Genomic DNA, 57,671 nt, shown 5'->3' with positions numbered 1-57,671 from the left:
ACTGGTCCTCGCCCCAGGTGTATGCCCGCTACCTGATTATGTTGCTGCCCTTACTGTTTACGGTATTGGTGTATATCTATTACGAGCGGACATCGGCGGCAGCCTGGCAACGGCGGCTGGTGGAGGGCGTCTGGCTGGCGGCTTCGGTTGTGGTGACGGCAGGCACCTGGGTGGCGATGTTCTTTCCGGAGACGCAGGCTATTGCCGGCCTGTTCTGGAAAGTGCCTATTCTGTTTGTGGTGCTGGGCCTGATTGCCTACCAGTACCTTCGCCAGCCGGCGTTGCGGCTGACGCTGTTTATCGCCTTTATGCTGGTGGTGCGCATCGGCTTCAACTGGCTGGTGATTCCGCCCCGGCTGGCTCACCGGCAACTGTACAAAGATACCTCCGAACAGGCCGCCCGGCTGACGCTGGATGCCAATGGCCGCCCGCTGCCTCTGTTCGGCTATAAGCATACCATTGGAGACGATGGGGCTACGGATGTAAACAGTTTTCACATCGAAGCGGTACGGGGAGAGATTCTTGGCGTAACAGACCGCAAAATTCCGGGCGCGTATTACATCGCCGACTCGACCAGTCTTGTGGGGGAGCAGTATGAGGTGATAGGCGATATTCTGCTGTTTGACGGACACCAGGCCAAAATCGTTCGTTTTTCAAATTAGGGGCTTTGTACCCGATTTCTGGTGGCTCGTCACATTTTTGTATAAACGGTCAACCTGGTTTACTTCTTTTGGCTTAACTTTAGCATCAACAATACACTGGATCATCGATGAATAACGTGTATGTTTCTGTAGTTGTCTGTGTCTACAACGAGGCTGGCAACATATACCCCATGGTCGAGCAGGTAAGCCGGGCACTGGTTGGGTATGATTACGAACTTATCTACGTCAACGACGGCTCTACCGACCAGACTCTCGCCGAGCTTAAAACCATTCTGCACGACCGGCTGGTCATTCTCGACTTACAGAAGAACTACGGCCAGAGCCTCGCGCTGGCAGCCGGGATTGAAGCTGCTAAGGGAGACTTCATCGTCACCATGGACGGTGATTTGCAGAACGATCCTGCCGATATTTCCCGTATGCTCAAACTGGCCGAAGACGGCGATTATGACCTGGTGGCGGGTATCCGCGCCAACCGGCAGGATGGCGCGTTGCTGCGAAAACTGCCCAGCCGGCTGGCTAACGCCCTCATTCGCTGGTCTACCGACGTGCATATGAAGGATTACGGCTGCGCCCTGAAGGTATTTCGAGCCGATCTGGCCAAAAATCTCGGATTATATGGTGAGCTGCACCGCTTCATTCCGGTGCTGGCTCATCTGGAAGGGGCGCGGGTTACGCAGGTGGATGTGCAGCACCACCCACGCCGGATCGGCCAGTCGAAATACGGATTAGGCCGGACGCTGAAAGTAGTCAGCGATCTGATCCTGATGCTGTTTATGAAAAAATATCTCCGCAAACCCATGCATCTGTTCGGCAACTGGGGGCTGCTGTCGCTGCTGGTCGGGTTGGGGGTCAATGCCTACCTCCTGGTGCTGAAACTGGCGGGGCAGGAGATCTGGGGCAAGCCATTGCTGATCCTGGGCATGATGCTCGTGCTGGCGGGTATCCAGCTCATTTCATTTGGTATCATGGCCGAACTCCAGATGCGGACGTATTACGAGTCGCAGGAGAAAAAGCCTTATAAAGTCCGCCGGGTATACCGGCCATCTGTACCCGTTGCTGCCTGATATGCCAAAACTATCGGGCTATGTAAAAGCGCTCCTGAAACTGGGCGTTACCGCACTGGCATTCTGGCTGGTGTTCCGCAAACTGGATGTGCAGCAACTGGGGGCCGTCCTGAGCCGCGTTCAAATGGGGTGGCTGGTTGTGGCTACCGGTCTGTTCATTGCGTCGAAAGTTTTGTCGGCCATGCGGCTGCGGGTATTGTTTGAAGCCGGTGGCTTGCCGTTGTCGACGGGTTTTAACCTGCGGTTGTACTGGCTGGGAATGTTTTACAACCTGTTTTTGCCGGGCGGTATCGGGGGCGATGGGTATAAAGTGTATTACCTCAACCGGGAAACCGGCGTGGGCGTAAAACCGCTGCTCACGGCTACGCTGCTCGATCGGCTCATCGGTCTGGTACCAGTATTGTCGCTGACCCTGTTGCTGGGTGGGCTCGTCTTCTCAGGCTATATGCCCGGATTGGCAGTACCCGCCATAAAGTTTAGGGGTATATCAATAGCTGGCCTGGTTGGAATAGTGGGCTTTGTTACCGTTCAATCATTAGCTCATTGGGTGATGCGCAGGTTTTTCCAACGTTTTTCACCCAAACTGAATCTGCTTATTACCCAGTCGCTGGGGGTGCAGGTGTTGCAGTGTCTGTGTGTCTGGGCGTTGTGGGGAGCTATTGAATCGGATGGGCCGGTGCTTGCCTATCAACTGGTATTCCTGATTTCGTCGGTGGTGGCAGCTTTGCCGCTGACATTGGGCGGAGCCGGGGCGCGGGAACTGACTTTTCTGGCCGGAGCGCAGTATTTTGGCTTACCGGTCGATGGGGCAGTGGCAATCAGCTTTTTGTTTTACGGAATAACGGCCCTGGTATCGCTGGCCGGAGGCTATTACAGTTGGAAATCACCTTTACACCACCACACTTACCATGAAAATACTTCTCACCGGCGGGGCTGGCTTCATCGGCTCCCATCTGACTAAAGAACTGCTTGAGCAAGGCCACGCGGTCATCTGCCTCGACAATCTGGATACCTATTACGATCCAAAAATAAAGCGGCAAAATATCCGCCAATTCTCGGCTGATCCCAACTACCTGTTTATTGAAGGGGATATTCGCGACCGGACACTGCTCGATGCGTTGTTCCGGCTGTATGGCTGTGACACGGTGGTTCACCTGGCTGCCCGGGCGGGGGTGCGGCCGTCGGTGGAGAACCCGGCCCTGTATTTCGATGTGAACGTCAACGGCACCCTGTCCATTCTGGAAGCGATGCGGCAGGCAGGTGTCCGGCGGATGGTGATGGCGTCGTCGTCGTCGGTGTACGGCGATGCGGAGCGGGTTCCGTTTACCGAGTCTGACGCCTGTGACCGGCCCTTGTCGCCTTATGCCGCTTCCAAACGTTCTGCTGAGTTGCTGGCGCATACCTACCATCACCTGTACGGGTTCGACATATCGTGCCTGCGGTTCTTTACCGTGTATGGTCCTGGTCAGCGCCCCGAAATGGCTATCAGTCAGTTTACCGAGCGCGTATTGAACGGCCTGCCCATTACCCTCTTCGGCGACGGCACCACCGCCCGCGATTATACCTATATCGACGATATTACCCACGGTATTCTGAAGGCCATTGACCATCTGAACGGCTATGCCGTGCTGAACATCGGCGGTTCTGACCCTATATCGCTGCGGGACCTTGTTTCTCTGATCGAAAAAGCCACCGGTGAGACGGCCCTCATTGACTGGCAACCCATGCAGCCGGGGGACGTAGAACGTACCTACGCTGATGTAAGCCTGGCCCGTAAACAAATCGGTTATATGCCGTCCGTTCGCATTGATGAAGGTATCCTGAAATTTGTGAACTGGTATAAGCTTAAACACGAACTGGTAACGGCATAAGAAAAACCCGGATGTAGTTGACTGAGGTTTTACTGCGGTTTTTGCTTCAACTGGTTCAGCGTGTAATAAAGCATCCGGTTGCAAATACGTTTGCCGGCGGAGCGCAGGTCACCCAGCATCAGCTCATATACATGGTTCGGCTTTAGCTCATTCAGCGTCAGCGATACGGATTTGCGGTCGGGCGACAGGGTTACGGCCGTGACGGGTACCGGCTGGCTGTCGGTTTCGGGTGAGCCGTAGCTGGCGTGGTACTTATAATAAAACCGTCGGAACTGGTAGTTGGTAAGGGCTTTGGCAGAGGCCTCGTCCAGCGGTTGTGTAAAGGTGAGCTCGAAGCCGGTGGGGGTGAGGTGCATGGCCATGACATCGAGCAGGGTGCCTCCTTTATATACCAGTCGCTGAATACCCCGGTCGCCTGCCCAGCCGTGGTCGGTCTGACCAAGCCATAGGCTGCCGTCCGGCGCAAAGACGAGCCGGTTGTTGCCTTTCCGGAGACCGGCATTGTCAAAGAACGGAATGGCGGCCCCCTGCAACTGCCCGTTTACCTCGTCGGGCAGAATCCGGAGCAGCCGGGAAAAGTCCATTTCACCCACCAGCATCTGCCCGGCAAACGGCCCGAAACGTCCACCCGTGTTATCGACTACAATCTGCGTGGGCGAATGCGCCAAGCGCTGGTGCGGAAACGCAATCATCTCCCGCACCCGCATACTGTCGAGCGTCGCAGGGGGCAGTGTCGTCGGATCAACGTCGGGAAATCCTTCCTTCCAGACCAGACTGGGCGGGTGGCCGTAAAATTTTCCCTGTTCGACATGGTAGAGCTTGCTGGTACCGAGCCAGTCGCCCTGGTTGTCGGTCACAAACAGCCGGTCTTTCGCATCGATGAACATTCCGTTTGGTGAGCGAAACCCGCAGGCGAAGGGGAGCAATTTACCATCAGGCGTAAGCCGCATGATCCAGCCCCGGTACGGCACACAGGAATACATCTTGCCCTGCCGCCCAAGCGGTTCATACCGGCCCCGGAGTTCGTCCCGGATACCGGCCCCGCTGGAAGCCGCGTTCAGGCCGATGTACAGATTACCCTGTTTGTCGCGCACCGGCCCAAAGGCGAACTCGTGGTAGTTGCCTGAGAGGCCAAACTGGTCGGTTACGGTTTCGTATACATCGGCAACCCCATCGCCGTCGGTATCTTTCAGGCGGGTGAGTTCGGGCCGCTGCATGATCAGCAACTCGCGGTTGCTGATGACCAGAATGCCCAGCGGGTCGTGCAGCCCTTCGGCGAAGAGTTTCCAGGTTTTTGTCTTTGGGGTATACATCATAACCTCGCCCCGGTGGAAGCAGGCGATCAGTCGTCCATCGGGCAGAAAAGCCATTGCCCCAGTCTCGGCTGTCAGCCCGGCGGGCATGGGTATGGTCTGCACTTCGTAATAGTCGGTGATGGTATCGGCTACCACGGGCTTAGTCTGGCCCATGCTCACCATGGCCGACAAACTCACGAACAGAACTACCAGAAAAAGAGGCTTAGTCATGGCTAAGGAGTTAAAGAGCCGTCATGGTTAGGGTAAACTGCCGGGTACCGGGCGGAAGAATTAGCTTGTTACCTGCCAGCTTTCCGACGGAAGCTTTATACCGCATGCCATCATTGGTGCCGGTCAGGAAGGTAAGCGCCTGCTGTGACGGGCTGAGCGTAAACTGGCGTACAAACCCCCGTCCATTCACAACGGGCCGAATCAGCTCCCGCACGTCAATATCCCCGACCCTGTACCGGAACTCCGGGTAGCGGCTGACCAGCCGATAGCCCAGAAAGCGGGGCTCCGGAACTGTGTCGCTGCTGCCGATGCGCCAGGGGAAACCGGTCTTTTCCCGGTAAAAAATCTCACCGACTACTTTGGTCAGTAATTGTCCCTTGCCCGACCAATGCTCGTTGTTGTCCACAAACCCGCCCGACCACGCATACCGCAGCCGGCAACTGCCGGCATCCCAGCAATACGACTGCTGCGGCCCACCGTTCACAGCCGGTAACCCCACGGCAATGGCCGCCGGACCACAGTCGGGCATAAATGTCCGGTACATCGCCGGGAACGTCAGCGCATACGGGTGTGCGGGGGCCGTAGTATGGCTGGCATGGGCGTTGGGTGCGGCATTGGGCAGGTTGGGGTCACGGTCTGCGGGCGGCAGCCGCTTTGGGTCGCGGGTGACGTACAGCATACCGTACATGACGTAGCCGTGGCCGGGATAGGTGCAGACAAACGGATACTCGCCATCGGTAAGCTTTATGGTCAAGGTGTCGGCATGGCCCGGCTCTACAATGCGCGTATGGGCCAGCACTTCGTCCATGTTGGGTACGTAATGCTGCTGAGCGCCTTTATCGCCGAGGGCCAGCGCAAACTCAACCACCCGCAAGCGCGAGTTTGGCTTGGTGATGACCAGGTTATGGGCCATGTCATCGTCGTTCTTCAGGATGAGCCGCAGTTGCCTACCCGGTTGGATTACCAGCCGGGGCGGGTCATACTTCAGGCCGGTTACCGCCCGAATAATGATGGTTGTATCAGTTTGGGCCCACGCGGCCGTGGAGAGCAGGCCCAGTAGCAGGATCATCAGCTTTCTTGCCATATACATAAAAGACTATTCTCGGAAAGACTTACCCTAAGCCGGGCGGAAGAGACTATCGGCGGCCTGAATAGGCAGCAGGGTGCCGGTACGAACCTGCTCTTCAACCGAAGCCAGTCGTTCGCGTATGCCGGGCTGATTATAGAAGTGCATCTCCAGTTGCTGCCGGATATAGCTGTGCAGCCACTCGATATTCTGCGCCTGCCTGCGCCGGGTACGGTGGCCGTTTTGGGTAGTCAGCGTTTGGTGTTCCTGAATCGTGTTCCAGACCGATTCAATGCCTTCGCCGGTCAGGGCCGAACAGGTCATCACCGGCGGAAACCAGCCGGTGCCGGTTGGCGGAAACAGGTGGAGCGCGTTCTGGTATTCGACTTTGGCGCGTTTGGCGGCTGCCTGATTGTCGCTGTCGGCCTTTGTAATGGCCAGCGCGTCGGCCAGTTCCATGATGCCGCGTTTCATGCCCTGGAGTTCGTCGCCTGCGCCGGCCAGCATCAGCAGCAGAAAGAAGTCGACCATGCCGTGTACCAGCGTCTCCGACTGCCCCACGCCTACCGTCTCCACCAGAATTACCTCAAAACCGGCCGCTTCGCAAAGGAGCATCGTCTCGCGGGTGCGGTGCGCCACTCCGCCCAAGGAATCGCCGGCGGGCGATGGTCGGATGTACGCCAGCGGATCGACTGAGAGTGTTTCCATGCGCGTCTTGTCGCCCAGTAAACTCCCGCCGGAACGCTGACTGGTGGGGTCTACCGCCAGTACCGCCAGCTTTTTCCCCTGGCCGGTCAGGTGCTTACCAAACGCTTCAATAAATGTGCTCTTCCCAACCCCCGGCACCCCCGTAATGCCTACTCGCACCGACTTCCCCGTATACGGCAGTAACAGCTCCAGCACCTGCCGCGCCAGCGCCTGATCACTGCTCAACCGACTCTCTACCAGCGTAATGGCGCGGCTCAGTACCAGCCGGTCACCGGCCAGAATGCCGGCGATATAGTCAGAAGAGGAGAGACGGGTGCGCATAAGTCAGGGTTTCAGATCCTCCGGCGTCGTAATCTTGATGTTTTCGTAACTGCCTTCAATCAAGGTAATGGGGTAACCGCTGGCTTCGAGAACGCTGGCGCAGTCGGTATAATGAGGCTGCTCGGGTTGGGCGAAGGCGTGGTGCATCCAGTCGAGCCTGAATGTCTGGGGCGTCTGGATCAGGCGGAGCCGGTTACGGTCGAGGGCCCGGCTACTGCCGTCCGGCAACACCTCCCGGACGGAGTCTTTGGCGGCCACGGCAGCCACGGCGGTGCCGGTTTCGGCGGCTATTGCAAAACCGCGTTCGATAAGGTCGGTGGTGATGAACGGGCGGACACCATCGTGTACCGCTACCAGCCCTTCAGCGGTTTTGATCGCTTGCAGGCCGTTACGAACCGATTGAAAACGGGTAGTTCCCCCGGTGACGGTTTGAATAGGCGGGTAAAAATCGTGCTTTTCGCAGAGGGCCGTCCATGTATCTATGTCACGGGCCGGCAATACCAGAATGATATGAAGCGAAGCATGGCTTTCCTCCTGATAGGCGAGAAAGCGTTCGAGGGTATGCTGAAGAATGGGTTTATCGCCAATGGGCAGGAACTGTTTCGGTACGTCGGATTTCATCCGGCTGCCGCTGCCCCCGGCAACGATAATCACGAATTTGGCGGAAAGGCGATAGTCAATAGTCATTAGTAGTATGAGGTAGGCGACCAGCAAAAATACTAACGACTATTGACTAACAACCCAACACTAGATGATTAACATGGCGTCTCCGTAGCTGAAGAACCGGTATTTTTCTTTTATAGCCGATTCGTACGCTTTCATCACCAGATCGTAGCCGCCAAAGGCACTGGTCATCATGATCAGGATAGACTCCGGCAGGTGGAAATTGGTCAGCAGGGAATTCGCAATTTTAAATTCGTAAGGAGGGAAAATGAATTTATCGGTCCAGCCTTCTACTGGCTTTAGCCGGCTGTTAGCCGATACCGACGATTCCAGGGCTTTGAGGGAAGTGGTGCCGATGGCGCACACCCGCCGGGTATTGTCCAGGGCCTCATTCACAATCCGGGCGGCATCTTCGGTGATCCGGTAGTTCTCGGAGTCTGTCTTATGCTTGGTCAGATCTTCAACGTCTACCTGCCGGAAGGTGCCGAGTCCGACATGGAGGGTCACCGGCGCAAAATGCACCCCTTTGATCTCCATGCGTTTCATCATGGCTTTGGTGAAGTGCAGACCGGCGGTCGGGGCGGCCACCGCACCAACGTGCTCGGCAAAGACAGTCTGGTACCGGTCGCGGTCGGCGTCTTCGGTTTTGCGTTTGATCTCGCGGGGCAGGGGTGTTTCGCCCAACTCATCAATCGCTTTCATAAACTCCTCGTGGGAGCCGTCGAACAGAAAGCGGATGGTGCGGCCACGGGATGTCGTGTTGTCGATGACTTCCGCCACCAGATCGCTATCCCCGAAGTAAAGCTTGTTGCCCACGCGGATTTTACGCGCCGGGTCAACCAGCACATCCCAGAGTTTCATCTCGCGGTTGAGTTCCCGCAGGAGGAAAACTTCAATTTTGGCCCCGGTTTTTTCTTTGTTGCCGTACAGCCGGGCCGGAAATACTTTTGTATTGTTGATGACCATTACGTCGCCGTCGTCAAAGTAGTTGAGAATATCGGCGAACATCTTATGCTCAATCTGCTTCGTCTTGCGGTCGACAACCATCAGGCGGGAATCACCGCGCTCGGTTGGATATTTGGCAATGAGACTTTCTGGCAGGTCAAATTTAAATTCTGATAGCTTCATAGCGGATCAGATCGAAGAGAACAATCCCGTTTTTTTAAAGACCGCAAACATACGTAAAAACCCGGAAGATTAGTCATGTTCCGGGTAAGTATTGTGTATATCAGCAAATTTACTACTTATTCGTGGCCGTTGTGTCAATTGGCTTTACGGCTCCTTCCGTGTTTACTTCTTTCCGGTCAACAATGGCAAATTTATCCATCAGTTCTTTGGAAAACTCATTGGCGTAGGCACCCAGCGCCGACATAAATACGCCTTTCATACCATTGGTGGTGGTAATGCCGTATACGGTCATTTCGTCGCCGGGGTCCGAAGTACCTTCAAAGCGATGGAATTCATCAACGTGAAATTCTTCGCTTCTCACTCTCGATTGTGTTTTTACTTCCTCCAGGTGATCCTGCTTCGGAACGAATTCGTGCGTATATCCCCGTTGCCGAAGGTCTTCCATGGCTTCGGTCACCGTTTCAAAATGTTTCATAGCGTTGTTGCGGATATTAAGCTTTCCCTTAACAACTATGCAAGACCTGAATAGTTTGCGCTGACGCTCAATAGTTGGGTCACCACAAACCATGTACGGACCTTTCCCACGAAAAGATAAACAAAAAGGTTACTCATTCATTGTTTATACATCGAATGGCTCTCCCGGTGAGGTTCTGCCAGTTTCGTATCACCAAAACACACATCGTATCATGAAAACACCCCGTTACATGGTTCAAGGCCTTCTGGTCATGGCACTCGGCCTATCTTCCTGCTCCGATCATAACCAGCCGGGCGTAACGCCTGATTTTCCGGAGCGCATCAACTTCACCAGCGCCCGGTTGTACCCTGAGGGCATCGAGTATTCAACCCAGCTCCGGCGCTTTCTGGTCAGTTCCATCACCCAGGGTAAGGTCGGTACCGTTGACGAAAACGGGCAGTACGCCGATCTGCTGACCGACAACCGGCTGATTAGCGCCATCGGTATGGAGATCAGCAACGGCCGGTTGTACGTAGCCAACGGGGATCAGGGCGTGTCGGTGAAAAGTACTCCGCAGACGCGGTTGAAAACGGCCGGGCTGTTTGTCTTTAACCTGGAAACCCGCCAGTTGGAGCAATGGGCGGATCTGGCTGCGCTGCTGCCCGATAATCAGCATTTCGGCAACGATGTGGCCGTTGATGCGCAGGGAAACGCCTACGTAACCGACTCCTTTTCGCCAGTCGTGTATAAAGTTACCAGCGCCGGCCAGCCCAGCATCCTGGCGACTGACCCCCGCTTTGGCGGAGCAGGCTTTAACCTGAACGGGATCGTGTACCATCCCAACGGTTACCTGATCGTCGCCAAGTCGAGCGAAGGTAAACTGTTTAAAATTGACCTGATGAATGGCAATGCTATCTCGGAAGTCACCGGATTTCCGGCGCTGACCGGCGCGGATGGCATGGTATGGGCCAACGGTGATCTGTACGTGGTCAATGGCCGGACCCGTGTAACGCAATTGCGGAGTTCCGATAACTGGAGTACGGCTACCGTTATCAAAACCGATCAGACCGGTTACGCTGATGCTACGACCAATACGGCCGTGAACGGCCAGGTATACACCCTCAACGCCCGCATCAGCGAGGTTGGCGCTGCCGCTCAGGCCAATAACCCCAACCTCTTGCAGGCGAATGAGTACAGCATTCAGCGGTTCCGATAACAAAAGAGGGCCGCACGTGCGGCCCTCTCTGCTTAATCCGGCAGTACCCGGACCATTATATCTTTGTAGAGGACTTTGCTTTTGGGATCGTGGCCCTGTAGGGCAATAGTGCCGCTGCTGAGTCGTTTCTGGGCATTACCACCGGTCGGATTGTAATCGGCCGGCTCGGTAAATTCATTGATCACCTTATCGTTTACTTTGATGGTGACTTTTTTGCCCTGCACGATAATGTGTTCGGTATACCACTCGCCATCTTTGACAAAGACGTCGCGCACATCCTGCACGGCGTAGACGCTGCCCGTTTTCCGCCAGTCGGTATGCGTCTGGTTGACCTGAATCTCGTATCCTTTGTTAGGCCAGCCGGAGGGTTGATAAGCGGTGTGGATAAACATGCCGGAGTTAGCACCGGGCATGGTCATGACCTGCGCCTTCCATTCAAAGTTTTTGAAATTGTGGTTGCCAACCGGTCCTTCGTAGAACAGGTGGGCCCTCGGACCGAACACCACAATGGCACCATCCTGTACGGAGAACGTAGCCGGGCTTTCTTCCGTGACCTTCCAGCCGTTCATCGTTTTCCCGTCGAAGATCCGGACCCAACCATCGCCCTGTTTACCTTGTTTAGAACCAGCGCAGGCCATCACCAGCAGTAGGCCGGCACAGAAAAGAATAATTTTTTTCATATATGGGGTTAGGAATTACATTTACGCGGTAATATTAAGCAACAACCGGCTTAGTTGGTAGGCATTTTGAAGATAAATCATAACGGTATTGTGTTGCGGCCCATTTTATGAACAGAATTAAGCTATTGGCCAGGTGGAGTTTTATCCGAAGCCGGCAGTCCCGATTTTTTCTGGCAGGATTACACGAAAAAATTCTGGAGATACTGAGCTTTGTGGTACCAGGGCTGCTGACAATCGGGGTTGGCATCGTTATTTACGAGTTTGGTTTTAAATCGTTCTGGGGTAACCATTTCTTTATTGACTTCTGGCTGGAGATCATTCTGGGGCTGCTCTCCATAGCCATTGGCGTACGGTTGGTGCTGGAGAGCTTTATTCCCAAAAGCCGGTGGGCGCGAATTTTCAACATAGCCGGCTGGTTATTTCTGCTCTTTCTGACCCTGTATGTGCTGCCGACCAAGGCAGTGCTGGTCAACGTAGATTCCAACCGCTTCCTGTTCTATAAGCTGCTTCTCTATGCCGGTATACTGCTGGGCTTTGTCACGGAAGCCTCGTATTCGCTGCACCGGATTTACTCACGGACGGTTAATCCCGGCCTGCTGTTTATCGGCAGTTTTGTGCTGCTGATTTTCCTGGGGGCCTTTCTGCTGAAGCTGCCCAACGCGACCAACCGGAGCCTGTCTACCCTTGATGCGTTGTTTACGGCAACCAGTGCCGTATGCGTTACCGGTTTGATTGTCGTTGACACGGCTACCCATTTTACAGCATTTGGCCAGGTGATCATTCTGTTACTCATACAACTCGGCGGACTGGGCTTTATGACCTTTGCCGGACTGCTGGCGTATGCCGTTGCGGGGAATGCCTCCATCAAAACGCAACTCGCCTTCAAAGACATCATGAGCAGCCAGCAAATCAACAACATCATGTTCTTTGTGTACCAGGTGGTGTTTGTAACCTTGCTGTTTGAAGGAATTGGAGCGGTGTTTATTTATTTTTCCCTGGACGATGCTTTGTTTGTCCGGCAGCGCGACAAACTCTTTTTCTCTATGTTTCATGCCGTTTCGGCGTTTTGTAATGCCGGTTTCTCTACGTACACCAATGGCTTATACGAATCCGTTATTCGCTTTAATTATACCCTGCAGATGTTTCTGGCGGTGCTGATTATTCTGGGGGGTATGGGCTTCCCAATTGTTTTTAATTTGTACCGCTACACCCGAATTAAACTGTCCAATGTGTACTGGCGCGTAACGGGTAACCCCAAGCGGGCGTATTTTCCCAGTCTGATTTCGCTTAATTCCAGACTGGCCCTGGTGGTCAGCATTATTTTGTTGCTGATCGGCTTTATGGCGTACCTGGTGTTCGAGCAGTCGGCTACGCTGCTTCAGCACCCAACCTGGGGCGGTAAGCTGGTAACGAGTTTTTTTGGTAGTGTGACACCCCGGACGGCGGGCTTCAATACGGTAGACCTGACGCAGATGACGCTACCGACCATTATGTTTTACCTGCTGCTGATGTGGATAGGCGCGTCGCCGGGCTCTACCGGTGGTGGTATCAAAACGACTACCGCCGGTCTGGCGGTACTAAACATGGTAGCGGTGATACGGGGTAAGGAGCGCACCGATTTCTTTCGCTCCGAAATATCGCATCAGTCGGTGCGCCGGGCGTTTGCCATTATTATGTCGTCCTTACTGTATATCGGATTTGCGGTATTTGTTATTTCCATCAACGATAGCGGTAAAGGGCTGATTGCTATAGCCTTTGAGGTGTTCTCGGCGTTTAGTACCGTCGGGCTGTCACTGGGCATTACGGCCAATTTGACCCTGATTAGCAAGGTTATGCTCATGCTGACGATGTTTGTCGGCCGGGTAGGCATGCTCACATTATTAGTCGCATTTATCCGGCAGAGCAAGCAACTGCACTACCGTTATCCGAAAGAAGAGATCGCGTTCTAACCCGAAGAGTTATGAAATTTATTGTTTTTGGTTTGGGGAATTTTGGGGCTTCGCTGGCCGAGCAACTGGTGCGGCTGGGGCACGAAGTAATTGGGGTTGACCAGCGTCTGGAGGCTGTAGACCGGTATAAGCACAGCATTACCCACGCCATTGCGCTGGACTCAACTACCAAAGAAGCCGTTGAACAGCTACCGGTAAAGGATGTTGATGCCGCTATCGTAGCGATCGGCGAGAATGAGGGCGCTACCATCATGACCACGGCCTTGCTTAAACAGATGGGTATTGAGCGGATCATCTGCCGGGTAACATCTCCGCTGCAAAAAATTGTGCTGGAAGCCATGAACATCCAGGAGTTTGCCTATCCCGAAGCCTCAGCGGCCGAGCGCCTAGCCTTAAAACTGGATTTGCCGGGCGTGGTCGATTCGTTTCAGATCAATACCGACTATCGACTGCTGGAGGTGGGTGTGCCGAATCGCTACGTGGGTCGATCAATAACCCAGCTTGATCTGGCCAACCGTTACCGGCTGGTGCTGGTTACCATTCTGAAACGGATAAACCGCCGGGGTGTTTTCGGCAATGACAACAGCGATTTGCAGGTAGTGGGCATTGTGCCGCCCGAGACCATTCTGCAGAGTGGCGACATTCTGCTGCTATTCGGTGCACCCCGTGATCTGGAAGATTTTATTGAAGGGTAGCGCGTGTTCACACCTGAAATTCAATCGTGCTCCAGCGTTCGGGTAGATGAGTGTCATAAATGCCGTGCGGGGTCATGACCATGGCCGGGTGCGGCTGAACTTCTGTGCCTGAAACAGTCAGTTTCTGAAAGCGGCCCAGAAACATCCGCCAGCGATCGCCGGGCTGAGGTGGTAATGAACGGCCGTTGGCCAGCCAGGTCAGACTCTGCCACGGAATAGCAAGCTCCAAACACCAGCCCCGGTCAATATCGCTGTTGTCGTTCAGCGTACCGTCTACCCGAACCGCCGTTTGCAGACCCGGCATATCGTAATTCAGGAAAGCCCAGCGTACCCCGCGCGGGTGGGTGCCGTACCAGAATGAGGCTCCGCTGCGGTCATAGTCTCCCCCAAACGTCAGCGCCTGTGGCTGATGCACATCGAAAAGCGGTACATCAAACCGGCCACCCCGCCGATAGGCATCGCGCCAGATGAAAAAGACTTCGTAGATGGTGTTGCGGGCGTTTACCTCTAACTCGTAGTAACAATCGCCCCCGTCGATGAACAACTCCAGATCACTCTCCAGAAATATGATGGAGTCGCGCTCGGTCTGTTGGGCTTCTACGTAAGGTTCTTCAGCATAGAAGGCAATGTATAGGTGCGTGTCGTTCCAAAGAATGGCGGCACGGGTATCGTACAGGCCCGGTGCGCCGGTGACCATATCCACAAAGCGATGGCTCCAGGTCGCTGCCTGCCAGACTGGTTTGGTCAAGTCGCCGTTGATCTCCAGCGTTTCGCTGATCTTGCGGGCGGTATAAGAAGTTAAATCCATGGGTTTTGTGAGGCTACCTCCCTAAGATCTTCTGCGCATTGGTCCGGTACAGTTTGCGGAGCACGTTGGCATCCAGGCCAAACCCGTGCAGCGGCCAATGATAATTGAACCGGTCAAAGTCGTAGAAATGCTCATCCGCAGTCTCCAAAATACGGAAGGTAGTTGCGTACATGCCGGCGCTGGTGCCCATATCGGTGCCGTAAACCAGCCGGTTCTGGTACTTCTTGAAAAAGGCATTCATGAAGCGGGGAATGGGTGCGGTTTCCCCATACCGGGCCGAGATGTCGGCGTAGAGGTTCGGGTATTTGTCAAACAGTTCGCCCAGTATGTTGAGATTGTGTTCGCAGTTGGCGAAGTGACAGGCGATAAAGGTTGTTTTGGGGTTATCCCGGACGGCGTTTTCCAGCGTTTTTATCAGTTCGGCATGGCCCAGCAGCCCTTCCTTCGTTTTGTCGATCCGCCATTTATACGCATTCATCAGTCCATCATTGGTGGAGTCCATGGTTTCATACATCCAGTAGGGCTCGGCTACGTGGATGCTGATGGGCATGTTCAGTTCTGCGCATTTTTGCAGCAGCGGCTTCAGGCGGGCATCGTCGATGTGCAGGCCGTAACCGGGTGTGGGTTTGGAGTAAAATTCGCCCAGCCCTTTATCGCCCAGTTCACCCACACCGCGGGCCCCGGCGCGGTAGCAGCGTTCCAGTTCCTTAACGGCTTTTTCGGCCCAGCCCGGCTGATCTTTACCGGTATAATCGAAGCCGCACCACACGGCAAACCGACCGGGGTATTTGCCGTACAGTGCAATCAGGGAGTCTAATCGTTTGCCGGTCGAATACGACAGAATAATGGATTTCTCGATACCCGCCTGATCCATGGTTTTCACCCACTGCGCCAGTTGCTGCTCCGTCTGGGCGTAGGGGTGTGTATGCATATCAATGACCGGGTACTTCGCCTTCGTGACGGTAGTGACCGGAACATTATAGATCGATTTAGGCCGGTAGTTTTTCAGCAGCAGCGTTTCGGGGCTCTGAGCGTGGCAGATAACGAAAGTAGTCAGCAGAGCGCTAAGGGTAAAGGTGAACTTTACTAACATAGTGGGTGGGTTGGGGACCGGTTTAAGGTAGCGTTTACCTGTTAATTCCGTACGAAAGGTTTGTTCTTTTTGGGCTGCACTGTGCAGAAATAGCAGGGAAACCGTATCCTGGCTATTTCTGCGTTGTATATTTCTGCAACACCTTTTTAAAATAACGTCCCTGCCGGGTGGGGGTGTAATTCCAGTCGCTGAACAGCATGGGTGCCCACTGTGGATCGAATACCCAGACGACGTACGAGATACCGTTGTCGTCGCAGTATTTGGTGATAGCGTCGCCGTAAGACTCGTCGCTGATGACAGGGACATGCGCCCCTCGTTCGTCGGGGCCGCAGAAGCCGATTTCCGTTAAGATCAGCGGGTACTTTTTCGCGACAAAGCCCCAATCAGCGGTCCACTTATCTTCCCAGGGCTTTTCGCGCTTCATGGGGTAGGGGTGACTCACATACGCGATACCTTCTGCCTCAATTGGATTCTGGGCTACCTCACGCAGATCGTACGCCCAGTTGAAGCCAGCCACCAGCGGAATGGCTTTGGAGCCGTTGGCCCGAATGATGGTAATGGCTTCTTCCATCATTTTCTTCCATTCCGCCCAGCTACAGGTACCGATTTTGCCGCCCATTACGGTGGGTTCGTTGAATAATTCAAAGAAGGCAACGGTGGTGTTTCCCTTGTAATGGTCAGACATGGTGCGCCAGAATTCGTATGTTTCTTTTAGGGTAGTTTCGTACATGGGGCTCTGGTACATTTCGTTTTTGAGATTACCGATGCTGTGCCAGTCGATGATTACATACATGTCCAGTTCACCCGCCCACGCCACGCCTTTGTCGAGCAGCTGGAGGTACTGGTCTTTGCCCCGGCTGCGCCAGGCGTTTGGATGCACCGGAAACCGGACAATGGTAGCGCCCCAGCGTTTCATCTCTTCAAAATAGGATTTATCCCAATGACCACTTTTCTCCAGTTTGTCCGGGTCACTGGTGTTCAGGCCCCGGAAGACCATCGTTTTGCCCTCGGCCGTAACAAATTTGTTGCCCTGCACCGAAAGTTGGCTCAACCTGGCCGGCGTCTGCGCCGGAGACTGTACGGAAAGAAACAGGGCGGCAATAAATAATGACAATGTGTGCTTCATTGGATTCGGTTAAGTACTGGACCCCGGCCCGGTATCCATACAAATTAGTTATCAGAGAAAATGCTTTAGCCGTTAGCGCGGCTCAGACACCGGGACGGGGGCCGTTACATGGCCTCCACCGCCTTCAGCAGCCTGCTCAGCAGGTCACGGCGTTTCGGCTGGTAACTGTCCGGGAAGTGACTGAGCAAAACAGGCAGCAGCTCGCGTTGCAGCGCAATTTTAGTTAAAATCTGTAAGTCTTTTTCGATTCGCCCTTCCAAAACAAACTGCCCGAAGCCAACGGCTATCACCGCATTATCCTGCTCAATCAACGGCCCGGCACCGGAGGGGCCTTGCGTGATATACGCCGAGAGTTCATCCAGCGTAACCGTTGTCAGATCAAAAGCCGGGTAGTTCCAGTTCGCAATCAGTTGGTTCAGGTACAGCACCGGACTGTCGTTAGGATTAGCCGGTCGCCACTGCCGGAATCCGCTGAAGGCAGCGGCTCCTTCCTCATTGCCGAAGGGAGCCGATTTTTCAGTGGCACTCCAGAAAAATGCTTCGCTCAAAAGAGCTTTGGCCTTCGGATGAGCCCGGTCAGGTGATAATGCGACGCTTTCCTGCTGCCGGTTAGCGGCATTGGGTTTAACCGCCACACGATCTGCTGGCGATTGCCCATTACTTGGCGAATACATGAAGCAGTTTGTGACAAGCAGGATCGTAGCGGGCCATTTCATTGTTGAAGAAAGTAAAAAGGGAGCTTTTCCTACCACATGGGCAGTGGAACATCGTCAGTCGACAGGAGATTTTGCCGGAACTTTGCTTTTCTATTCCAGACAGGTTTCCGTACTTTTGATAATAAACCTGACCTAATAACCCCCTTATCATGAAAGACTTTCTGCAACGCCGGTCCTTCCTTAAAGTTTCTGCCCTGCTGGGCTCGGCCCTCGGTATACCCTCTATATCTCAGGCCAAAACGACCATCGAAGAGCAAATAGAACGCTTAGCCGAAGTACCCAAAGCACAGGGTAAATCGGTTATCGGTTTGCGCGCTGCTCCGATCCCACAGGTTCGCATTGGCTTTATCGGCGTCGGTAACCGCGGCACTGGTCATGTAAAACTGGTACATGCCTGCGGTAACAAAGCCAAAATTGTGGCAGTGTCCGACATCCGTGAAAACTTTGCCAACAAAACAAAGACCTGGCTGGAGAGCAAAGGCGTAAAAGATGTCGCCTATTATTCGGGTAAGGCTGATGCCTGGAAGGAGATGGTGAAGCGGGATGATATTGACCTGGTCATCATCTCTACGCCCTGGGAGGACCATGTGCCGATGGCGGTTTATACCATGCAGCAGGGTAAGCATGCCGCCCTTGAAGTACCGGCAGCTTATACCATTGAGGATTGCTGGAAAATGGTTAATACTGCTGAGCAGACCCAGCGCAACTGCATCATGCTGGAGAACGTCTGCTACGGCGACGAAGAACTCTGGCTGCTGAATATGGCGCACCAGGGGGTATTTGGAACGTTGACGTATGCCGAGTGCGGCTACATTCATGACCTTCGCGATCAGTTATTGAGCAAGGATGGCTACTATAACATGTGGCGTATCCGGCATAATCAGAAGCGCGACGGTAATCTGTACCCGACCCACGGGCTCGGTCCCGTTGCCCAGTACATGGACATTGACCGGGGTGACCGGTTCAACTATCTAGTGTCTATGAGCTCGCCCGAGGCCAGCCTGAGCGAAGACTCTGGCGTACTCACCGACCCCTCAAACGAATTTCATAACAAGAAGGGGTTTAAGCACGGCGACATGAACAATACGCTGATTAAAACCCAACTCGGTCGTACCATCCTGTTGCAACACGATGTGGTGACGGCCCGGCCCTACAACCGGATCAATATGCTGGCCGGGACGAAGGCGTTTCACGTCGGCTACCCCAGCCGGATGACGGTAAAGGGAAAAGACAGCCATAAGTTTTTGAAAGACGACGAGTATAAAGCGTTAAAGGAGCAATACAAGCACCCGATCTGGGCCAAAATGAAGGAAGAAATTGAGCGCAACGGCGGTCATGGCGGTATGGACTTTGTGATGCTATACCGGATGATCGACTGCTTCAACCGCGGTTTGCCGCTCGATATGGACGTGTACGATGCAGCCTCGTGGTCGGCGGTCACGCCCTTGTCGGAGTTATCGATCAAGGGCGGTAGTGCACCGGTCAAATTCCCTGATTTCACTCGCGGGCGCTGGAAAGAAAGCCGGCAGTTGGGTATGCTGGCGCAGTTGTAAGGGTTTCAGAATACGTAAACGCCAAAGGCCGCAATACTGCGGCCTTTGGCGTTGAAGAACGTTGGCTGAATTTATTCCCTTCGAATGGCTTCGACCGGGTCCAGTCGGGAGGCTCGCAGGGCAGGGTAGGTGCCGAAGATGATTCCTACCAGTACGGCAACAATGGATATAATGAACAGGGTATTCCAGGTATAAGCCGCCTGAAACGGTACATTCGTCAGGGCTTTGACAATGGGTATGATGATCAATGTGCCGAGGATGCCCAGCACCAGACCCAGAAAACTGCCGAAGGTAGAGATGGTCACCGACTCAGAGAGAAATTGTAGTAGGATATCGCGCCGTTTGGCTCCCATAGCTTTCCGGACGCCGATTTCGGAAGTGCGTTCGGTCACGGAAATCAGCAGCACGTTCATAACGCCAATACCGCCAACCAGCACCGAAATGCCGACAATCAATCCCATAATCACCCGGAACAGCAGGAATCCTTTTGCCGCCTGACTCACCCGCTGCTCGTTACTGATCACCTTGAGATCGGACGGATGTTTGCTCAGATTTTGCTTCAGCCAGTTTTCAATTTGAGTTTTTAGCACCGGGACATCTTCTACGTGACTGGCCTCTATTACGGCCATGGGTAGTTCCGCCTTCAGGTCGGGTTCAGGAAACAGCGTAATGGGCACAACCATGGTGGCCATTTTATTGTCCTTATCCTCCATTATGCCCACCACACGGAGCTGGTGACCTTTCCAGGGAATAGATTTACCGATCGCCTGCTCAACCGGTTGACCAGTCACAAGTTGCTTCGCCAGTTTCGGATTAATCAGCGCGACGGGATGCTGTTGAGCCACATCGGCTGGCGTAAGGGACCGGCCATAGGTCATCGTCAGATCAGCGCTAACGGGCGATATAGCCCCGTGAGTCATGACGCCAACCCGGCTGCGCTGCGCATCAAGTTGAATTTCGGTCGACTGTCTGACAAACAGGTAGGTCTTGGCTGGCCGGGTAAGGGTAGCTTTAAGCCTGCTAAAATTTGTGTAGTCAAGTATAGCAAACGTGTCTTTTTTCAGCCGGACATCATTAACCACCTTATATGGGTCTGACTGAATCAGCAGAGAGTTAATCGTGGTCGTTTTGGTAATCTGCTCCTGGGCATATTTCTCCATCCCGTCGATCATCGACAGAATAGCCACCAAAGCCGCCACGCCAATCACAATGCCCAGTATGGACAGCAGCGTATGGAACAGCCGCGACCGAACGTTCTGCAACGCCAGCGAGAAGGAGAGGAGCAGGTTTTTTATCATGATAGATTATATACGATAAGGTTTCTACCTTAACCGGTTCTCTTTCCATTTACTTCGCTGCTGGGCAACGGTAGCCGTTGAACCATTAGTTTTTGGCTTTTGCTGCTGCATCAGGTAGGCGGCCAGTACGGCGGCCAATTCAGATTCGTCTGTATTTTCTGGTGTTTGTAGGACCTCCGGCGTGAAATAGTGGTTGACGAAGTGAGTGTCGAACTGACCCGAGCGGAAGGCCTCATGCTCCATTACGAAGCGGCAGAAGGGTAGGGTTGTCTGTACACCCGTGATCTGGTATTCGTCAATGGCGCGAATCATTTTGTCAATAGCCTCTTCGCGGGTGTTGCCGTAGGTGATGAGTTTAGCAATCATCGGGTCGTAATAGATCGGGATATCCATACCCTGCTCAAAGCCATCATCCACGCGAACGCCGTTGCCCTGTGGCCGCACGTAGGTCTGCAGCGTACCCACATCGGGCAGGAAGTTGTTGGTAGGGTCTTCGGCGTAAACCCGGACTTCCACAGCGTGGCCTTTGATCTGTAAATCGGCCTGGTTGATCGCCAGCGGTTTGCCTTCGGCGATGTAGATCATCTGTTTGACCAGGTCTACACCCGTAATCTGTTCCGTGACCGGGTGCTCGACCTGAAGCCGGGTGTTCATCTCCAGGAAGTAAAAATTCAATTGGTCGTCGACAATAAACTCCACCGTGCCGGCTCCATAGTAGCCACAGGCGCGGGCTACATCGACGGCGCTACGGCCCATCGCGTCCCGGATCTCCGGCGTCAGCACCGCTGAGGGGGCTTCTTCCACTACTTTCTGGTGACGGCGCTGTACGGAGCACTCCCGCTCAAACAGGTGAATAATGTTGCCGTGCTGGTCGCCCAGGACCTGAATTTCGACGTGCCGGGGAGAAGTAACATATTTCTCAATAAAGACGGAACCGTCGCCAAACGCCGACAAAGCTTCGCTGACCGCCCGGTCCATCTGCTCGTCAAAATCGGCTTCGCGCTCGACAATGCGCATGCCCTTACCACCACCACCGGCGCTGGCCTTAATCAAAATCGGGTAGCCGATCTCTGCCGATAGCCTTTTGGCTTCAGTCCGGTCGGTGATGGCGCTGGGCGTACCCGGTACCATAGGTATATTGTAGGCCGCTACGGCGGCTTTGGCGGCCAGTTTACTACCCATAACTTCGATGGACTCGGGGGAGGGGCCGACAAAGATCAGGCCGGCCTCGCGCACCATCCGGGCAAAATTGGCATTCTCCGACAGGAAGCCGTAGCCGGGATGAATGGCATCGACGTTCAGGTTTTTACACACGTCGATGATGGCATCGCCCCGCAGGTACGATTCAGAGGAAGCTGCCGGACCAACGCACACGGCCTCGTCGGCGTAGCGGACATGCAGGGCATGGCGGTCGGCCTCGCTGTAGATCGCTACGGTCTTAATACCCATTTCACGGGCGGTGCGCATAATACGAAGGGCAATTTCACCCCGGTTGGCCACTAAAAGTTTTTTAATGCTTGTCATCGGAAAGGCGGACAAAGTGCGGTAAAAGCCAAAAATAAGGCCCTGACGGCAAATAGCATATTAAGTTTAGGAAATTGAATTTATCAACGTGTTTTTGTGCATGTTGATAAATACTTTATTTTTGCACTAATTGATATAAAATCAAGGTGTATAACCCGTAAAATAGGCTATAAAAGTGGATTTATTTGAGAAACTGCGCGACAACCTGGGGCCGATCGGGTCGTTTTCCCGGGAACTAAATGGTCACCATTATTTTGCCTTTCCGAAGCTGGAAGGTGAAATCGGACCGCATATGCGGTTCCGGGGAAAAGAAATGTTGAACTGGAGCTTGAACAACTACCTGGGGCTGGCCAATCATCCGGAGGTGCGCAAGGTCGATGCCGAAGCTACAGCCCGGTGGGGACTGGCATACCCTATGGGAGCCCGCATGATGTCCGGCAACAGTGATCTGCACGAGCAACTGGAGCGCGAGTTAGCCACTTTTGTTGGTAAAGAAGATTCTTTCCTGCTGAACTACGGCTACCAGGGTGTAATGTCGGCCATTGAGGCTGTGGTTGATCACCGGGACGTAATCGTGTACGATGCCGAGTGCCACGCGTGTCTGATCGATGGGATTCGCCTGCACAAAGCCAAAATGGGTGAATACTACAAGTTCAACCACAACGACATGGCCAGCCTGGAGAAAAACCTCCAGCGGGCGACCAAAAAAGCGGATGAAAAAGGTGGAGGTATCCTGGTGATTACCGAAGGGGTATTTGGTATGTCGGGTAAAATTGGTAGCCTCGACGAGATTGTTAAACTGAAAGAAACCTATAAGTTCCGCCTGCTGGTGGATGACGCCCACGGCTTCGGTACCATGGGTGAGACTGGCGCGGGTGTTGGTGAACTATTGGGATGCCAGGATGGTATCGACCTGTACTTCTCGACCTTCGCCAAGTCGATGGCTGCGATTGGGGCATTCATTGCCGCCGACCACGATGTAATTATGTACCTGAAGTACAACATGCGGTCACAGACCTACGCCAAGGCGTTGCCGATGCCGTATGTGGCGGGTGCCCTAAAGCGGCTGGAACTGATCCGCAATCATCCGGAGCTGCGGGAGAAACTGTGGGAGAATGTTCGGGCGCTGCAGAACGGTTTGCGGGAGCGGGGCTTCAATATTGGTGATACCGTATCGCCGGTAACGCCCGTTTTGCTGCATAGTGAAGGGGGCGTGCCCGAAGCCAGTGCTATGGTTCGTGACCTGCGCGAAAACAAAGGGATTTTCTGTTCAATCGTCGTTTATCCGGTTGTTCCGAGGGATGTTATCATGCTCCGGATCATCCCGACGGCGGCTCATTCGCTCGATGATGTTCAGTATACGCTGGAAGCTTTCACCGAAGTTGCCGGAAAGCTAAAAGATGGATACTACAGGCAGCATGTTGACCTCGCAATCGTTCCTGAGGTAACTTCTTTACATGCCGGAACGGCCGCTGAATAAATGAAGATACATGGGGTTGGATTTTTTGCCTATTTTTTTGACTAACCTATTGCGGTGAATGTCGGAATGCTTATATTTCCGCAGAAAACCGCGTTTTTAGCGGAATTAGGGCATTTTTTCACAATCTAAACCCCATTCGTATCGCTATGACACGCTTTGAGGAAGTAAAAAATCTGGTGATGTCGCTGGAAGGTGATTTCGAGAAGTTCTACGAGAAGAACAATCAGGCCGCCGGCACCAGAGTACGCAAGGGCATGCAAGACCTGAAGACCCTGGCCCAGAATATCCGGTCGGAGGTTCAGGATAAAAAGAACGAAGACGCTAAGGCGTAACGACTGCCCGCCTTGCCCATTCTCAGGCCCGCCGGTTCCCACGGCGGGCCTTTTGTTTTTATAGCTTCTCCCGGTGCATCAGTGTAGCCACTCCACGGGTGGTTACTTTGCCGGTTTGGGCGTCTTTAATCTCGGTAGTCACCTCGGCAGTGTGTTTTTCGGGATTCACAGACTTAACCGTAAAAACCGCTTCATAATCGGTGTCGACGAACATCGGTCGCAGAAACTCCAGCGTCTGCCCCAGATACACCGAACCGTAACCGGGAAATTCGGTACCCAGTACTTTGGTGAAAATGCTGGCTCCCAGCATGCCGTGAATAATCGGGCGTTTGAATGGGGTCTGGCTGGCAAAATCAGCGTCGAGGTGAAGCGGGTTGTTATCGCCGGTTACCCTGGCGAAGTCTTCCACGTCGGCTTGCGAAAACCGGAAAGCATGCCGGTTTACAGCGTGTAACTCAAAAGGTGGCATAAAACGAGTTGAAAGTTCTGTTGATCTGGCGCAAGTTAGTGCATTCGTAACGGCAGGCGGTGTTGCCCACTTACTATTTTTCGGAAAGAAATTGGCAGATTGATTATAGTTTTGTTGTAAGGTGGGCCAGGCAGATTGACCCACTGTTCCTGTTACTGTATGTTCAGAAAGCTCTTTTCACTCGATGCCGATTTAACGCAGCGGGTTTTCGGGTTGGATCTCCTGCGGGCTATCGCCATCCTGATTGTGGTAGAAGCTCACTCCACCATGGCGTTTGGTTCTTATTTTGAGCCAAGCTTTTTCCGGTTCTTTATTCCAAACGGAGTAGAGTTGTTTTTTGTACTCAGCGGCTTTCTCATTGGGGGCATTCTGATCCGTTTGTTCGAGAAGCATCAGCAGATCAACGGCTCCATCATTCTGAACTTCTGGACCCGGCGGTGGTTCCGCACCTTACCGAACTACTACTTTGTTCTGGGTGGTATTGTCATCATCAGCCTCCTGCGGGCGTGGCGAAGTGGCCTGCAGCATACCTTACCGCCCAAAGAAACCCTGGGTCGCTATTTTTTCTTTCTGCAGAACTTCAACCAGCCTATGCCGGGCTTTTTTGGCGAGAGCTGGAGCCTGGCCATTGAAGAGTGGTCGTATCTGGTGCTGCCGGTGCTGCTTTTTCTGTGTTACCGACTGCTGCCCGCCAGCTGGCCCCGGCAGCGGATTGTGCTGACAACGATCCTGCTGGTCATTCTTGGGACCAATCTGTACCGCTTCATCATCGCCCGTCAGGTACCGATCGCTGAGGGTGAAATAAACATTTACTGGATGGTGCTGACGCGCCTGGACGCCATTGCGTATGGCGTACTGGTCGCTTACCTAAGACACTATTATCCGGCGTTCTGGCGGGATCGTGTCCGGCAACGATGGTTGCTGGGCCTGGGCATCATCTGCACCCTGCTGGTTACGTTCACGGCTTCACCGTATGTGCTGGGCTACTACTTCAACTGGGGCATTTATCCGGATTATGTTTTCTATAAGCGTACGTTCTGTTTTCCTCTCACGGGGCTGAGCATGGGTATGCTGTTACCTTATCTGGATAACTGGCGGCAGAGCCGCGGCTGGTTTGCCAAAGGCGTTACCCACATCAGTCTGATTTCGTATTCGATGTACCTGCTCAACCTGACTCCTATTATGGGGCTGGTGATCGAGCGGATAGCAACTACCTCGCTAACGGTAGGCTGGCTGAAGGTCGGACTGTTCTGGCTATTGGTTATCAGCCTATCGACCCTCCTGTTCAAGTATTTCGAAAAGCCGGCTACCGAACTGCGCGACCGACTGACACCCAAAGAGCCGGTCAGTACCCCTGGGGGCGTTGCTGCCGATATACCGGCCTCCAAAGCGGCTTAGCTCGAATGGTCGCTGACGATCACCCAGCGGCCGCTAAGTTTGCGCCAGAGCAGGGTAAACGACCCGCCGGCATCGCCGATCTGCGGTCGGGTCAGGTGCCAGCGGCCAATCACATAAGCCACATTCGGTGCCGGGAAGGTTACTCTTACAATGTCAAACTTCAGCGTTCCCATCGACGCCCGGTCGGGGTAGCGCTTGCGGTAGCTGGCCAGGGTGGCATCGTAGCCGTAGGTAACACCGACCTTCCCGATAAAGGTGAGCGAGTCGGATTTCCAGTAACCTTCCATAAATTTATCCACGTTGCCCGCGTTCCAGTCGCCGGTTTGCCGGTCCAGAATGGCCAGAATGGCTTTACGATCGGCGCTGGTCTGCCCAAACGAAGTCAGGTTAAATAATCCCCACAGCAGCAGGGTCAGTCGTACAATTCTCATTTTATCGCGAACTTTGGGAAAATAAGACCTTAGATACTGGACATTTGACACTAGATTTGTTGAGAAATGTCTACCCGCACGGCGGACCGTGTCTAGTGTCCAATGTCCAGCGTCTCCTCAAATATGAAACAGATTCGGGACTTTTACGAAAAATATAAACCATACATCTTTGCCGACGGTTGGTACTACATATTTATCGTCATTTTCATCATCTTCTTATTTATCTTTTTTTCCTGATTGGCCGCATCTCCAGACTTACTGGTCATTGTAAATCCCTTGTCGGGGACCTTATCGCCGGAGCAGAAAGACCTCCTGATTGATTTTCTGGTGCTACAAGCCAAAGAGGTTGGCTACCTGCCGGAGGTTATTATTACTAAGTATCCCGGTCATGCCACCGAACTGGCTACCGACGCCATTCAGCGCGGTATCCGGCGGATTATTGCCATTGGCGGTGATGGAACCGTCAACGAAACGGCGCAGGCTCTCCGGCATACCGCCACTGCGCTGGGTATTGTGCCAATCGGCTCCGGCAATGGGCTGGCCCGACACTTAGGTATACCGTTAGTGCCGAAGGAAGCCATTCTGAAAGCACTTAACGGCCGCCCCGTCGTCATTGATAGCGGGGAGGTTGAAACGCATCCGTTTTTTTGCACCGCCGGTTTTGGTTTTGAAGCGGTTGTGGCGCATCAGTTTGCCCTCCAGCCGGTGCGGGGCCTGACTACCTACGCCCGGACCGCCTACCAGCAGTTCTGGCAATACAAGCCGGAACCGCTGCTCGTCAACGGCCAGGAAAAAACGCTGTTTTCGCTGACGTTCGCCAATGCAGCCCAGTTCGGAAACAACGCCTGGATCGCTCCCAAAGCCAACATAGCCGATGGTTTGCTGGACCAATGCGAACTACAGTCGTTTCCGCTTCAGGCCCTAGTCGTCCTGTCCTGGCAGTTGTTCAACCGGACCCTCGACCAGTCGGTTTATTATCGTTCGGAACCGGTACGAACGGCCACCATTCAGGGTAAAAACCCATTGCTTCTTCATGCCGATGGAGAGCCGATTACGCTACTGTCAGATACCTGCCAGGTGCGAATTCTGCCGGGTAGTCTGCTGGTGCTGTTATAAGCGCGGGTGGTAAAAAAGCAGGATTGTAGTCTTTACACAAAGAACCCTTTGTATGTCAATGAAGACACTGCTAAAAATCGGTATTTACCTGGTACTAACCGCCGGCGGGTGGTATGCTGCATCGGCGCAATCAGCGTCAACGCGTAAGCCCAACATCATCTTCATCCTGGCCGACGATCTCGGTTATGGGGATCTGGGTTGTTATGGCCAGAAGGTAATTCAAACGCCAAACCTGGACCGCATGGCGCGGGAGGGGATGAGGTTTACGCAGCACTATGCCGGCAGTACCGTATGTGCCCCCTCGCGTAGTGCGCTAATGACAGGGCAGCATACCGGCCATACCCGCATCCGGGGCAATGAGCGGTTCCCGCTGCTGCCGGAAGACAAAACCGTGGCGGAACACCTGAAAGAAGCCGGCTATACCACAGCCCTGATCGGGAAGTGGGGCCTTGGCGAAGAGGGTTCCGTGGGCGTTCCCCGCAGGCAGGGCTTCGACTACTTCTATGGATACCTCAACCAGACCCACGCCCATAATCATTTTACCGACTTCCTGTGGCGCAACGAAGAAAAGGTCCGGCTGGCCAACGAAGTGGTTTACCTGGAAACGGGAGGGGCAAAAGGTATCGGATCGGCCGCGACCAAACGGGTGGAGTGGACGCAGGACCTGTTTACTAAAGAAGCCCTGCAATTTCTCGACCGCGCTAAACAGGCACCGTTCTTCCTGTACCTGAGCTACGTATCGCCCCACGCCAACAATGAACACCGGCTGGCCAGCCAGCACGGAATTGAGGTGCCGGATAACAGCCCCTATACCAACCGTGACTATCCGGAGGTAGAGAAGGCCTTTGCTGCCAGCGTGACCCGGCTGGACAATCATGTGGGACAGGTACTGGCTAAACTGCGGGAGCTGAAACTCGACGACAACACGCTGGTCATCTTCACCAGCGACAACGGCCCCCATGCTGAGGGTGGTAATGATCCTACCTATTTCAACAGCAGCGGTGGCCTGCGCGGTATCAAACGGGATCTGTACGAAGGAGGTATCCGGGTACCGATGATTGCCCGCTGGCCCGGCAAAGTAAAAGCCGGTAGCATAAGCAGCCACGCATCGGCGTTCTGGGACTTTCTGCCCACCGCCTGTAATCTGGCCGGGGTGCAGTCCTCTATCCAGACCGACGGTATTTCATACCTGCCGACGCTATTGGGTAAAGGCAACCAGAAACAGCATCCTTACCTGTACTGGGAGTTTCACGAGCAGGGCCGTAAGCAGGCTGTCCGGCAGGGCAATTACAAGCTGGTCTACCTGCTGAAAGATAATCAGATAGAATTGTACGACTTGAGTCGCGACCCCGCCGAGCAGCACAATATTACCGCTCAAAATCCGGAGGTGGTAAGCCGGCTGAAAAGCCTGATGGAGCAGGCCCGTGTACCGTCGGCCGAGTTTCCGTTTGCTCAATAAACTGTCCCTAAGCTGTTTATGAAGGCTCGCTACACGTTGATTGGCCTGTTGGCCACCGCTGTCTGGCTAACGTCGGGCTGGATACCGGCACCGACCAACCCGGCATCAGCGCCACTTCCGGGGCGACCCAATATCCTGTGGCTATCCTGCGAGGATATGTCACCCCGGCTGGGCTGCTACGGCGACTCCACCGTTCCAACGCCCAACATCGACCGCCTGGCGCGAGAGGGGGTGCGCTACACCAATGTGTTCTGCACCGCCGGCGTATGTGCGCCCAGCCGCAATGCCATGATAACCGGTATGTACCAAACGAGTACCGGTGGCCATAACATGCGGACGCTCTACGATACCTATCCGCAGAAAACGGGTTTGCCTAAAGAGTATTCGGTGGTGATGCCGCCCCAGGTGAAGGCCTTTCCGGAGTACCTGCGGGCGGCTGATTACTACACCACCAACAACGCCAAAACGGATTATCAGTTTGACGCACCGCCTACCGTTTGGGATGAGGTCGGTGCCAAGGCGCACTGGCGAAACCGCACGGGTGAAGCCGCCAGACGGCCGTTTTTTGCCGTTTTCAACAACGTCGTGACGCACGAGTCACAGGTATGGGTGCGCAAAGACCAGCCGCTGCGGGCTGATCCGGCCAAAATCAAGGTGCCGCCGTATTACCCCGACACGAAAACAGTGCGGCAGGATATGGCCCGGTTTTACAGCAACATCCGGGAGATGGATGACTGGGTGGGCGATCTGATGAAGCAACTGGAAGCGGACGGACTCCTGGATAAAACGATTATTTTCTTCTGGTCGGACCACGGCGACGGCCTGCCCTTCATCAAGCGTGAGATTTACGACCGGGGTCTGCGGGTACCGCTGATCGTTCGCTTTCCGGATGGCCGCTTTGCCAATACTACCCGCGATGAGCTCATTTCGATGATCGACCTGGCACCTACGGTGCTGACCGTAGCCGGTGTGGAGCCGCCCCAATACATGCAGGGGCAGGCATTTCTGGAGGCTCAAACGGGTAATCGACCCAAACGCGTTCAACCGCGCCGGTACATCTTTGCCGGGCGTGACCGGTTGGATTCGGAGTACGACCGCGTCCGGACGGTACACGACGGGCGTTACCAGTACATCCGCAATTTCTACCCCGAGCGCCCGCTATACATGGACATCGCCTTTCGGAAGCAGCAGCCCATGATGGCCGAAATGCTCCAGCTACGCGATGCCGGTAAGCTGAATGCCGTTCAGATGAACTGGTTCCGTGCCACCAAGCCCGCCGAAGAGCTATATGACCTTCGGAATGATCCGTATCAACTAACCAACCTGGCAGACAAACCCGCTATGGCCGGCAATCTAAAGCGGCTGCGGAAGGAACTGGATAAATGGCTGGTGGAGAGTAAGGATTTGGGCGGTGTACCCGAGAAAGAATTAGTCCGCCAAATGTGGGACGGGCAGAACAAACCACCCGTTACGGCTGTCCCCCGTATTGCCCGCTCTAGCAGTCAGCTTAGTATCAGTTGCCCAACCGAAGGCGCATCCATCGGCTATAAAGTGTCCGGAGAGGATTCCAACTGGCGGGTATATACGAAGCCTATTTCCGCACCCGCCGGAAAAACCGTAACGGCCATAGCCATGCGGATCGGGTATACGCCCAGTGCAGAGGTGACGTTTACGGATTCACGTGGGACGACACCTGTTCGTTAAATTCTCGGCTAACTGCCGCCACACTACTGGATCAACTGTCCTGATAGCTTATCCTTACGCCAGGAATAATGCATTACGCCTGGACGAACGGCAGCGATTTAAAATATTTTAAGAAAATTAAGGACTAAAATCGATTAAGCACGGCATTAGTATAGTAGGGACTGAGCCTTTCATCAGGAAATACCTGGTATTGCTCTGGTAAGCCTATAATAAACTCAACAAGTACACTGTGCCGTCCGTCTTTTCCCATAGCAATTTATGGTATGCCTTTCGTCAGGGCGACGAAGCGGCATTTCAGCAGATCTATCGGTTGCATGTTCGCGACCTGCTCAATTACGGCTATAAGGTAACCAACGATGTGCCGCTGATTGAAGACAGCATTCATGACCTTTTTATCGAGCTGTGGCAGAGCCGGGCTAACCTCAGTGATACCGATTCCATTAAGTTTTACCTGTTTCGTTCGCTGCGCAACAAGATTACCAAAGTTCGTAACCGGGATTTATTCTATACGGCCTCTGATATTGATACGGTAGATACGCCCACCGACGGGTATAGTATCGAGCGCGACCTGATCGAACACGAGGAAACCGAGCAGATCTACCAGCAATTACGGAAGGGCTACGATCAGCTAACTCCGCGCCAGCAGGAAGCGCTGGACCTCCGTTTTTATCAACATTTTGGCAACGAAGAGATTGCCCAGATTATGGGCGTCAATTACCAGTCCGCCTGCCGGTTTATCTACGCCGGCCTGAAAGCACTTCGCGAAACAGTCCGGACTTCTTAATCAGGATTTACGATCATGAATTACTATCAATATAATGCGGTTGACCTGGCGGCCGACGACTATTTTAAACAATGGGTCTGTTCGCCTACGTCCGAGACGGACGCCTTCTGGCGGGCGTTTCTGAAGGATTACCCCGAACGATACTATGAGGTAGAAGAGGCCCGGCAACTGATCATCGGCCTCCATGAAATTCAGCGGCCTCCTATGCTGATCGATAAGGAGGAAGCAATCTGGAGCCGGATTGAACAAACCCTCATTGAGTCGCGCCCGGCTCCCGAGCCGCGTACGCTGAACTGGCGGCAGACCTGGAAAGTGGCCGCGTCGCTCATCCTGCTGGTGGGTGCCGGGTGGTTCGGCCTTTTTCAGTTGGGCCTTGTTGGGTTTCCCGGAAGCGACCCGGCCCAGGAAGGTAAGTGGATCGAGGTTGTCAACGATGCCAATCACCTCATGCAGGTGCAACTGGCCGATGGGAGCCGCGTTGAATTGAAGAAGGGAGGACACCTCCGTTACCGCGAAGGCTTGGTAGGTACGCAGCGGGAGGTTTTCCTGATCGGCGAAGCCTTTTTCAACGTCCGAAAAAATCCCCAAAGACCCTTTATCGTCTATTCCAGCGGACTGGTGACCAAAGTGCTGGGAACCAGCTTCCGGGTTAATGCCCCCACGGAAGCGCCGACCGTAACGGTAGATGTAAAGACCGGGCGGGTTTCGGTGTATCCGGATCAGCCGAATCAGAGTGGTGACCCGGAGTCGACAGGCATGGTATTGACGCCGAATCAGAAGGCGGTTTACCGGCGGGAAGGCTCTACCCTAAGCAAAACCCTGACCGATGAGCCGCGCCTGCTCAATCCTGCGCAGCCGTTCGATTTTGACGATGCCTCAGCCGGTCACGTTTTTGCGGCTATAGCCCAGGCCTACGGCATCGAAATCATCTTTGACGAAGACGTAATGCAACAGTGTACCCTAACCATGAATCTCGATCACGAGGATTTATTTCAAAAGCTGGATGTCATCTGCAAGGTGCTGGACGCGCACTATAAGGTCATCGATGCACAAATAGTAATTTATAGTAAAGGTTGCTCCAGACCTTAGTAATTCTTATCCCAAACTCTTTAATCCTACACTCTAATGAAAAAAACAGGACACGTTTCAGCCCTGCCGTATCTTATGAGACGCTCGCTGTTACAGGCACTGCTGATGGTGATTTATACGAGTGTCGCACTCGCCTTCGATACCTCAGCCCAGGAGCTACTGAACAAACGGGTAACGTTTCGCTTTGATAACCAGAGCTTACGCCAGGTTCTTAAGGAAATTGAAAACCAGACCGAAATTCGGTTTGCGTTCCGGCCCAGGGAGATTCCGTTTGACCAGAAGATTACCCTGACGGCCGCTAATGAACCGCTGGGCGACGTGCTGACCAAAGTAGTGCGGCCCCTGCGGTTGCGGTACGAAGTTGTCGGCCGGCAGATTGTGCTCAGCCCGGTTCTGCAAGCTCCGAAGGTAGAAGCATCTGCGAAGGTGAGTGTACCGGATAAGGCCCCGATCCAGACTGCCGACGAAATCGTAAGCGGCACCGTGCTGGATGAGTCGGGGCAGGCCATTCCGGGGGTAAACGTGGTTGTAAAAGGCACCAACCGGGGTACCTCAACCGACGCCGAAGGGAAGTTCCGGCTGTCGGTGCCGAACGCAGGCTCCGTCTTGATTTTTTCGTTTCTGGGCTATGAGTCCCGGGAGGTGACAGTCAATAACCAGACAACACTCAGCATAACGCTTAAAACCGACACGAAAACCCTGAATGAGGTGGTTGTAGTGGGGTATGGTACCCAGCGGAAAGCCGACCTGACCGGCGCGGTGGCTACCCTTTCGGCAGACAAGCTTAAAAATAAAGCTGCGGTATCGTATGGCGAAGCGCTGGTGGGGCAGATGGCCGGGGTACAGGTGCAGCAGACGAACGGAGCCCCCGGTGGCGAAGGACTGACCATCCGGGTCCGGGGTACGGGTTCCATTACGGCAGGTAGCGCTCCTTTGTATGTGATTGATGGTTATCCCATGGAAGGCAGCGCTTTTTCGCTGATTAACCCGTCGGATATCGAGAGCATCCAGGTGCTGAAAGACGCGTCGTCTACCGCAATTTACGGGTCGCGCGGGGCCAACGGCGTTATTATCGTGACGACCAAAAAAGGAACGGTGGGGACTCCTACTATTTCGTATAACACCTTTTATGGTATGCAGCAGGTAGCCCGGAAAATTAAAATGATGAATAGCCGCGAATACCTGGAGTTCTTCAAGGATGGTCACAACCAGGCATGGCTCGACCGGGCACCGCTGCCGGGCGATGCACCCCATTCCATTACAGACGGTAACGCTATCCGGCAAAAGTACACCAACTCCAGCTTCTACATCATTCCGGAAAGTTTCAATGATCCCAGCAACTTTGGGGAGATTAACTGGCAGGATGAGATTTTCAGAACCGCTCCTACCCAGCGTCATGAACTATCGTTAACCGGAGGGGTCGAGAAAACCCGGTATGCCATCTCCGGAAGCTATACCAATCAGCAGGGTATCCAGATAAACAGCGATTACAAGCGGTATAACCTGCGCACCAATGTAACCTCCAACGTCAGCAAAAAGCTGGAAGTCGGCATGACGGTGAGTGGTTACTTCTCGGAAAACAACAGCGTGGATAACGGGAAAGACAGCCCGCTGGCGTACGCAATTTATTTACCGCCGATTTATCCGCTCCGGAACCCCGATGGTACCTATGGCTCGCAGGTACGTAACCCAGAAATCTGGGCCGGCGACGTGGCGAACCCGGTGGGTATTGCGGAGAATATTACCAACTTAACCAACCGGAACGGCCTCATTGCCTCGGCTTATGCGCAGTACGAAATCATTCCCGGTTTAAAGTACCGCTTAAGCCTCAACGGAACCATGGAAAACCGTCGGCTGAAATACTACCGGCCTTCTTTTGTGGATACCGACGGGTCGCGGGCTCCCAAAACCGCCGATGCCCGTAATGAAACCTGGCTGGATCGCGACTGGCTCATCGAGCATACGCTGAATTACAACAAAACGCTCTTTACGAAACACAACATTAACCTGCTGGCTGGTTACACGGCCCAGAAGTCGTACGGGGAGTATGCCCGCGTGAACGCGCAGAATTTCCCTAATGATGTGGTCCGTACGCTGAGCGCTGGTCAGATTGTAGCCGGTACTAACACCGAATACCAGAATTCGCTGATCTCGTATCTGGGCCGGGTTAACTATTCCTACGAAGACAAGTACCTGCTGACGGCCAGCATCCGGACGGATGGTTCGTCGCGGTTCGGGGCCAATAACAAATGGGGTACATTCCCCTCAGTGTCGGTCGGCTGGCGGGTAAACAGCGAGCCCTTCATGAGCAGTTTCCAGCCGGTGAGTGACCTGAAGCTCAGAGCGAGCTGGGGTTTGGTGGGCAATAACCGGATCGGTAATTACGACGCCATTGCCCGCACCGGCACCAGCTATTACGTGCTGAACAATAACCTGGTTAATTCTGTGAACCCAATCAATTATCCGAACCCGGATCTGGGCTGGGAGAAAACCCGGCAGTGGAACCTGGGATTTGATCTGGGATTGCTCAACGAGCGCATTCGGCTGGAGGCTGACTTCTACAACAGCCGGTCGGTCGATTTGCTGCTGAACGTGCCCGTTCCGACGCTCACCGGCTATTCGTCGCAACTCCAGAACATCGGCAAGGTGGAAAATAAGGGTATGGAATACCTGCTCCGCACCCGCAACCTGATCGGTAAGTTCAGGTGGTCGACGGATTTCAACATCTCGTTCAATAAAAACAAGGTCCTTGCGCTCGGCCCCGACCAGCGGCCCATTTACGCGGGAGCCCCGAACGCCAACAATACCTTTATTACCACCATTGGTATGCCTATTGCTACCTTTTATGGCTATTTATACGATGGTGTCTTTAAAAACCAGGCCGAACTGGATGCCGCTCCCCACCTGGCCAATGACCGGCCCGGTGACCCCCGGTATGTGGATATTAACAAGGATGGGGTAATCAATGCCGATGATAAAACCTATATCGGCAACAACCAGCCAAAGTTCATCTTTGGGTTCGGCAATGATTTCGCCTACAAAGGCTTCGACCTCAATCTCCAGGTAACCGGATCACAGGGCGCCAAACTGTTCAGTTTCTTTAACCGGATGGTGGGTATTTATCACGGTGACCGGAACGGGCTCGTCAAGCTGAACGACCGCTGGCGTTCAGAATCTGAACCCGGCTCGGGTGATATACTGCGGGCTAACCGCGACCCAAAGGGGCTGCAAAAAGAACCATCCAGCTACTGGGTAGAAGATGGCTCGTTTGTGCGCATCCGGAATGTATCCCTGGGTTATACGTTTAACAACACCCTTACCCAGCGCATCCACGTAAGAGGGCTGAGGGTTTACGTGACTGGCCAGAACCTGTATACCTTCACGAAGTATCCGGGCTTCGATCCGGAAACGAGCAGCCAGGGCGACGGCTTATCGCGGGGCGGTGATTATCTGGGCTACCCCTCTGCCCGCACCATCATTGCCGGTCTGAACGTCAGCTTTTAACCACCTTAACCTTTAATTGTCAGGAAATGAAACGATCCATCCTCCTCATAGTCGTACTAATTGGTTCTTTCTCCTGCAGAAAGGATTTTATCGACCTTCAGCCTATATCGGATATGAACGCCGGTATATTCTACAAAACGGAGCAAGACATGAATCAGGCCGTGATGTCGCCGTATGCATCCCTGCGGAGTCTCTATAATCAGCTATTTATCTACGCGGGGGAAGTCCGTTCGGATAATACCACGTTCTCGTGGGTTCCGGGTAATTCAAAGGATATGACCTCCATTGATAATTTTGGTGATGTGCTGCTCTCGGATAACTCCTTTGTGCTCGGCCTCTGGAACAACAGCTACCATACCATTCTGCGGTCTAATATCGTGCTGGACAAAATAGACGCTGTTTCCTTTACGGATCCTAAACTCAAAGAGCAATACAAAGCTGAAGCCAGATTCCTCCGGGCGCTGACCTACTTCTGGCTGGTTCGCACCTTTGGCGATGTGCCTAAAGTAGATCAGCAGTTATCGGTTGCCGACGCCTACAAGCTCGGCCGGGCCTCTACGCAGGAAATCTACGACTTGATTGTGGCCGACCTGAAGTTTGCGGAAGCCAATCTGCCGGCTACCTATTCGGCAATCGACAAAGGACGGGTAACGGTTGGTGGCGCAAAAGGCCTGCTGGCTAAAGTCTACATGACCATGGCGGGCTACCCCCTGAAGAAAGGTGCGCCCTATTATGCTCTCGCTGAGGCCAAAGCCCTGGAGGTGATCAATATGCCGCAGTACGCACTCGTGTCGGATTATAAAACCCTGTTCGACGTTACCAAGAAAAACAGCACGGAATCGTTATTCGAGATTCAGTATAAAAAGGGAGGGACCAGTACCGGCAGCCCCTGGAACAATGATTTTGCTCCGCGTTTCTCTAACCGGGAGGTGGTGCTGGTAGGCGATAAAGGTGGGTTTAATGCTCCAACACCGTCTATCTCAGACGCCTACGAAAAAGGTGATCCCCGAAAGGCTATTTCGATGAGTGATGGTTATGTCTCCGTACCGGGTGGCAAATTCATCAATGAGAAATACGTGAAAAAGTACTACGATGTGTCGTTTAGTAACTCCGATAATGATAATAACTGGATAGAGTTGCGCCTGGCCGACATCTATTTGCTGTACGCAGAGGCTCTGGTCCGGCAGGGCAAACAACAGGACGTGGCGCTCTCATATCTCAATAAAATACGGACGAGAGCCAGAAACAGTGCCGGTGGTTCTGCCGACATCCTACCGGATTATAAGCCATTTAGTTCTGATGCCGAACTCCTGTTAGCCATTGAGAAGGAACGGCGTGTCGAACTGGCCTTTGAAAACCACCGCTGGTTCGACCTCGTCAGGACTGAGCGGGCCAAAGCCGTTATGACGCAGGAGCAGAAGGAGCAAAACGGATTTAACCCCTCTGCCTGGAACGATACCATGTTATTGTTCCCGATTCCCCTGCAGGTAATTCAGTCTAACCCCGAAAAGATTAAACAGAACCCTGGCTATTAAACAGATGAACGTTCGTATTTTACAATGGCTAACCGGCTGTTTGCTGGTTTGGGCCTTATTCCCCGTCTCAGGCTGGGCGCAGCGGGTAAACACCTTAACGCCCAAAGAAAAGAAAGATGGCTGGGCGTTGTTGTTTGATGGGACCAGTTCCAGCGGTTGGACCACCACCAATGGCAACCCGGTTCCGGCCGGGTGGGAGGTCAGCAATGGCGTGATCACGGCGAAGAAAGGCGCTAAAGGCGGTGACATCATTACGGTAAACCAGTATGCCGATTTCGACCTGATGATGGACTTTAACCTGGAGCCGGGCGGCAATAGTGGCGTCAAATACTTTTTTACGAAATACGAAAAAGGCGGTAATTTGGGGATGGAATACCAGATTCTGGATGATAAACTGGCGGAGGACAACAAGAAAGAGAATCACCTGACGGGTTCTTTCTACGACGTTATCCCGCCCAATGCTTCCCTGAAAAAAGTAAACGCACCCGGCCAATGGAATACCCTGCGTATTGTAGCCAAGGGCCGGCAGGTGGAGCACTGGCTCAATGGCATCAAAATACTGGAGTTTACCAGAGGTAGTCAGCCGTTTACGGAGGCAGTGGCATCAAGTAAGTTCAGCAAGACCGTGCCGGCCTTTGGTACGGTGGAGAAAGGCCATATTCTGCTGCAGGAGCATGGCGATCAGATTTCGTTCAGAAACATAAAGATTAAACCCTTGTAAAACCCTCACATGGAAAAGAGACGTGAGTTTATAAAGAAAGTAGCCGCTGGCTCCCTTGGTATTGCCCTGGGCGGGTCTGCTTATGGTTTTAGCGCCAAAAGTTACAACCGCATCATTGGCGCCAATGAACTAATCCGGGTAGCTACCATCGGGGTCAATAGCCGGGGAAACAGCATGGGCAGGACCTTTGCCGGCCAGAAAAATGCCGAGGTCGGTACGGTCTGCGATGTAGATGAGCGAGCCATCCCGAAGGCCATTCAAAGCATCCTTAAGACCAAACAAACCCAGCAACCCAAAGCGGAGCGTGATCTCCGGCGGGTTCTGGAGGATAAGTCCATTGACGCCATCTATACGGCCACGCCCGACCACTGGCACGCGCCCCTGACGATTATGGGCTGCCAGGCCGGTAAGCATGTGTATGTAGAGAAACCCTTAAGCCACAACCCGCACGAAGGCGAACTGGCTATTGCGGCCGCCCGTAAATACAACCGCGTAGTGCAGATGGGCGCTCAGCGCCGGTCGGCCCCTGTATTGACGCAGGGTATCGAGCAACTGCACAAAGGCATCATCGGCCGCGTGTACATGGCCAAGACCTGGTACACCAACAAGCGGAAAGCTACCGTGCTGAAGCCCGGTACGGTGCCATCCTGGCTTGATTACGAACTATGGCAGGGACCGGCCCCGCGCCGGCCTTACAAAGAGGGGCTGATTCACTACGACTGGCACTGGTTCTGGCACTGGGGCACCGGCGAAGCGCTGAACAACGGTACCCACGAGGTCGACGTGGCCCGCTGGGGGCTCAACGTCGACTATCCGATCCGGGTGAGTTCGGTGGGTGGCCGTTATGAGTTTAAAGATGATTGGGAAACGCCCGATACCCAGGTAGTCATTATGGACTTCCCGAACCGGGTATCGCTGATGTGGGAGTCGCGCAGCTCCAACGGCCGCAAAATTGAAGGGCAGGACCGGGGTATCATCTTCTACGGCGAAAACGGTAGTCTGGACACCGGTGGTGATAGCTATAAAGTGTACGACCTGGACGGCAAACTGGTGAAGGAGATAAAGGCGGTTGAAGGGGATGACGACGTGCAGGGGCGCAATACCGCCAGCCCGAGTCTGGGTATGGATAATCTCCACGTGATGGACTTCCTGGATGCGATCCGCAACAATCGCCGGCCAAACTGTGATGTCGAGCAGGGCTACAAGAGTGTGCTGGCCATGCAACTGGGGAATATTGCCTGGCGCGTTGGCCGGTCCCTGCAGATTGACCCGAAGAATGGCCATATCGTAGGCGATAAAGAAGCCCAGAAGCTGTGGAGCCGCGAGTACGAAAAAGGCTGGGAGCCGAAGGTGTAAGGACTAAGTCATACCGTACCCGTAATGATTCGTATTTAAGTTGGTTTGTTTAGAATACGAAAGCCTGGGTGATTAAACTCGCCCAGGCTTTTTAGTAACCGGTTTAACGGCTCATCATACTTCCTGCATCAGTTCGGTTTCTAAGTTTTAGGGAGCCAGGAATCCGTTATCTTTGCCTTATTAAGCAAGGCTATGAGTAAGAAAAATCGTTCGGGCGTGGTGTACTCTACCGACCCCGATTTTCAATACCAGAACAATGACGGTGGCGAGGCTGAAACCCTGCCCCCCCAGCAGCAGAACCTCAGAGTTTGGGTCGACCGTAAGGGTGGAGGCAAAGTCGTCACGGCAATTAAAGACTTCATCGGCACCGACGCCGATCTCACGGAGCTCGCCAAACAACTCAAAAACGCCTGCGGCTCCGGTGGCTCCGCCAAAGACGGCGAAATCCTGATCCAGGGTGACCACCGCGACAAAGTCCTGGCTTGGCTCACCAGCAAGGGGTATAAGGCGAAAAAAGCAGGAGGGTAGCAAAAACAGGAGGGGCCGCACGGCCCCTCCTGTTTTTGCTATTTGATACCTCCCATCCACCGCTTCAGTGGTAGCGAGAGAATCAAGATTAAAATACCGAAGCCGAAGCTGAAGTAGACCACGCTCATGAAGAGATCAGGCATCTGCTGGACGTTCTCCTCGTCGAAGCCGCCCGCGAACAGACCCGCAATCAGGTTACCCAGCGACGCACCCACAAACCAGATCCCCATCAGCTGACTCACATACCGGCGGGGGGCCAGCTTGGTAAAGGCGCTTAGACCGACCGGGCTCAGGCACAACTCACCCAGCGTATGGAACAGGTAGGTAAACGTCAGCCAGAGCGGAGACGTCAGTTCGCCAGTGCGGGCAATCTGGGCGGCAAACACCATAACCAGATAGCCGCCACCGAGTAACACCAGGCCGAGACCAAATTTGGTTGGCGTAGAGGGGTTGGTGTTCCGGTTGGCTAAGCCTATCCAGAGCGAGGCCAGAATGGGCGAAAAGAGCAAAATAAAGGCCGGGTTAAAGTTCTGGAACCAGCTCGACGGCATTTCCCAGCCAAACAGGTTCAGGTCGGTATGGCGGTCGGCAAAGATTTGCAGTGAGGAACCCTGCTGCTCAAAACCGGCCCAGAACAAGGCTGCGGCCAGGAAAAAGACAAACAGAACCGCTACCCGCTTCTTTTCCACCGCGTCGAGGCCACCGGCCAGCATGATGTAGACGAAATAACTTACCGCCACCAGCGAGATAATGGTGCCCATCCCTTTCGCGAGCCCTTGTGCCGTGGTTAAATCAAGGGTACCGGTCAACTGCAGCACCACCAGGACGGCGGCTAAACCCACCAGAAAGCCAATTAACGAGCGGCTACCCGTCTTTGACTTTACTTCATTGGGATCTGCTTTCTTCGGCTCGTTGCCATACTGGTTCAGGTACTTCTGTCCGTAAATCCGGAAGATGACCATACCCAACCCCATACCAATCGCAGCCGCTCCGAACCCATAATGCCAGCCTACTTTCTGCCCCAGATAGCCGACAATGGTAATACCAAGGAACGAGCCAAGGTTGATACCCATGTAGAAGATATTGAAAGCGGCATCGCGCCGGGCACCGCCCTCCGGGTATAATTCACCGACAATCGCACTGATATTCGGCTTCAGCAAACCTGTCCCGATAGCCACTGTGCAGAGGCCCATGTAAAATAAAGTGCTGCCGCCGGGAAAAGCCAGGATGATGTGGCCCAGCATGATAATGAGCCCCCCGTACCAGATGGACTTGCGCTGGCCCAGAATATTGTCGGCGATCCAGCCTCCGGGGAGAGAAAGCAAGTATACTGAAGCGGTATATAAACCATAAATAGCGGCACCTTCAGCCTCTGTGAGACCCATGCCGCCCGTACCGATATTGGCAATCAGAAACAGCAGCAGAATGGCCCGCATGCCGTAGTAGCTGAAACGCTCCCACATTTCGGTAAAAAACAAAACGTATAAGCCGGTAGGGTGTTTGGTCGAAGTGGCCGGAGTGGTTGCTGTTGCTTCCATTCGATAAGGTTTGTCAGATGAAATAAAAAAAAGAAAGTTTGGTAATTAAACGTGAAAAAGGACGTAAAGATACGCCCCCACCCTCAATCTCCCAAAAGATGATGGCGTATCACCATAAATGCAAAATCATTGTCTTGTGTTTGAGCCGGTTACCCTCTATGGTGTAAAATCATTTCAGGGGCTGACATACTGCATTCCTGAGCCATTCTTTTTACATTTACTTGCCATCAACAAACAGGAAGAGTATGATTTTGCATGAAACCATGGAAGCACCGGCTGCTGAAACGGCCGGCCACTTCGCTATTACATCCGCCGAACGATTCGAAAATCTGTCACCCGCCGAACTCATCGAACTTGCCATTCGCAACGGTGAAGGTGAATTAGCCGACTGTGGAGCGCTGGTTTGTGATACCGGTACTTTTACCGGTCGTAGTCCCAAAGACCGCTATATTGTTAAAGACGAAACCACCACCGACACCATCTGGTGGGGCGATATTAATATTCCCTTCGACCCGGCTAAGTTTGATGCGCTGCACCGGAAAATGGTCGACTTTCTGGCCGATAAGCGCGTTTACGTTCGTCATGCCTACGCCGGTGCCCATCCCGACTACCGCCTGAACATCCAGGTATACAACACCTCGGCCTGGCATAATCTGTTCTGCTATAACATGTTCCTGCGACCGAAGCCGGAGGAACTGGAAAACTTCCAGCCGGACTTTACCATCATCTGCATTCCGGAGTTCAAGGCCAACCCGGCGGAAGATGGTACCACCAACGAGAACTTCGCTATTCTGAACCTGACAAAGAACGTGATCCTGATCGGCGGCACCGGCTATACCGGCGAGATGAAGAAGGGGATATTCTCGGTGCTGAACTACAAGCTGCCGGCCGAGCGCCATACCTTGTCCATGCACGCATCGGCCAATGTTGGTCAGAACGGGGATACCGCGGTATTCTTCGGCTTGTCGGGTACGGGTAAGACCACCCTGTCGGCCGACCCGAACCGGAAACTAATCGGCGATGATGAACACGGCTGGGCCAACGAGGGTGTGTTCAACTTTGAAGGTGGCTGCTACGCCAAGGTGATTGACCTGTCGGCCGAGAAAGAGCCGGAGATTTACAATGCCGTCCGGTTTGGTGCAATTCTGGAAAATACGAAGTTCCATCCGGGTACCCGGGCGGTGGATTATAGCAATAAGTCCAAGACCGAAAATACCCGCGTGTCGTACCCGATTCAGTTTATCGACAACGCGCTGGAGCCTTCGGTGGGGGGTATTCCTAAAAACATCTTTTTCCTGACGGCCGATGCGTTTGGCGTACTGCCGCCAATTTCTAAACTGACGCCGGAGCAGGCCATGTACCACTTCATCTCCGGCTATACGGCTAAAGTGGCCGGTACCGAGGTTGGCATCAACGAGCCAAAAGCTGCCTTCTCGCCCTGTTTCGGGGAAGCGTTTCTGCCGCTGCACCCGACGCAGTACGCCGAGATGCTGGGGCAGAAGATGTCGGAGAATCAAACCAATGTCTGGCTGGTGAATACCGGCTGGACGGGCGGTGCCTACGGAACCGGCCAGCGGATCAGGCTCAACTATACCCGCGCCATGATCACGGCCGCCCTGAACGGTGAACTGGAGAGCGTCGACTACCACAACCACCCGGTTTTCGGTATCGCCATGCCCAAAACCTGCCCGAATGTGCCGGATGAGGTGCTGAACCCCCGCGCTACGTGGCAGGACCAGAACCAGTACGACGAGCAGGCCAGAAAACTGGCAAAGCTGTTCCGGGACAATTTCGACAAGTACGCCGACTCCGCCAACGAAGAGATTCGGTCCGGCGGTCCGGTAGCGGGTTAAACCGTTTAACAATGCACGGTAAACATGAGTCATCTTGAATTTTATGCGGGCCGAATGGCTCCCTAAACGGCCATTTCGATGCTGATGTTATCGAGTCTGAGAACAGCCCCGGAGGGGCAAAACATCGGTAGCTAGCGTAACCACAGCCTAAAGCCAAAGCCCCAGCGGGGCGTACCACACCCGGTTACGCCCCGCTGGGGCTTTGATGTTGTCAGACGCATGTCCGTTCTACCGATATGGCACCCCTCCGGGGCTGTTTACTCAAAAATTCGGGATAACTCATTTTTATAGTGAGCGTACGAAATCTCAACCTATGGTTTTGCTAGTCTTTATGAAAGAGCTTTTTGATCTTATCCGCTAAACCGGGCGATTTTTTCTTTTCTTCTGCACCAATCAGAAAGCCTATTGGTTTTAGGGGTTCTACATGATCACAAATTACTTTGATCACACCCAGCGCTGGTATCGCCAGAATCATACCCGATACACCCCAAACAGCTTCGCCAACCACAATAACCAGAATGGTAAATAAGGGATTAATGCTCACCTCGGAACCAACCACCAACGGCTCCAGCAGGTAGGTCTGGGTAAACTGGACAATGCCGTAAACGATCACAATGCCCAGCAGAACCTGGGTGTCGCTCCCCTGCGTCAGGTTAACGAGGATGGCCAGTAAGGCACCCGTCAGATTGCCCACAAACGGTATCATTTCGAGTAGTCCGCAAAGTATCGCCAGAAAAATAGCCTGCTTTACACCCACTATCGAAAACCCGATACCATACATAACCCACAATAAGCTGATCATGGTAAAGAGGCCTGTCAGATAGCGTTGGGCTACCTGGCTACTCTCCTCAATCACTTCCAGGGTTTTGGGGCGCTGGTCGTTGTCTACCAGGCGCAGGATGAACTTTTTAATGTGGTCCCGTAAATAGAGTAGGAGAAAGGTGTAAACGAGGGTGAGGATCAGGTCGACCGCTATCCCCATCATGGTATCCAGAATTTTGGTAACCGTGGACGACATACCACCACCGCCTGCTGACTGCTTGTCTATTATGGCCTTTTGCTGCTGCGGTTCAATACCAAATTTGGTGCTGATGAACTGGCGTGCCTGGTCAATAAAGGAATTGACCCGCTCTTTGATACCGGCAATGTCCGAGAATAGGTCAGACGATTGCCAGGCTATCAGCGAAATAAAACCGGCGATAACCAGAACAAAACAAACAATGCATAGGAGAGCCGCAACCGCTCTGGATACCCCTTTTTTTTCCAGGCGATCTGATAATGACGAAAACAGGGCCGCCAACAATCCGCCAAATGCGAGCGGGATCAAAATGGTCCGGGCATAATATAGGCCGGCGAACAACAAAAAAAGAAATACCAATAAGCGGATCGGTTTTATCAGAGGCTGCATGGGACAATCGGGTTATGTGTCCATTCAACTTTTTAAAAGGTCATATGTTATTTTTCTTAGCTAGTAATCAGGGGAATGAGTACTGAGAAATTTTCTTCGTAGCCGCTGTGTTTACCCGGTATGCTACTGCCTTTTGACTTTAACAACGATCCTTATCTCATTCTCGATTTTACGGCCGGCAATCCTGATCTGGCTACACTGGACCTGACCAACACGGCCGTTTTTACAAACTATGTTTTCGGCAGGCTAAAAGCCGCCGGGGCCGTAGTCGGGGTGGGCGGCTACAACGAACATCGGGATATCTACCGTCGGAGTAGTCATTTCCAGCAAACCGAGGACCCCCGCTGCATTCACCTGGGTATTGACCTCTGGGCCGAAGCCGGTACGCCGGTGTACGCTCCGCTGGATGGCGTGGTCCACAGTTTTCAGGATAACAACAACTTCGGCGATTACGGCCCCACCATTATTCTGGAGCATCAGGTCGACGGAAAGCCTCTCTACAGTTTATACGGGCACCTGAGCCGCCGGTCGCTGGCGGGGCTGTATGTCGGTAAGCCGTTTAAGGCCGGCGAGTTCCTGACCGAAATCGGGCCGTTTCCCGAAAATGGCGACTGGCCCCCGCACCTGCACTTCCAGCTGATGACCGACATGCTCGGACTGCGGGGTGATTTCCCCGGTGTTTGTTCGCTCACTGATCGGGAACGATACCTGTCCATTTGCCCCGATCCGAACAGCCTGCTGCACATTCCCGGCTTGTAACTGTCTGGTAGAGATTCGCCCATATGATGGCCTTAAACTACCGTTAAAAAGCAGGAGACCGGAACTAAAAACCCGCTTTTCAACGTCATAAAAGATGGGTATCTTTACTGATTGCTCCCCATGGGCGGTTGACATTGTATGACGACGACTTCCTCTTCTCCATTTGTTGCTGACTCGGCGGTTGGTTACCTAAAGCGCTACTACGGCTACGATCGCTTCCGGCCAAATCAGGAAGAAATCATCAAGGCTATTCTCGATGGCCGCGATACGCTGGTGCTGATGCCGACGGGTGGCGGTAAATCGGTATGCTTTCAGATTCCGGCCCTGATGAGGCCGGGCCTGTGCGTGGTAGTATCGCCCCTGATTGCCCTGATGAAAGATCAGGTAGAAGCCCTGCATATGAACGGTGTGCCGGCGGCTTTTCTCAACAGTACCCAGAGCGGCCGCGAACAGCGGACTATTGAAGATCAATGCCTGGCGGGTCAAATCAAGCTCCTGTATGTATCGCCGGAAAAGCTGCTGTCGGAGGCTTTCTTTATCTTTCTCCAGAAAAGCAAGCTGTCGTTGTTTGCTATCGACGAAGCGCATTGTATATCGTCCTGGGGACATGACTTCAGGCCGGAATATACCCAACTCAACGCCCTCAAGAAGCATTTTCCCGACGTGCCCGTGGTGGCTCTGACTGCCACCGCCGACCGCCTGACCCGTCAGGATATTATCGACCGGCTCGAACTGACTGATCCGGCCGTATTCATTGCTTCCTTTAACCGTACCAACCTGAGTCTGAAAGTGCTGCCCGGCACCAACCGGCTGGGCCAGATCGTGCGGCTGCTCCAGCTTAAGCCGAATACCTCCGGCATTATCTACTGCCTGAGCCGCAAGTCGACCGAGTCGCTGGCGGCCAAACTGCAGGATCGCGGCTTTTCGGCCGCTTATTACCATGCCGGTATGGACCCGGAACAGCGTGCCCGTGTGCAGGAGGCTTTCCTGAAAGACGATGTGCGGATTATGTGCGCTACCATTGCTTTCGGGATGGGTATCGATAAGTCTAATGTGCGGTGGGTAATACACTACAACCTGCCTAAAAACATTGAGAGTTATTACCAGGAGATTGGGCGGGCGGGCCGTGATGGCTTACCGTCTGATACGGTCCTGTTTTACAGCTTCGCCGATGTGGCTATGTATAAAGACATACTGGCGGAGAATGCTCCGGCCAATCTGGGCGTTCAACTCGCCAAGCTGGAGCGGATGCAGCAGTTTGCGGAGGCAAATACCTGCCGGCGTCAGATTCTGCTGAGCTATTTCTCTGAAGAACTGCCCGAGCCCTGCGGCAACTGCGATGTATGCCGCAATCCCCGTGTTACCTTCGACGGGACTGTGCTGGCCCAGAAAGCGTTGTCGGCCATTGTGCGCCTGAACGAAAAGGTGCCCATGAACACGCTGATTGATGTGCTGCGGGGATCGCGCAACCAAACCATCATCCAGAATAACTACCACCTCATCAAAACCTACGGGGCTGGCAGCGACCTGCGCTTTGAGGACTGGCGCAGCTACCTCCACCAGCTCATCAACATTGGCGTTATCGAAATTGCCTACGACCAGCACTACGCCCTTCGTAAAGGCATCCTGGCCGATTCGATCCTGTTCGGCGATCGAAAACTGCACCTGGTGCGCCCGGACGATGCGCCGAAACCGGTAGTTGAGAAAACCAAAACAAAAACCGAAGTGGCCTCCGATGAGCTCCTCGACCGCCTGAAGGCCCTGCGCAAGAAGATCGCCGATGAGCAGAACGTACCGCCTTACGTAGTCTTCACCGACTCAACGCTCGAAGACATGGCGAAGCAGCGGCCGACCACGCCTGATAAGTTGCGGAACGTGAGTGGGGTGGGTGAGCGCAAGCTTGAGTTGTTCGGCAAGCGGTTCCTCAGCGAGATCGTCCAGTACGTTACCGGCCGCGCCAAAGACGGCAATAGCCTGCGCGGTTCAACGCAATTGCTCACGCTCGAACTGTACAACCGGGGTATGAGTATGGAGGAGATTGCCGCCGAGCGAAACCTGACCGTTGGCTCAATTGCCGGGCACCTGGTGCAGTTGGCAAAAGCAGGTTACAACATCGACCTAGAAGCACTGGTGTCGGATTTTGAGCGAACGGAAATTGAAGCTGCTATACGTCGCGTAGGAATAACTGAGGGCCGTTTGAAACCCATATATGATCACCTCAATGGTCGCTATGACTACGGTAAGATACAGGTCGTAGTTGGACTTTTATAATCGTTTGGCACTGATTTTGCAGTGGGCCATTGGATAATTTGTAGAATGATGGATTTGTATCTATCAGGGAATCAGCTATATTCGTGATATGAAAATGGACGGGCCTGGTAAATTGACCAGGCTTATTCGTCTGCATGTATCACAACAAATACCGCTGTTTTGCTTAAAGAAGTAGGTCTATCATTATTGATGGCAACCATAAAACCGGCTGCCGTCCCATCCGACTCCGCTTATACGGGTTCACTCGCTGATACCAGTAAAGCGCTTTCATCAACACACCAACTTAACCAGCCGATGCTCCTTGGGGTCGATACCCTGGGTGGTGCTTTTCCGAATGTATTTTTCTGCGGTGAGCAGGTTCCTATTTATCAATCCTCAGTATTGCGTCGCTGGAAACAGACCCTGCTATCACACGGGTACCGCTCCGATTACCTGAATGGCCTGCGCAAACGGGCCGCCGGATTCTTCCCGGTCATTGATCCAATTCTGCGCCAATACGGTATCCCCCGTGACTTCCGGTACCTGCCCCTCGCCGAGAGCGATTTAATCTATAGCGCGGTGTCCCCCAAAGGAGCCTCCGGTTACTGGCAACTAATGCCCCAGACTGCCCGGGAACTCGGATTGGTAGTCTCGCCGGATTACGACGAGCGTTTCGATTTGCGCAAAGCGACCATTGCCGCCTGCCGTCACCTGCGCTACCTGTACTCGCAGCTTGGCTCCTGGACGCTCGTGGCCGCAGCGTATAATGGTGGTGAGGGCCAGATCCAGTCCCGCATGAAGCGCCAGAACCAGAAGAGCTATTATGACCTGCGCCTTAACCGCGAGACCAGCTATTACCTGTTCCGGGTGCTGGCGCTGAAAGAATTGCTAACCAACCCCTGGGGCTATACGCTGGTGCTGCCTACCCAGCTGATCAAATCCTTGTCCCGGCCTTTGTCTGGGCGCATCTTTCCGGTTATGAGTTTTACTAAACGGAAGAGAATGAACGTTAATGAGGAAGAAGATGTTGATACTCAACTGCAAGCACCCCCTGATACCGACCCAACCTGGGGACCTCGCGTAGTCCGGTCGCTGCTGAATGGTCCCTCCGATGTGCAGCAATGGCTGGCAAATGCGGTGGGGGCAAACAAGGATACGAACGCTGATTTGACCAAAGAACAGGGTGGCATACCCATAAAAAAGCTGATGGCACTCATGGTTTTACGTTTCCGCCGGCCCCGGTTTTTGCAGCTGAAAAAGGGCTCTGGCAACCGCCCAAGGCACTTTTGGGAATGGGTATAAACGTTAATAAACTAATAATCAGCATTAATGTTTTCTTAAATTACATAATCTTATTTGCCTATAGACTTAATGTGTTATAACTTTGTATCTCAAACTTAAGTCATAAACAAGTACCCACTGTTGAGATGAAAGTTATTTCAAAGTCTATTTTGGTAGCCGTATGGGCTACCCTGGCCGTGCCACATCTTGCCAATTCGAGTGCTGAATTAACCTCCGCTAAGTATGCGATGGCAGCGGCAGGTGGTCTTCCTTCAATCAATTTTTGTGGTGAGAAGGTCCCAACGCACAAAGAAGCCGTTGCGGAGCGTATGGTTTCGGCTATGGTTCGGGGCGCTGCCTTAAAAAGTAACCTGTACGGCATTCGTGAGCGGGCTGCCGATTTCTTTCCGGCCATTGAACCGGTTTTGAAGAAATACGACATCCCGGCTGATTTCAAGTACCTGCCTATTGCCGAGAGTGATCTTATCAGCCATGCTAAATCAAGAGTTGGAGCCGCTGGCTACTGGCAGTTGATGCCGGGTACCGCCCGCGATCTGGGTCTGAAGGTTGGCAATGGTCACGATGAGCGTTATAACCTCGAAAAAGCTACGGAAGCGGTTTGCCACCACCTGCGTTATCTGTACAAAGAACTTGGCAACTGGACCCTCGTAGCCGCTGCCTACAACGGCGGGCTGGGGCACGTTCGCTCCCGGATGCGCCAGCAGGGAGAGCAGGATTTCTACGATCTTAAATTATTCAGCGAAACCGGCTTCTATATCTTCCGGATTCTGGCGTACAAAGAAATGCTTACCAAGCCGCTTCAGTACAGCCCCATTATTTCCACCACAGCGCTGACGTATCTGATTCAGCCGCTGCCGGGCCAGGGCAACACTGTTGACCTGCCGGGACACGGTCACCGATACGTTTCCTTTGCTTTCAATGCCGACACGAGTTGGGGACCCCATAGCATACGCTCCCTATTGGCAACGTCGGGTGTTGTTCGCAAGAAGAGCCGTGAAGAAGAGCAGGGTCAGGAGCAGGATGGCGTTCCTTACAAGGCGGTAATGGGTGGTGTTCTGGTGCTGCGTGACCGTTTGCCCCGCTTCCGGAGATGGGTGAAAGGAATTACCCGCCACTGGTGGGAATGGCTCTGAGCAGATTCATTAAGATTTCGTTAAGAACAGCCTCTGGTTGGGCCGTTCGTTAAGGTTTCATTAAAACCCATATTCTTACAAGACTTATAGACTAGTTTAGCGTCTCAGCTACATTCACTAACACGAAAAAAAGTTGGGATGAAAGGTTTACTATTAGTTTGTCGTGTAACTTGTTATATCATCTTAGGCATATCATCAGCAACGGGAGGAAGCCCCACAACTGCCTTGGCAGGGGGACTTCCTTCCGTTAATTTTTGTGGTGAGGGGGTCCCCCTATCTAATGAGTTGGTTGGTCGGCGACTGATGTTGGCCCTTACAAATAATGCCGCGCAGAATACGACCCTGTATTTTATTCGCCAGCGGGCAACCCTCTTGTTTCCACTGATTGAACCCGTGCTTGCCCAATACGGCATACCCGCTGATTTTAAGTTTTTACCCCTGGCAGAAAGTGCGTTGTTAAATCACGCCGTATCACCCAAAGGTGCCGTTGGTTACTGGCAGCTGATGCCGGCCACCGCTCGTGAACTTGGCTTACGGGTCAATTCGGATCAGGATGAGCGACGTAACCTTCAGAAAGCTACGGTGGCCGTATGCCGTCACCTGAAGCGGCTACACAAGCGTTTACATTCCTGGACATTGGTGGCCGCTGCCTATAACGGAGGTATGGCCCGCGTTCGCTGGCAGATGAAGAAGCAGCCACAGGATAGCTACTACCAGCTCCAGTTGCCCCACGAAACCAGTCAGTATCTTTTCAGGGTACTGGCTTATAAAGAATTACTGACCAACCCGGAGGTATATAGTCCGGTGCTGTCATCAGAGGTGCTGACCTATCTGACGTGTCCACTTCCTGTACAGGCTTGTTCAATTGATAAAGAAGGCAACCTGGTGACCACCAGACAACAGCCGGACCAGTTTGCTGCTATGGCCTGGGGCCCACGAATGGATTACTCCCTGCTGGGTGCCCTCACTGAAACCCGGCAATGGCTGGCGAATGCGGCAGGCATTATGCAGGCGAAAAATCCCGGATGGACTAATGAGCAGGCGGAGTTACCGGTGAAAGGTATGATGTGTCTGATGGTGCTTCGCTTCCGTCGTCCCCGGTTTTTACAGCGGAAAATAGTCCTTACCCGTCGGGCCGTTCTGGGCTGGGAATGGGTGTAACCGTTCTCGTATTTCATTGTCTTTCAAGAATTGAACTAAAATTTAATTAGTACTATACTGTTACTGTAGAGTATTTTTGCGTCGAAAGGTTGTGTGGCGAGTTTGATAAGTACCCACCGTAGAGATGAGAAAATTGATTTGTGGCCTGGTGGTGGCTTGTTGGGCTACCCTTGGCATTTCATTTGCCCCGGCTGCGGAGCCGGAACTGGATTTAGCATCTGTTCATGGTTTACCCCCCGTTTACTTTTGTGGTGAAGCTGTACCCCTGCAGGAAGAAGTAGTGGCCCGGCGACTGGTAACCGCGCTGGTGAAAAACTCCTCGCTGAACAGCGACTTCTACCTGATCCGTAAACGGGCCGCCGGCTTCTTTCCTATTATTGAACCCATTCTGGCGAAGTACAAAATTCCCTCTGATTTCAAATACCTGCCTTTGGTAGAGAGTGCGCTGCGGGGCCGGGCGGTATCGCCCAGAGGGGCTGCCGGCTACTGGCAGCTAATGCCGGCTACCGCCCGTGAATTGGGGCTTACCGTCAGTTCGTCCCGCGACGAGCGTCGGGATCTGCACAAATCGACCGAAGCGGCCTGCCGGTATCTGCGATATCTCCATAATCGATTGGGCTCCTGGACCCTGGCCGCTGCGGCTTACAATACGGGTATTGGCAATCTGCTGGGCAACATCCGGAAACAGCAGGAACGTGATTACTATTACCTAAAGCTGAACGCCGAAACCGGTCGCTATTTATACCGGGTACTGGCGTTCAAGGAATTGTTCGGCAACTACAAATGCTACGCTCCCTATCTTCCCTCCAGAGTACTGGCCGTTCTGAGCAAACCTGTTCAGGGCCATGTGCAGGAAGATAGTGAAGAGGCTATTCTCTCCGATACGTTCCTTGATGAGGTAACCCGCTCGGCGCTGGCTCGGCAAATCAACGCACCTAAAATGGCTAATCGTCCGGATGAACTGCCACTGCCCAATGCTGCCGATGTATTTCGGGGTGGGGTGAAGGCAAAGCTGGCCGAGGCTGGTGATCTACAGCCAGGCCAGGTGTGGGTCTTCCACCTGACCCGCGACGGTTTAGCCGATGGTAAGCCGGTTGCAGAGGGCGATCTGCTGTATGCCACTGTCGAAGATATTGACCTCAAAACCGGCAAACTATACCTGCGTGCCGAAAAATTGTACTCCCTGAACGACCGGGGCACGTACAATCTGGCTCTGGCCGCCGTTGATGCCGCTACCGGCCGGATCGGTATCAAATTACCTGCCGTTGACCAGATGAAGTCCGGCTGGATCCTGACGTGGAAGGTACTATAAACGCTTGGTCAGCGCAGTATATTTATCAGGGTAACAGGTATTAGTAACGTCACCTGTACTGATGGTACTGCCTAATTTAAACGGCCCTAACCGAACTATCAGTCAACCGCGAGCGTTAACGTCTATTGATGTTGGACCAAACGCGAAGTGATTTGAGTAGAGGAGAACAACTGATCAGATACATTGGTGTTACGTTAATTACGTTCTTTTTTGCCTGCGCTGTTTCCTTAGCCGGGAGCCCTCCCAAGAAGACTATTAAAACGGTTGCCCGTACTGCCAGACCCGTTGGGGTACGACCGGTCGTACCCCGGCTGCATTTCTGTGGGGAGATGGTCCCCACCGAACACAGCACTGTTTCGCAGAAACTGGCTGTCGCCCTGATGAGTACCGGGTACGGTCGCCACATCGACGCGCTGAAGCGACGGACTGCCCCTTACTTTGCCGTCATTGAACCTATTCTTCAGCGGCATGGTATCCCTAACGATTTCAAATTTCTCCCCCTGATCGAAAGCGATTTTAAGGCAAACGCTGTTTCTACCGCCGGTGCCGTAGGCTATTGGCAGTTTATGGATGAAACCGCGCGTGATATGGGGTTGAAGATTACGTCGGAAAACGACGAGCGGAAAGATCTTGTCAAATCGACCGAGGCCGCTTGCCGGTACATCAAATTTTTGTATCGCAAACTGGGCTCCTGGACCTTAGTGGCGGCAGCTTACAATGGCGGTATCGGGATGCTGCAAAACCAGATGGTACGTCAGCGCAAGCAAGACTACTATACATTGGCACTAAACGAAGAAACCGGCTACTACCTATACCGGATTCTGGCCGTTAAGGAGCTATTTACCAACTCTGGCCAGTATGCTCGCATGGCGCTGGGACCGATGGCATACACCGATAATCCCTATGAACGCGAGCGTGAGCAGGCCCGACGCATGGGATGGGTACAGGACGATGAGCCTATGCCTGTGGGTGAGTCGATTACGACGGAAGAAGGTTTTACCAGTTCTGATAACGATCCCGCTGTGATCGATAGCCTCCTGGCTGGGATCTTAAAGAAAAAAGCATCTATAAAAACTGTTTTTGCCGGAGATGCTGAAGCCCGGCTCACCAAAGCGGGTAAAGCCAAACTCGGCCAGATCTGGTTGTTTGAAATGACCCAGGACGTGCAACTCAGGGAAACTACTGTAAAAGCTGGCGATATCATTCATGCCGTAGTGGACGATATCGATAGCCGTGGCCAGATTTTTCTCCGAACCCTCAAAGTGGTTTCTGCGGCTACACACGAGTCGATTCCGCTTACCTTTTTACTCATCAACCCGGCTACCGGGCAGGCGGGTGCGCCTTTACCTAAAGCACTGAAATCGGGTTGGCTTACCTCCTGGCGGCTGTTATAAAACATAAAGGTCAGGGACTTTCAGGCAAACGGCGAAACTTTGTTTTTCCCGCCGTAACTTTGCGCCCCAATTCATTACATTATGAAAGCAGGAACGTTCGGTATTCGGGTGTGGCGCTTCGCGTCCATCTTAGGTTTAGTGTTCTCACTCATTAACAGTTATATATCTTTTCCGGGTGAAGTAGGGGTTCTTTTCGACGAAGCCGGCGATCCGGTTCAGTTCATCGGCCGTGAGACCATTTTTTATATTGTGGTAGCCGTCTTTCTGGTCAATTATATCCTCCTTAATACAATGGCCCGGTTGTTTCCGCGCATTCCGACCGAGCAGGTGCCGGTACCTAACCGGGCGGTCTGGGCTACTCACCGGGATCAACTGAACGAAATTGTCATTAACTGGTTCTATGCCCTCATGGCAGCTATTAACACTGTAGTGGCGCTGGGCGTGCTGGTTTTGTCCATGTTAAACCGTGATCAGGGGCTGGTCGACGTCTGGTCTTTCAATTGGTTGCTGCCGCTGTGTGCCATTATTTTCGGGTCAGTAATTGTTTCGCTGCCCATTCGTTTGATGATGAAACCCTCTCCCGTAGACAATGATTAGTGCCGAAGTATTGCGGTTAAGTCAGTTTCAATATGATCTTCCGGATGAGCGGATTGCCCGCTTTCCGCTACCCCAGCGTGATCAGTCAAAATTGCTGATATACCGGAAAGGAGAGACTACACACGAGCGGTTCAGCAATTTGGCAGCGGTATTGCCGGCGAAGAGTTTTCTGGTTTTCAACAATACGAAAGTCATTCCGGCCCGGCTGATTTTCCAAAAGCCGACTGGTGCGGTTATTGAGCTTTTCCTGCTGAATCCCACACCGGCCGATCGGCCCATTACCCAGGCGATGGAGGATACCCATTCCTGCGTATGGCAATGCATGGTCGGCAACCGCAAGCGGTGGAGGCCGGGAGAGATTCTGGAGACCAACCTTGGCTCTGTTCACCTTAGAGCGCAGTGGCATCACTATGAGGAGTCGCTGGTCCGGCTGGAGTGGACTCCGGTCACCACCTGCTTTGCCGACGTGATTCATCAGGCTGGTCGGATACCTCTGCCACCTTACCTCCGGCGGGAGGCAACTGAAGCCGACCAGGAAACCTACCAGACCGTTTACGCGCGAGAAGAAGGCGCCGTAGCGGCTCCTACTGCCGGTTTGCATTTTACCCCGGCCGTTTTCCGTTCGCTGGAGAAACGGGGCTTTGCATATGACTACCTGACCTTACACGTTGGCGCGGGTACCTTTCAGCCCATAAAAACGGATGAGGTACGGCAACACACCATGCACGCTGAGCAGGTAGTATACACGAAAGCGAATATTCAAAATCTGCTTTTGCATATTGATTCCATTATTCCGGTAGGCACAACGTCGATGCGGGCGCTGGAAAGTTTATACTGGATTGGCGTCAGGCTAATACGCAACCAGCCTGATCCGTTTACCCTGGATCAGCACTACGCTTATCAATTGACCGTACCAGAGCAACCATCTCCCAGAGCGGCACTCGAAGCGGTTTTGCGGTATATGGACGATACGCGGCAGGTCTCTATAGTCGCGCACACCAGCATTTATATTACTCCAGGTTATGCCTTTCGCCTGTGCAAAGGAATCGTTACTAACTTTCATCAGCCCGGTTCAACCCTTATCGTCCTTATTTCTGCCCTGGTGGGAGACGCCTGGCGCACTATATACAATGAAGCACTGGACAACGGCTATCGCTTCCTAAGTTATGGCGACTCTTCTCTGCTTATTCCCTGAACCTCTATCTTTGCAACCAACCTCTTCAAATCAGGTATGATCAATTTCATTGAAGAACTCCGCTGGCGGGGCATGTTACAGGACATGATGCCCGGCACCGAAGAACAACTGAATAAAGAAATGACTGCCGGCTATATCGGCTTTGATCCGACGGCTGAATCGCTCCATATTGGTAACCTGGCCACCATTATGCTGCTCGTCCATTTCCAGCGGGCCGGCCATAAACCCTTCGCGCTGGTTGGTGGGGCAACAGGGATGATTGGTGACCCTTCTTTCAAAGCCGCCGAGCGAAAATTCTTATCCGAAGAAACGCTTGCCCTTAATCAGGAGGGTATCCGGAGGCAGTTAACCAGATTTTTGAATTTCGACTCCGGCGCAAACTCCGCTGAGATGGTCAATAACTACGACTGGTTTAAGGACATTTCTTTTTTAGGGTTTCTGCGCGAAGCGGGGAAGTACCTATCCGTTAATTATATGATGGCTAAGGATTCGGTAAGGAAACGTCTTGAAACCGGAATATCCTTCACTGAGTTCTCCTACCAGCTTTTGCAAGGCTACGACTTCTATTGGTTATACAAGAATAAGGGCATTCGGTTGCAGATGGGCGGTTCTGATCAGTGGGGAAATATTACAACGGGTACAGAATTGATTCGACGGAAAGAAGTGCATGATGAGGGAAGCTCCGAAGAAAACCTGGCATTTGCCCTGACAACCCCGTTGATAACCAAATCTGATGGTACAAAATTCGGGAAAAGCGAGGGCGGTAATGTATGGCTCGATCCTCGCTTAACCTCACCTTACCAATTCTACCAGTTCTGGATCAACACGGCCGACGAGGACTGTAGTCGCCTGATCCGCGTGTTTACCTTACTGTCAAGAGATGAGATTGAAGAGTTGGAGCGCCAACACGCTGAGGCTCCGCATCTTAGAATATTACAAAAAGCATTGGCTAAGGACGTAACTATCCGCGTTCATTCTGAAGTGGATTATAACCTGGCTGTCAAAGCGTCCGAAGTCCTCTACGGCAAAGCCACTATAGATACCTTACGGTCTATACAGGCCGACGAATTTGAAGTGGTTTTTGAAGGCGTCCCACAGACGGAAATTAGTGTTCATGAATTGGAGAGCTGTAAAGATATAACCGATTTGCTGTCGATAGCCTCCAGGGGAGAGGTATACACGTCTAAGGGAGAAGCTCGTCGGGCTATAACCCAAAATGCCGTAAGTATCAACAAGGCCAAGATTACAAACCCGGCAGCTCCGTTAGAGCTGGAATGGCTTCAGGAACGTTATTTACTTATTTCCAAAGGCAAAAAGAACCACTTGCTCAAGCGGGTTCAGTGAAGAAGGCAATTGTTTATAGAGCCAGTTAGCACTCCAAATTTGTTATTTTGTCATCTGATTAAAACAACAAAGGTGATCTATACAGATCACCTTTGTTGTGTCAGAAAAGTTTACAGACGGTTGTCGTTGAACAGTAAGCACTTAACCGATGGGACATACAATCCACTATAGTATTTTCAGGCACGTACTTGACAAAGGCTAGAAAAGCCTCTACCTTTGCAGTCCCAAATGAGGGAGACGCTTCCGACAGGCACTGACAACAGGACTTTAGGAGCACCCATCAGGCGGGGCGGTCTTCTGCCGAAAATACAAAAAATAATTTCAGCAAAAGACTTGACACGGGACAGAAAAAGTGCTACCTTTGCAGTCCCAATTCAATAAAGCGACACCACAAGAGA

At 53.2% G+C, this 57,671-nt stretch carries 49 protein-coding genes (1 of these 49 running past the window's edge); 32 read left to right on the top strand and 17 right to left on the bottom strand.

Translation table 11 applies throughout. The features are described 5' to 3' along the window. The 4 genes from ABD949_RS23740 to ABD949_RS23725 form a co-directional block, all read left to right on the top strand. A protein-coding gene (locus ABD949_RS23740; protein WP_345247669.1) for an ArnT family glycosyltransferase crosses the window boundary here: on the top strand, window positions 1-662 show its final stretch. Its footprint begins 988 nt before the window's first position; the window shows 662 of its 1,650 coding nt (coding positions 989-1,650); its start codon lies off the left edge, out of view; it ends in the stop codon at window positions 660-662. A gap of 107 nt (window positions 663-769) precedes the next feature. After that, on the top strand, window positions 770-1,726 hold the full coding sequence (locus ABD949_RS23735; protein ID WP_345247667.1) for a glycosyltransferase family 2 protein: 957 nt from the start codon (window positions 770-772) through the stop codon (window positions 1,724-1,726). Between the two features lies 1 nt (window position 1,727). Beyond that, a complete protein-coding gene (locus tag ABD949_RS23730; RefSeq protein ID WP_345247665.1) occupies window positions 1,728-2,687 on the top strand; it encodes a lysylphosphatidylglycerol synthase transmembrane domain-containing protein in 960 nt (319 codons plus the stop codon). Continuing rightward, window positions 2,635-3,597 carry an NAD-dependent epimerase/dehydratase family protein gene (locus ABD949_RS23725; RefSeq protein ID WP_345247663.1) on the top strand — a complete coding sequence of 321 codons (963 nt, stop codon included), beginning with the start codon at window positions 2,635-2,637 and terminating at the stop codon, window positions 3,595-3,597. Before ABD949_RS23730 ends, ABD949_RS23725 begins: the two co-directional genes overlap by 53 nt. A 29-nt stretch (window positions 3,598-3,626) precedes the next feature. Here ABD949_RS23725 and ABD949_RS23720 read toward each other — a convergent pair whose 3' ends face one another. The 6 genes from ABD949_RS23720 to ABD949_RS23695 form a co-directional block, all read right to left on the bottom strand. Next, window positions 3,627-5,123, bottom strand: a complete 1,497-nt coding sequence (locus tag ABD949_RS23720) for a PQQ-dependent sugar dehydrogenase (protein ID WP_345247661.1) — start codon at window positions 5,121-5,123, stop codon at window positions 3,627-3,629. 10 nt (window positions 5,124-5,133) lie between these two features. Beyond that, a complete protein-coding gene (locus ABD949_RS23715) occupies window positions 5,134-6,207 on the bottom strand; it encodes a plastocyanin/azurin family copper-binding protein (RefSeq protein WP_345247659.1) in 1,074 nt (357 codons plus the stop codon). A gap of 33 nt (window positions 6,208-6,240) precedes the next feature. Continuing rightward, on the bottom strand, window positions 6,241-7,218 hold the full coding sequence (meaB, locus tag ABD949_RS23710; RefSeq protein WP_345247657.1) for a methylmalonyl Co-A mutase-associated GTPase MeaB: 978 nt from the start codon (window positions 7,216-7,218) through the stop codon (window positions 6,241-6,243). A gap of 3 nt (window positions 7,219-7,221) precedes the next feature. Beyond that, complete coding sequence (locus ABD949_RS23705) at window positions 7,222-7,905, bottom strand: 2-C-methyl-D-erythritol 4-phosphate cytidylyltransferase (protein ID WP_345247655.1); 684 nt, start codon at window positions 7,903-7,905, stop codon at window positions 7,222-7,224. Between the two features lie 60 nt (window positions 7,906-7,965). Next, entirely contained in the window at window positions 7,966-9,009 is a 1,044-nt protein-coding gene (queA, locus tag ABD949_RS23700) for a tRNA preQ1(34) S-adenosylmethionine ribosyltransferase-isomerase QueA (RefSeq protein ID WP_345247653.1), read from the bottom strand. 112 nt (window positions 9,010-9,121) lie between these two features. Then, window positions 9,122-9,484, bottom strand: coding sequence for a hypothetical protein (locus tag ABD949_RS23695; protein ID WP_345247651.1), 363 nt, complete (start codon window positions 9,482-9,484; stop codon window positions 9,122-9,124). A gap of 211 nt (window positions 9,485-9,695) precedes the next feature. Between ABD949_RS23695 and ABD949_RS23690 the strand changes: the two genes are divergently transcribed. After that, a complete protein-coding gene (locus tag ABD949_RS23690; protein ID WP_345247649.1) occupies window positions 9,696-10,679 on the top strand; it encodes a gluconolaconase in 984 nt (327 codons plus the stop codon). 32 nt (window positions 10,680-10,711) lie between these two features. Here the strand turns inward: ABD949_RS23690 and ABD949_RS23685 are convergent, their stop codons facing one another. After that, the gene (locus tag ABD949_RS23685; protein ID WP_345247647.1) at window positions 10,712-11,359 is read right to left on the bottom strand and encodes a 3-keto-disaccharide hydrolase; all 648 of its coding nucleotides are present in this window, start codon (window positions 11,357-11,359) and stop codon (window positions 10,712-10,714) included. A gap of 107 nt (window positions 11,360-11,466) precedes the next feature. On the opposite strand from ABD949_RS23685, the gene ABD949_RS23680 reads away from it, so the two are divergent. Beyond that, window positions 11,467-13,308: a TrkH family potassium uptake protein gene (locus ABD949_RS23680; RefSeq protein WP_345247645.1), complete on the top strand. Its 1,842-nt coding sequence runs from the start codon at window positions 11,467-11,469 to the stop codon at window positions 13,306-13,308. Between the two features lie 11 nt (window positions 13,309-13,319). Next, window positions 13,320-14,003, top strand: coding sequence for a potassium channel family protein (locus tag ABD949_RS23675; RefSeq protein ID WP_345247643.1), 684 nt, complete (start codon window positions 13,320-13,322; stop codon window positions 14,001-14,003). A gap of 7 nt (window positions 14,004-14,010) precedes the next feature. Here ABD949_RS23675 and ABD949_RS23670 read toward each other — a convergent pair whose 3' ends face one another. From ABD949_RS23670 to ABD949_RS23655, 4 genes are all read right to left on the bottom strand, one after another. Next, entirely contained in the window at window positions 14,011-14,811 is an 801-nt protein-coding gene (locus ABD949_RS23670; RefSeq protein WP_345247641.1) for a carbohydrate-binding family 9-like protein, read from the bottom strand. A gap of 13 nt (window positions 14,812-14,824) precedes the next feature. After that, complete coding sequence (locus ABD949_RS23665) at window positions 14,825-15,904, bottom strand: amidohydrolase family protein (RefSeq protein ID WP_345247639.1); 1,080 nt, start codon at window positions 15,902-15,904, stop codon at window positions 14,825-14,827. 112 nt (window positions 15,905-16,016) lie between these two features. Further along, entirely contained in the window at window positions 16,017-17,030 is a 1,014-nt protein-coding gene (locus tag ABD949_RS23660; RefSeq protein ID WP_345247637.1) for a glycoside hydrolase family 5 protein, read from the bottom strand. 104 nt (window positions 17,031-17,134) lie between these two features. Further along, window positions 17,135-17,704 (bottom strand): hypothetical protein, encoded by a 570-nt coding sequence (locus tag ABD949_RS23655; protein WP_345247635.1) that lies wholly within the window; start codon window positions 17,702-17,704, stop codon window positions 17,135-17,137. Between the two features lie 191 nt (window positions 17,705-17,895). On the opposite strand from ABD949_RS23655, the gene ABD949_RS23650 reads away from it, so the two are divergent. After that, window positions 17,896-19,299, top strand: coding sequence for a Gfo/Idh/MocA family protein (locus tag ABD949_RS23650; protein WP_345247633.1), 1,404 nt, complete (start codon window positions 17,896-17,898; stop codon window positions 19,297-19,299). Window positions 19,300-19,370: 71 nt separating this feature from the next. On the opposite strand, the gene ABD949_RS23645 is transcribed toward ABD949_RS23650, so the two are convergent. Together ABD949_RS23645 and accC are read right to left on the bottom strand one after the other, a co-directional pair. Beyond that, a complete protein-coding gene (locus ABD949_RS23645; protein WP_345247631.1) occupies window positions 19,371-20,597 on the bottom strand; it encodes an ABC transporter permease in 1,227 nt (408 codons plus the stop codon). A gap of 24 nt (window positions 20,598-20,621) precedes the next feature. Continuing rightward, window positions 20,622-22,121: an acetyl-CoA carboxylase biotin carboxylase subunit gene (gene accC, locus ABD949_RS23640; RefSeq protein WP_345247629.1), complete on the bottom strand. Its 1,500-nt coding sequence runs from the start codon at window positions 22,119-22,121 to the stop codon at window positions 20,622-20,624. A 175-nt stretch (window positions 22,122-22,296) separates the two neighbouring features. Between accC and ABD949_RS23635 the strand changes: the two genes are divergently transcribed. Beyond that, complete coding sequence (locus ABD949_RS23635; RefSeq protein WP_345247627.1) at window positions 22,297-23,601, top strand: aminotransferase class I/II-fold pyridoxal phosphate-dependent enzyme; 1,305 nt, start codon at window positions 22,297-22,299, stop codon at window positions 23,599-23,601. A 146-nt stretch (window positions 23,602-23,747) separates the two neighbouring features. Further along, window positions 23,748-23,933 (top strand): histone H1, encoded by a 186-nt coding sequence (locus ABD949_RS23630; protein WP_345247625.1) that lies wholly within the window; start codon window positions 23,748-23,750, stop codon window positions 23,931-23,933. A gap of 58 nt (window positions 23,934-23,991) precedes the next feature. Here the strand turns inward: ABD949_RS23630 and ABD949_RS23625 are convergent, their stop codons facing one another. Next, a complete protein-coding gene (locus ABD949_RS23625) occupies window positions 23,992-24,402 on the bottom strand; it encodes a MaoC family dehydratase (RefSeq protein WP_345247623.1) in 411 nt (136 codons plus the stop codon). A 159-nt stretch (window positions 24,403-24,561) separates the two neighbouring features. On the opposite strand from ABD949_RS23625, the gene ABD949_RS23620 reads away from it, so the two are divergent. After that, on the top strand, window positions 24,562-25,800 hold the full coding sequence (locus tag ABD949_RS23620) for an acyltransferase family protein (RefSeq protein WP_345247621.1): 1,239 nt from the start codon (window positions 24,562-24,564) through the stop codon (window positions 25,798-25,800). Here the strand turns inward: ABD949_RS23620 and ABD949_RS23615 are convergent. Then, window positions 25,797-26,231 carry a YybH family protein gene (locus tag ABD949_RS23615; protein ID WP_345247619.1) on the bottom strand — a complete coding sequence of 145 codons (435 nt, stop codon included), beginning with the start codon at window positions 26,229-26,231 and terminating at the stop codon, window positions 25,797-25,799. The two genes, ABD949_RS23620 and ABD949_RS23615, sit on opposite strands and share 4 nt — an antisense overlap. A gap of 237 nt (window positions 26,232-26,468) precedes the next feature. Between ABD949_RS23615 and ABD949_RS23610 the strand changes: the two genes are divergently transcribed. The 10 genes from ABD949_RS23610 to ABD949_RS23565 all read left to right on the top strand — a co-directional run bounded on the left by ABD949_RS23610 (window position 26,469) and on the right by ABD949_RS23565 (window position 40,027). Beyond that, window positions 26,469-27,347 carry a diacylglycerol/lipid kinase family protein gene (locus ABD949_RS23610; RefSeq protein WP_345247617.1) on the top strand — a complete coding sequence of 293 codons (879 nt, stop codon included), beginning with the start codon at window positions 26,469-26,471 and terminating at the stop codon, window positions 27,345-27,347. Window positions 27,348-27,405: 58 nt separating this feature from the next. Next, window positions 27,406-28,806, top strand: a complete 1,401-nt coding sequence (locus tag ABD949_RS23605) for an arylsulfatase (protein WP_345247615.1) — start codon at window positions 27,406-27,408, stop codon at window positions 28,804-28,806. An 18-nt stretch (window positions 28,807-28,824) separates the two neighbouring features. After that, the gene (locus tag ABD949_RS23600; protein ID WP_345247613.1) at window positions 28,825-30,510 is read left to right on the top strand and encodes a sulfatase family protein; all 1,686 of its coding nucleotides are present in this window, start codon (window positions 28,825-28,827) and stop codon (window positions 30,508-30,510) included. Window positions 30,511-30,739: 229 nt separating this feature from the next. Beyond that, window positions 30,740-31,294, top strand: a complete 555-nt coding sequence (locus ABD949_RS23595; protein WP_345247611.1) for an RNA polymerase sigma factor — start codon at window positions 30,740-30,742, stop codon at window positions 31,292-31,294. A gap of 15 nt (window positions 31,295-31,309) precedes the next feature. Then, window positions 31,310-32,383, top strand: coding sequence for a FecR family protein (locus ABD949_RS23590; protein WP_345247609.1), 1,074 nt, complete (start codon window positions 31,310-31,312; stop codon window positions 32,381-32,383). A gap of 75 nt (window positions 32,384-32,458) precedes the next feature. Further along, window positions 32,459-35,887, top strand: coding sequence for a SusC/RagA family TonB-linked outer membrane protein (locus ABD949_RS23585; RefSeq protein WP_345247607.1), 3,429 nt, complete (start codon window positions 32,459-32,461; stop codon window positions 35,885-35,887). A gap of 26 nt (window positions 35,888-35,913) precedes the next feature. Then, window positions 35,914-37,422: a RagB/SusD family nutrient uptake outer membrane protein gene (locus ABD949_RS23580; protein WP_345247605.1), complete on the top strand. Its 1,509-nt coding sequence runs from the start codon at window positions 35,914-35,916 to the stop codon at window positions 37,420-37,422. A 4-nt stretch (window positions 37,423-37,426) separates the two neighbouring features. Continuing rightward, window positions 37,427-38,143 (top strand): 3-keto-disaccharide hydrolase, encoded by a 717-nt coding sequence (locus ABD949_RS23575; protein WP_345247603.1) that lies wholly within the window; start codon window positions 37,427-37,429, stop codon window positions 38,141-38,143. Window positions 38,144-38,152: 9 nt separating this feature from the next. After that, window positions 38,153-39,499 carry a Gfo/Idh/MocA family protein gene (locus ABD949_RS23570; RefSeq protein ID WP_345247601.1) on the top strand — a complete coding sequence of 449 codons (1,347 nt, stop codon included), beginning with the start codon at window positions 38,153-38,155 and terminating at the stop codon, window positions 39,497-39,499. 192 nt (window positions 39,500-39,691) lie between these two features. Then, on the top strand, window positions 39,692-40,027 hold the full coding sequence (locus tag ABD949_RS23565) for a translation initiation factor (protein ID WP_345247599.1): 336 nt from the start codon (window positions 39,692-39,694) through the stop codon (window positions 40,025-40,027). Window positions 40,028-40,065: 38 nt separating this feature from the next. On the opposite strand, the gene ABD949_RS23560 is transcribed toward ABD949_RS23565, so the two are convergent. Then, window positions 40,066-41,565: a peptide MFS transporter gene (locus ABD949_RS23560; protein ID WP_345247597.1), complete on the bottom strand. Its 1,500-nt coding sequence runs from the start codon at window positions 41,563-41,565 to the stop codon at window positions 40,066-40,068. A gap of 263 nt (window positions 41,566-41,828) precedes the next feature. On the opposite strand from ABD949_RS23560, the gene pckA reads away from it, so the two are divergent. Next, window positions 41,829-43,418 carry a phosphoenolpyruvate carboxykinase (ATP) gene (pckA, locus tag ABD949_RS23555; RefSeq protein WP_425576801.1) on the top strand — a complete coding sequence of 530 codons (1,590 nt, stop codon included), beginning with the start codon at window positions 41,829-41,831 and terminating at the stop codon, window positions 43,416-43,418. 322 nt (window positions 43,419-43,740) lie between these two features. Here pckA and ABD949_RS23550 read toward each other — a convergent pair whose 3' ends face one another. Continuing rightward, window positions 43,741-44,826, bottom strand: coding sequence for an AI-2E family transporter (locus ABD949_RS23550; RefSeq protein WP_345247593.1), 1,086 nt, complete (start codon window positions 44,824-44,826; stop codon window positions 43,741-43,743). 120 nt (window positions 44,827-44,946) lie between these two features. Here ABD949_RS23550 and ABD949_RS23545 point away from each other — a divergent pair, with 120 nt between their 5' ends. The 10 genes from ABD949_RS23545 to tyrS all read left to right on the top strand — a co-directional run bounded on the left by ABD949_RS23545 (window position 44,947) and on the right by tyrS (window position 57,273). Beyond that, window positions 44,947-45,585 (top strand): peptidoglycan DD-metalloendopeptidase family protein, encoded by a 639-nt coding sequence (locus ABD949_RS23545; protein ID WP_345247591.1) that lies wholly within the window; start codon window positions 44,947-44,949, stop codon window positions 45,583-45,585. Window positions 45,586-45,723: 138 nt separating this feature from the next. After that, entirely contained in the window at window positions 45,724-47,856 is a 2,133-nt protein-coding gene (gene recQ / locus ABD949_RS23540; RefSeq protein WP_345247589.1) for a DNA helicase RecQ, read from the top strand. Between the two features lie 189 nt (window positions 47,857-48,045). Next, on the top strand, window positions 48,046-49,137 hold the full coding sequence (locus ABD949_RS23535; RefSeq protein WP_345247587.1) for a lytic transglycosylase domain-containing protein: 1,092 nt from the start codon (window positions 48,046-48,048) through the stop codon (window positions 49,135-49,137). Window positions 49,138-49,262: 125 nt separating this feature from the next. Further along, window positions 49,263-50,270: a lytic transglycosylase domain-containing protein gene (locus ABD949_RS23530; RefSeq protein WP_345247585.1), complete on the top strand. Its 1,008-nt coding sequence runs from the start codon at window positions 49,263-49,265 to the stop codon at window positions 50,268-50,270. Window positions 50,271-50,573: 303 nt separating this feature from the next. Further along, complete coding sequence (locus ABD949_RS23525; RefSeq protein ID WP_345247583.1) at window positions 50,574-51,431, top strand: lytic transglycosylase domain-containing protein; 858 nt, start codon at window positions 50,574-50,576, stop codon at window positions 51,429-51,431. 124 nt (window positions 51,432-51,555) lie between these two features. Then, complete coding sequence (locus ABD949_RS23520) at window positions 51,556-52,743, top strand: lytic transglycosylase domain-containing protein (RefSeq protein WP_345247581.1); 1,188 nt, start codon at window positions 51,556-51,558, stop codon at window positions 52,741-52,743. A gap of 152 nt (window positions 52,744-52,895) precedes the next feature. Further along, complete coding sequence (locus ABD949_RS23515) at window positions 52,896-54,137, top strand: lytic transglycosylase domain-containing protein (RefSeq protein WP_345247580.1); 1,242 nt, start codon at window positions 52,896-52,898, stop codon at window positions 54,135-54,137. 81 nt (window positions 54,138-54,218) lie between these two features. After that, window positions 54,219-54,734 (top strand): hypothetical protein, encoded by a 516-nt coding sequence (locus ABD949_RS23510; RefSeq protein WP_345247578.1) that lies wholly within the window; start codon window positions 54,219-54,221, stop codon window positions 54,732-54,734. Further along, window positions 54,727-55,929 (top strand): S-adenosylmethionine:tRNA ribosyltransferase-isomerase, encoded by a 1,203-nt coding sequence (locus tag ABD949_RS23505; RefSeq protein ID WP_345247576.1) that lies wholly within the window; start codon window positions 54,727-54,729, stop codon window positions 55,927-55,929. Before ABD949_RS23510 ends, ABD949_RS23505 begins: the two co-directional genes overlap by 8 nt. 39 nt (window positions 55,930-55,968) lie before the next feature. After that, the gene (tyrS, locus tag ABD949_RS23500; protein WP_345247824.1) at window positions 55,969-57,273 is read left to right on the top strand and encodes a tyrosine--tRNA ligase; all 1,305 of its coding nucleotides are present in this window, start codon (window positions 55,969-55,971) and stop codon (window positions 57,271-57,273) included. Window positions 57,274-57,671 lie beyond the last annotated feature (398 nt).

Source organism: Nibrella saemangeumensis (assembly GCF_039541915.1).
Taxonomy (GTDB): Bacteria; Bacteroidota; Bacteroidia; order Cytophagales; family Spirosomataceae; genus Nibrella; species Nibrella saemangeumensis.
This window is presented reverse-complemented; position numbering and strand designations above follow the sequence as displayed.

Bases quoted from the DNA above. Each gene is read 5' to 3' on its own strand.
- ABD949_RS23735 (WP_345247667.1), top strand. From the start codon at position 770: ATGAATAACGTGTATGTTTCTGTAGTTGTCTGTGTCTACAACGAGGCT.
- ABD949_RS23730 (WP_345247665.1), top strand. From the start codon at position 1,728: ATGCCAAAACTATCGGGCTATGTAAAAGCGCTCCTGAAACTGGGCGTT.
- ABD949_RS23725 (WP_345247663.1), top strand. From the start codon at position 2,635: ATGAAAATACTTCTCACCGGCGGGGCTGGCTTCATCGGCTCCCATCTG.
- ABD949_RS23720 (WP_345247661.1), bottom strand. From the start codon at position 5,123: ATGACTAAGCCTCTTTTTCTGGTAGTTCTGTTCGTGAGTTTGTCGGCC.
- ABD949_RS23715 (WP_345247659.1), bottom strand. From the start codon at position 6,207: ATGGCAAGAAAGCTGATGATCCTGCTACTGGGCCTGCTCTCCACGGCC.
- meaB (WP_345247657.1), bottom strand. From the start codon at position 7,218: ATGCGCACCCGTCTCTCCTCTTCTGACTATATCGCCGGCATTCTGGCC.
- ABD949_RS23705 (WP_345247655.1), bottom strand. From the start codon at position 7,905: ATGACTATTGACTATCGCCTTTCCGCCAAATTCGTGATTATCGTTGCC.
- queA (WP_345247653.1), bottom strand. From the start codon at position 9,009: ATGAAGCTATCAGAATTTAAATTTGACCTGCCAGAAAGTCTCATTGCC.
- ABD949_RS23695 (WP_345247651.1), bottom strand. From the start codon at position 9,484: ATGAAACATTTTGAAACGGTGACCGAAGCCATGGAAGACCTTCGGCAA.
- ABD949_RS23690 (WP_345247649.1), top strand. From the start codon at position 9,696: ATGAAAACACCCCGTTACATGGTTCAAGGCCTTCTGGTCATGGCACTC.
- ABD949_RS23685 (WP_345247647.1), bottom strand. From the start codon at position 11,359: ATGAAAAAAATTATTCTTTTCTGTGCCGGCCTACTGCTGGTGATGGCC.
- ABD949_RS23680 (WP_345247645.1), top strand. From the start codon at position 11,467: ATGAACAGAATTAAGCTATTGGCCAGGTGGAGTTTTATCCGAAGCCGG.
- ABD949_RS23675 (WP_345247643.1), top strand. From the start codon at position 13,320: ATGAAATTTATTGTTTTTGGTTTGGGGAATTTTGGGGCTTCGCTGGCC.
- ABD949_RS23670 (WP_345247641.1), bottom strand. From the start codon at position 14,811: ATGGATTTAACTTCTTATACCGCCCGCAAGATCAGCGAAACGCTGGAG.
- ABD949_RS23665 (WP_345247639.1), bottom strand. From the start codon at position 15,904: ATGTTAGTAAAGTTCACCTTTACCCTTAGCGCTCTGCTGACTACTTTC.
- ABD949_RS23660 (WP_345247637.1), bottom strand. From the start codon at position 17,030: ATGAAGCACACATTGTCATTATTTATTGCCGCCCTGTTTCTTTCCGTA.
- ABD949_RS23655 (WP_345247635.1), bottom strand. From the start codon at position 17,704: ATGTATTCGCCAAGTAATGGGCAATCGCCAGCAGATCGTGTGGCGGTT.
- ABD949_RS23650 (WP_345247633.1), top strand. From the start codon at position 17,896: ATGAAAGACTTTCTGCAACGCCGGTCCTTCCTTAAAGTTTCTGCCCTG.
- ABD949_RS23645 (WP_345247631.1), bottom strand. From the start codon at position 20,597: ATGATAAAAAACCTGCTCCTCTCCTTCTCGCTGGCGTTGCAGAACGTT.
- accC (WP_345247629.1), bottom strand. From the start codon at position 22,121: ATGACAAGCATTAAAAAACTTTTAGTGGCCAACCGGGGTGAAATTGCC.
- ABD949_RS23630 (WP_345247625.1), top strand. From the start codon at position 23,748: ATGACACGCTTTGAGGAAGTAAAAAATCTGGTGATGTCGCTGGAAGGT.
- ABD949_RS23625 (WP_345247623.1), bottom strand. From the start codon at position 24,402: ATGCCACCTTTTGAGTTACACGCTGTAAACCGGCATGCTTTCCGGTTT.
- ABD949_RS23620 (WP_345247621.1), top strand. From the start codon at position 24,562: ATGTTCAGAAAGCTCTTTTCACTCGATGCCGATTTAACGCAGCGGGTT.
- ABD949_RS23615 (WP_345247619.1), bottom strand. From the start codon at position 26,231: ATGAGAATTGTACGACTGACCCTGCTGCTGTGGGGATTATTTAACCTG.
- ABD949_RS23605 (WP_345247615.1), top strand. From the start codon at position 27,406: ATGAAGACACTGCTAAAAATCGGTATTTACCTGGTACTAACCGCCGGC.
- ABD949_RS23600 (WP_345247613.1), top strand. From the start codon at position 28,825: ATGAAGGCTCGCTACACGTTGATTGGCCTGTTGGCCACCGCTGTCTGG.
- ABD949_RS23590 (WP_345247609.1), top strand. From the start codon at position 31,310: ATGAATTACTATCAATATAATGCGGTTGACCTGGCGGCCGACGACTAT.
- ABD949_RS23585 (WP_345247607.1), top strand. From the start codon at position 32,459: ATGAGACGCTCGCTGTTACAGGCACTGCTGATGGTGATTTATACGAGT.
- ABD949_RS23580 (WP_345247605.1), top strand. From the start codon at position 35,914: ATGAAACGATCCATCCTCCTCATAGTCGTACTAATTGGTTCTTTCTCC.
- ABD949_RS23575 (WP_345247603.1), top strand. From the start codon at position 37,427: ATGAACGTTCGTATTTTACAATGGCTAACCGGCTGTTTGCTGGTTTGG.
- ABD949_RS23570 (WP_345247601.1), top strand. From the start codon at position 38,153: ATGGAAAAGAGACGTGAGTTTATAAAGAAAGTAGCCGCTGGCTCCCTT.
- ABD949_RS23565 (WP_345247599.1), top strand. From the start codon at position 39,692: ATGAGTAAGAAAAATCGTTCGGGCGTGGTGTACTCTACCGACCCCGAT.
- ABD949_RS23560 (WP_345247597.1), bottom strand. From the start codon at position 41,565: ATGGAAGCAACAGCAACCACTCCGGCCACTTCGACCAAACACCCTACC.
- pckA (WP_425576801.1), top strand. From the start codon at position 41,829: ATGGAAGCACCGGCTGCTGAAACGGCCGGCCACTTCGCTATTACATCC.
- ABD949_RS23550 (WP_345247593.1), bottom strand. From the start codon at position 44,826: ATGCAGCCTCTGATAAAACCGATCCGCTTATTGGTATTTCTTTTTTTG.
- ABD949_RS23545 (WP_345247591.1), top strand. From the start codon at position 44,947: ATGCTACTGCCTTTTGACTTTAACAACGATCCTTATCTCATTCTCGAT.
- recQ (WP_345247589.1), top strand. From the start codon at position 45,724: ATGACGACGACTTCCTCTTCTCCATTTGTTGCTGACTCGGCGGTTGGT.
- ABD949_RS23535 (WP_345247587.1), top strand. From the start codon at position 48,046: ATGGCAACCATAAAACCGGCTGCCGTCCCATCCGACTCCGCTTATACG.
- ABD949_RS23530 (WP_345247585.1), top strand. From the start codon at position 49,263: ATGAAAGTTATTTCAAAGTCTATTTTGGTAGCCGTATGGGCTACCCTG.
- ABD949_RS23525 (WP_345247583.1), top strand. From the start codon at position 50,574: ATGTTGGCCCTTACAAATAATGCCGCGCAGAATACGACCCTGTATTTT.
- ABD949_RS23520 (WP_345247581.1), top strand. From the start codon at position 51,556: ATGAGAAAATTGATTTGTGGCCTGGTGGTGGCTTGTTGGGCTACCCTT.
- ABD949_RS23510 (WP_345247578.1), top strand. From the start codon at position 54,219: ATGAAAGCAGGAACGTTCGGTATTCGGGTGTGGCGCTTCGCGTCCATC.
- ABD949_RS23505 (WP_345247576.1), top strand. From the start codon at position 54,727: ATGATTAGTGCCGAAGTATTGCGGTTAAGTCAGTTTCAATATGATCTT.